At 68.1% G+C, this 57,671-nt stretch carries 43 protein-coding genes (1 of these 43 running past the window's edge); 17 read left to right on the top strand and 26 right to left on the bottom strand.

The features are described 5' to 3' along the window. From gspD to purL, 14 genes are all read right to left on the bottom strand, one after another. On the bottom strand, positions 1–1,220 hold the 5' portion of the coding sequence (gene gspD, locus AC5P5V_RS12990) for a type II secretion system secretin GspD (protein WP_061478431.1). 982 nt of this gene lie to the left of the window's left edge; only the first 1,220 of its 2,202 coding nucleotides appear in the window; its start codon is at positions 1,218–1,220; its stop codon lies off the left edge, out of view. A 9-nt stretch (positions 1,221–1,229) separates the two neighbouring features. Then, entirely contained in the window at positions 1,230–2,018 is a 789-nt protein-coding gene (locus AC5P5V_RS12985; RefSeq protein ID WP_180885660.1) for a type II secretion system protein, XpsN-like, read from the bottom strand. Continuing rightward, on the bottom strand, positions 2,008–2,721 hold the full coding sequence (gene gspM, locus AC5P5V_RS12980; RefSeq protein ID WP_061478433.1) for a type II secretion system protein GspM: 714 nt from the start codon (positions 2,719–2,721) through the stop codon (positions 2,008–2,010). Before gspM ends, AC5P5V_RS12985 begins: the two co-directional genes overlap by 11 nt. Next, on the bottom strand, positions 2,696–3,841 hold the full coding sequence (locus tag AC5P5V_RS12975) for a PilN domain-containing protein (RefSeq protein ID WP_065179642.1): 1,146 nt from the start codon (positions 3,839–3,841) through the stop codon (positions 2,696–2,698). The genes gspM and AC5P5V_RS12975 overlap by 26 nt, the downstream gene beginning before the upstream one ends. After that, the gene (locus AC5P5V_RS12970) at positions 3,838–4,701 is read right to left on the bottom strand and encodes a type II secretion system minor pseudopilin (protein WP_065179641.1); all 864 of its coding nucleotides are present in this window, start codon (positions 4,699–4,701) and stop codon (positions 3,838–3,840) included. The genes AC5P5V_RS12975 and AC5P5V_RS12970 overlap by 4 nt, the downstream gene beginning before the upstream one ends. Then, a complete protein-coding gene (locus AC5P5V_RS12965) occupies positions 4,698–5,330 on the bottom strand; it encodes a type II secretion system protein J (protein ID WP_231352537.1) in 633 nt (210 codons plus the stop codon). Before AC5P5V_RS12965 ends, AC5P5V_RS12970 begins: the two co-directional genes overlap by 4 nt. Then, positions 5,327–5,746, bottom strand: coding sequence for a type II secretion system protein XpsI (gene xpsI / locus AC5P5V_RS12960; protein ID WP_111200814.1), 420 nt, complete (start codon positions 5,744–5,746; stop codon positions 5,327–5,329). The genes AC5P5V_RS12965 and xpsI overlap by 4 nt, the downstream gene beginning before the upstream one ends. After that, positions 5,743–6,237: a type II secretion system protein XpsH gene (xpsH, locus tag AC5P5V_RS12955; RefSeq protein ID WP_049417201.1), complete on the bottom strand. Its 495-nt coding sequence runs from the start codon at positions 6,235–6,237 to the stop codon at positions 5,743–5,745. The genes xpsI and xpsH overlap by 4 nt, the downstream gene beginning before the upstream one ends. Before the next feature lie 6 nt (positions 6,238–6,243). Next, positions 6,244–6,687, bottom strand: a complete 444-nt coding sequence (gene gspG, locus AC5P5V_RS12950; protein WP_005415225.1) for a type II secretion system major pseudopilin GspG — start codon at positions 6,685–6,687, stop codon at positions 6,244–6,246. Positions 6,688–6,736: 49 nt separating this feature from the next. Continuing rightward, positions 6,737–7,957, bottom strand: a complete 1,221-nt coding sequence (xpsF, locus tag AC5P5V_RS12945) for a type II secretion system protein XpsF (protein ID WP_069139470.1) — start codon at positions 7,955–7,957, stop codon at positions 6,737–6,739. Between the two features lie 24 nt (positions 7,958–7,981). Continuing rightward, positions 7,982–9,703, bottom strand: coding sequence for a type II secretion system ATPase GspE (gene gspE / locus AC5P5V_RS12940; RefSeq protein WP_053499707.1), 1,722 nt, complete (start codon positions 9,701–9,703; stop codon positions 7,982–7,984). 136 nt (positions 9,704–9,839) lie between these two features. Next, positions 9,840–11,693, bottom strand: coding sequence for a S8 family peptidase (locus AC5P5V_RS12935; protein WP_072168891.1), 1,854 nt, complete (start codon positions 11,691–11,693; stop codon positions 9,840–9,842). 158 nt (positions 11,694–11,851) lie between these two features. Next, positions 11,852–19,759: an ESPR-type extended signal peptide-containing protein gene (locus AC5P5V_RS12930; protein ID WP_231352536.1), complete on the bottom strand. Its 7,908-nt coding sequence runs from the start codon at positions 19,757–19,759 to the stop codon at positions 11,852–11,854. Between the two features lie 439 nt (positions 19,760–20,198). Then, positions 20,199–24,083 (bottom strand): phosphoribosylformylglycinamidine synthase, encoded by a 3,885-nt coding sequence (gene purL, locus AC5P5V_RS12925; RefSeq protein WP_231352535.1) that lies wholly within the window; start codon positions 24,081–24,083, stop codon positions 20,199–20,201. Between the two features lie 814 nt (positions 24,084–24,897). Between purL and AC5P5V_RS12920 the strand changes: the two genes are divergently transcribed. After that, positions 24,898–26,997, top strand: coding sequence for a glycosyl hydrolase family 18 protein (locus tag AC5P5V_RS12920; RefSeq protein ID WP_231352534.1), 2,100 nt, complete (start codon positions 24,898–24,900; stop codon positions 26,995–26,997). A gap of 121 nt (positions 26,998–27,118) precedes the next feature. On the opposite strand, the gene AC5P5V_RS12915 is transcribed toward AC5P5V_RS12920, so the two are convergent. Then, positions 27,119–27,904 carry a thioredoxin fold domain-containing protein gene (locus tag AC5P5V_RS12915; RefSeq protein WP_088496901.1) on the bottom strand — a complete coding sequence of 262 codons (786 nt, stop codon included), beginning with the start codon at positions 27,902–27,904 and terminating at the stop codon, positions 27,119–27,121. A gap of 100 nt (positions 27,905–28,004) precedes the next feature. Continuing rightward, entirely contained in the window at positions 28,005–28,982 is a 978-nt protein-coding gene (gene xerD, locus AC5P5V_RS12910) for a site-specific tyrosine recombinase XerD (RefSeq protein WP_072168877.1), read from the bottom strand. A gap of 56 nt (positions 28,983–29,038) precedes the next feature. Here xerD and AC5P5V_RS12905 point away from each other — a divergent pair, with 56 nt between their 5' ends. Continuing rightward, complete coding sequence (locus AC5P5V_RS12905; protein WP_072168876.1) at positions 29,039–29,530, top strand: RDD family protein; 492 nt, start codon at positions 29,039–29,041, stop codon at positions 29,528–29,530. Positions 29,531–29,620: 90 nt separating this feature from the next. Here the strand turns inward: AC5P5V_RS12905 and lptG are convergent, their stop codons facing one another. Together lptG and lptF are read right to left on the bottom strand one after the other, a co-directional pair. Further along, complete coding sequence (gene lptG / locus AC5P5V_RS12900) at positions 29,621–30,727, bottom strand: LPS export ABC transporter permease LptG (protein ID WP_495215901.1); 1,107 nt, start codon at positions 30,725–30,727, stop codon at positions 29,621–29,623. Further along, positions 30,724–31,806 carry an LPS export ABC transporter permease LptF gene (lptF, locus tag AC5P5V_RS12895; protein WP_180866674.1) on the bottom strand — a complete coding sequence of 361 codons (1,083 nt, stop codon included), beginning with the start codon at positions 31,804–31,806 and terminating at the stop codon, positions 30,724–30,726. The genes lptG and lptF overlap by 4 nt, the downstream gene beginning before the upstream one ends. Before the next feature lie 104 nt (positions 31,807–31,910). Between lptF and AC5P5V_RS12890 the strand changes: the two genes are divergently transcribed. The 4 genes from AC5P5V_RS12890 to AC5P5V_RS12875 all read left to right on the top strand — a co-directional run bounded on the left by AC5P5V_RS12890 (position 31,911) and on the right by AC5P5V_RS12875 (position 37,753). Further along, positions 31,911–33,389 carry a leucyl aminopeptidase gene (locus tag AC5P5V_RS12890; RefSeq protein ID WP_180885670.1) on the top strand — a complete coding sequence of 493 codons (1,479 nt, stop codon included), beginning with the start codon at positions 31,911–31,913 and terminating at the stop codon, positions 33,387–33,389. Between the two features lie 82 nt (positions 33,390–33,471). Then, entirely contained in the window at positions 33,472–33,897 is a 426-nt protein-coding gene (locus AC5P5V_RS12885; RefSeq protein WP_005415211.1) for a DNA polymerase III subunit chi, read from the top strand. A gap of 72 nt (positions 33,898–33,969) precedes the next feature. Beyond that, positions 33,970–36,798, top strand: a complete 2,829-nt coding sequence (locus AC5P5V_RS12880; protein WP_180885676.1) for a valine--tRNA ligase — start codon at positions 33,970–33,972, stop codon at positions 36,796–36,798. A gap of 133 nt (positions 36,799–36,931) precedes the next feature. After that, positions 36,932–37,753 carry an EamA family transporter gene (locus AC5P5V_RS12875; protein ID WP_134972707.1) on the top strand — a complete coding sequence of 274 codons (822 nt, stop codon included), beginning with the start codon at positions 36,932–36,934 and terminating at the stop codon, positions 37,751–37,753. 45 nt (positions 37,754–37,798) lie between these two features. Here the strand turns inward: AC5P5V_RS12875 and rimI are convergent, their stop codons facing one another. Genes rimI through pssA form a run of 3 tightly spaced genes read right to left on the bottom strand, consistent with a single transcriptional unit; the run spans position 37,799 to position 39,569 of the window. Further along, complete coding sequence (gene rimI, locus AC5P5V_RS12870; protein ID WP_053462112.1) at positions 37,799–38,296, bottom strand: ribosomal protein S18-alanine N-acetyltransferase; 498 nt, start codon at positions 38,294–38,296, stop codon at positions 37,799–37,801. After that, positions 38,293–38,796 (bottom strand): hypothetical protein, encoded by a 504-nt coding sequence (locus AC5P5V_RS12865; protein ID WP_061480607.1) that lies wholly within the window; start codon positions 38,794–38,796, stop codon positions 38,293–38,295. The genes rimI and AC5P5V_RS12865 overlap by 4 nt, the downstream gene beginning before the upstream one ends. After that, complete coding sequence (gene pssA / locus AC5P5V_RS12860; protein ID WP_134972900.1) at positions 38,793–39,569, bottom strand: CDP-diacylglycerol--serine O-phosphatidyltransferase; 777 nt, start codon at positions 39,567–39,569, stop codon at positions 38,793–38,795. Before pssA ends, AC5P5V_RS12865 begins: the two co-directional genes overlap by 4 nt. Before the next feature lie 80 nt (positions 39,570–39,649). Between pssA and AC5P5V_RS12855 the strand changes: the two genes are divergently transcribed. The 3 genes from AC5P5V_RS12855 to AC5P5V_RS12845 all read left to right on the top strand — a co-directional run bounded on the left by AC5P5V_RS12855 (position 39,650) and on the right by AC5P5V_RS12845 (position 42,922). Further along, positions 39,650–40,027 (top strand): DUF4124 domain-containing protein, encoded by a 378-nt coding sequence (locus AC5P5V_RS12855; protein ID WP_032953917.1) that lies wholly within the window; start codon positions 39,650–39,652, stop codon positions 40,025–40,027. A gap of 586 nt (positions 40,028–40,613) precedes the next feature. Continuing rightward, the gene (locus tag AC5P5V_RS12850; RefSeq protein WP_111200803.1) at positions 40,614–42,317 is read left to right on the top strand and encodes a proline--tRNA ligase; all 1,704 of its coding nucleotides are present in this window, start codon (positions 40,614–40,616) and stop codon (positions 42,315–42,317) included. Positions 42,318–42,538: 221 nt separating this feature from the next. Next, a complete protein-coding gene (locus AC5P5V_RS12845) occupies positions 42,539–42,922 on the top strand; it encodes an H-NS histone family protein (protein WP_005415203.1) in 384 nt (127 codons plus the stop codon). 109 nt (positions 42,923–43,031) lie between these two features. On the opposite strand, the gene AC5P5V_RS12840 is transcribed toward AC5P5V_RS12845, so the two are convergent. Further along, positions 43,032–44,291: a threonine/serine exporter family protein gene (locus AC5P5V_RS12840; protein ID WP_046428410.1), complete on the bottom strand. Its 1,260-nt coding sequence runs from the start codon at positions 44,289–44,291 to the stop codon at positions 43,032–43,034. A 92-nt stretch (positions 44,292–44,383) separates the two neighbouring features. On the opposite strand from AC5P5V_RS12840, the gene AC5P5V_RS12835 reads away from it, so the two are divergent. Genes AC5P5V_RS12835 through AC5P5V_RS12815 form a run of 5 tightly spaced genes read left to right on the top strand, consistent with a single transcriptional unit; the run spans position 44,384 to position 48,946 of the window. Beyond that, positions 44,384–45,505, top strand: a complete 1,122-nt coding sequence (locus AC5P5V_RS12835; RefSeq protein WP_065179137.1) for an MlaE family ABC transporter permease — start codon at positions 44,384–44,386, stop codon at positions 45,503–45,505. 1 nt (position 45,506) lies between these two features. Next, complete coding sequence (locus tag AC5P5V_RS12830; RefSeq protein ID WP_072167780.1) at positions 45,507–46,334, top strand: ABC transporter ATP-binding protein; 828 nt, start codon at positions 45,507–45,509, stop codon at positions 46,332–46,334. Between the two features lie 3 nt (positions 46,335–46,337). Further along, on the top strand, positions 46,338–47,264 hold the full coding sequence (locus tag AC5P5V_RS12825; protein ID WP_049416832.1) for an MlaD family protein: 927 nt from the start codon (positions 46,338–46,340) through the stop codon (positions 47,262–47,264). Beyond that, positions 47,261–47,902: an ABC-type transport auxiliary lipoprotein family protein gene (locus tag AC5P5V_RS12820; protein WP_125892546.1), complete on the top strand. Its 642-nt coding sequence runs from the start codon at positions 47,261–47,263 to the stop codon at positions 47,900–47,902. The genes AC5P5V_RS12825 and AC5P5V_RS12820 overlap by 4 nt, the downstream gene beginning before the upstream one ends. A 36-nt stretch (positions 47,903–47,938) precedes the next feature. Further along, entirely contained in the window at positions 47,939–48,946 is a 1,008-nt protein-coding gene (locus AC5P5V_RS12815) for a glycosyltransferase (RefSeq protein ID WP_180886386.1), read from the top strand. 6 nt (positions 48,947–48,952) lie between these two features. On the opposite strand, the gene AC5P5V_RS12810 is transcribed toward AC5P5V_RS12815, so the two are convergent. From AC5P5V_RS12810 to AC5P5V_RS12800, 3 genes are read right to left on the bottom strand one after another with little or no spacing between them, the layout of a single operon-like run. Then, positions 48,953–49,540 carry an alpha-ketoglutarate-dependent dioxygenase AlkB family protein gene (locus AC5P5V_RS12810; protein WP_180886387.1) on the bottom strand — a complete coding sequence of 196 codons (588 nt, stop codon included), beginning with the start codon at positions 49,538–49,540 and terminating at the stop codon, positions 48,953–48,955. A 46-nt stretch (positions 49,541–49,586) separates the two neighbouring features. Next, the gene (locus AC5P5V_RS12805) at positions 49,587–50,219 is read right to left on the bottom strand and encodes a CoA transferase subunit B (RefSeq protein WP_134971157.1); all 633 of its coding nucleotides are present in this window, start codon (positions 50,217–50,219) and stop codon (positions 49,587–49,589) included. A 1-nt stretch (position 50,220) separates the two neighbouring features. Beyond that, positions 50,221–50,952: a CoA transferase subunit A gene (locus AC5P5V_RS12800; RefSeq protein WP_069139451.1), complete on the bottom strand. Its 732-nt coding sequence runs from the start codon at positions 50,950–50,952 to the stop codon at positions 50,221–50,223. 160 nt (positions 50,953–51,112) lie between these two features. Here AC5P5V_RS12800 and AC5P5V_RS12795 point away from each other — a divergent pair, with 160 nt between their 5' ends. The 3 genes from AC5P5V_RS12795 to AC5P5V_RS12785 all read left to right on the top strand — a co-directional run bounded on the left by AC5P5V_RS12795 (position 51,113) and on the right by AC5P5V_RS12785 (position 57,284). After that, positions 51,113–54,424 carry a DEAD/DEAH box helicase gene (locus tag AC5P5V_RS12795; protein ID WP_231352531.1) on the top strand — a complete coding sequence of 1,104 codons (3,312 nt, stop codon included), beginning with the start codon at positions 51,113–51,115 and terminating at the stop codon, positions 54,422–54,424. Between the two features lie 98 nt (positions 54,425–54,522). Continuing rightward, positions 54,523–55,869: a phosphohexomutase domain-containing protein gene (locus tag AC5P5V_RS12790; RefSeq protein ID WP_231352530.1), complete on the top strand. Its 1,347-nt coding sequence runs from the start codon at positions 54,523–54,525 to the stop codon at positions 55,867–55,869. Between the two features lie 11 nt (positions 55,870–55,880). Beyond that, a complete protein-coding gene (locus AC5P5V_RS12785; RefSeq protein WP_231352529.1) occupies positions 55,881–57,284 on the top strand; it encodes a mannose-1-phosphate guanylyltransferase/mannose-6-phosphate isomerase in 1,404 nt (467 codons plus the stop codon). A gap of 98 nt (positions 57,285–57,382) precedes the next feature. On the opposite strand, the gene AC5P5V_RS12780 is transcribed toward AC5P5V_RS12785, so the two are convergent. Continuing rightward, on the bottom strand, positions 57,383–57,671 hold a 289-nt coding region (locus tag AC5P5V_RS12780; RefSeq protein WP_495215900.1), incomplete at its 5' end, for an SIS domain-containing protein.

Here is a 57,671-nt window from a genome sequence, read left to right as displayed (position 1 = left end):
GGCTGGCGCTGCGGCAGGTTCAGGCTGCCGTTGCTGCTGCCACTGCCACTGCTCCCGCCCAGCGTCGAGCCGAGGGTGCTGCTGTTGTTGTCCATGCCACGATCGCCGTCACCGCCCAGCTGCGACGGGATGGCGCCTGGCGCGAGCGAGGCCGGGCTGGAGGCGCCGCGGTTGCCACTGCTGGCGAAGGCCTCGCTGAGGCGCTCGGCCAGGTCGCGTGCCTTGATGTAGCGCAGCTCGTAGGAGAACAGGCGGGCGCTGCCACCTGCGGTGTCGATGCGATCCAGCCACTGCTGGATCTGGTCCAGGTAACGTACCTGCGGCGTGATCACCAGCACGGCGTTGGCGTTCTCCAGCGGCAGGAAACGGAACATGCCAGCACTGGGCGTCTTGCTCTCTTCGCCGAATACCTTTTCCAGGTCGGCCGCGACCTGCTCAGCCTTGCCCGACTGGATCGGGAACACGCCCACCGACATGCCCGACAACCAGTCGACGTCGAAGATCTCGACGGTGCGCAGGTAGTTTTCCAGTTCTGCGCGCGTACCACCGAGGGTGATCACGTTGCGGCCGCTGTCCACATTGACGATGGCGTTGGGACGCGCATACGGCTCCAGCACCTTCTTCATCTCAGTGGCGGAGATGAACTGCAGCGGGACCACGCGGACCTCGAAGCCGCGTGCGCTGGCCGCCGGCGCGGTGCTCGGCGCGACCGTGCCGGCCAGCGCCTGGTCGGCGGCGACGATGTTGTAGCGGCCGCCGCTGTAGACCATGCGCGCGTTGTTCCAGCCCAGCACCATCTCCAGCAGGTTCAGCGCCTGCGCCGGCGAGACCGGCTTGGGCGTGGCCAGGGTCACCGTGCCCTGCACGCCCGGTGCAATCACGTAGTTCTGGCCAAGCATGTCGCCAAGGATGGCCTTGACCACCGCATGCAGCGATTCGCCTTCGAAGTTGAAGGTGGCCTCGCCGGTGCTGGCGCCATGCAGCGCCGGGGCCGGTGCGCGCGCGGCCTCACGGTTGATCATGGTGCCGGTGCCGCGACGGATCACCGCCTGCGGTGCGCCCTGGCTTTCGCGGGCGGCATCAGCGGCGACGTCGGCCGCTTGGCCGGCAGCGGCGCTGGGCGACAGGTTGCCGTTGCGCTGCACGTGCGGCGCGGACACCGTACTGCAGCCGACCAGCAGCGCGAGGGCAAAGGACCAGGGAAGAAAACGCAGGTTCATGCATTCACTCTATCGGTTGGTGCCATCGCCCGGGGGCGGCGACGGTTGTTGCTGCTGTTGCTGCAGCTGGCGGCGGCGGGCCTGGATGCGTTCGCGGATGGCCTGCATCTGCGCTTCGCTGGGACCGTTGTTGTTGGCCGGTGGTGTTTTGGCAGCTGACGCCGCAGGTGTGGGGGCATTGCCGGCGGGCGGCGTCGGTGGGGTGGCCGCGACCGGGGACGGCGCCGGCGGAGCACCCGCCGAAGGCGGCACAACGATCGCACCTGCAGGCGGTACACCGTTGGCACCGCGCAGCACCGTCGGCGGCTCACCGCCCTGGCCGTTGAACACGGCCAGTTCCAGGACCTGGTTGCCACCGGGGCCGATCACCGTCGCCTGACGCGGCTGCAGCGCGACCAGCTGCCAGCCATCCACGGCTTCGCCGTTGAGACGCAGGCGCAGCGAGCGGTTCTGTTCGGTGGTGAAGGTGGCCATGCCGAAATCGCCGGTCAGCAGCACGCCGGTCAGGCGCAACGCGGCACTGGCCGCCGGTTCGCTGCCCCCCAGCAGATAGGGCCGCGGCCTGCGGTCTTCGGCGAACAGCGGGCGCTCTCCGATCGCGCTGTAGCTGTCGGCGCTGGCCATGCGCTCTGCAGCCAGCGGCGGCAGCGATGGCAGCGATGGCGCGGCGTCGGCATCACCGTCCGCGCCCGGCAGCTGGCTGCCCAGCCCGAAGACGGTTGCCAGCCAGACCATCGCCGCCCAGCCGGCCAGTGCCAGCAGGAAGCCGGTACGCAGGCTGATCTGCTCAAGCTTCATCGGCCACCTCCTGCCCTTCGGACGGGGGCGCCGGCTGGGGCGCAGGCGTGGCCTCGGCCGGCGAAGCAGCCGGCGTCGGCGCTGCAGCGGGCGCCGGAACCGTGCCATCGGCGGCGGCGCCTGGCAGCAGATAGCCGGCCAGCTCGAAGGACACATCCAGGCCCAGCCCCGATTCGTTCGGCGATTGCTGGAAGCGCTGCGCGATCAGGTTGAGGTTGTCGACGAACAGGCGGGGGCTGCCGGTTTCGAGGCTGTGCAGCACGGTGGCCAGTTCGGCCACGCCGCAGCGCAGGCGCACCTGCATGGCGACGCGCACGAACTCGGCATCGCGCCGGTTGTCGGTCAGCGGCGTGCGGTTGCTGATGGTGCAGCTGCGGTTGCCCGGGCTGGCCATCGCTACCGCATCCTGCAGCCGGGCGCCCAATGCAGCGGCGGCAGCTTCGGCGGTGGCTTCGCGCAGGAAGCCTGGCCGCTGCTGCAGTGCCTCGCGGGTAGCGCGAAGGCGCTGTTCGATCTGCGGCTGCTGCTGCAGCTGCGCCTGCACGCGCGACTCGCGTTCGCGCAGGGCGGCGACATCGGCATCGATCGCACGCAGCGGCTGGGTGAACCAGGGGTGCACCAGCAGCAGATAGGCCAGGCCCAGCACTGCCAACAGCAGTGCCAGCGCCAACCAGCGATCACGGCGTGCGCTTGGCATCGGCATCGGCCGCCTCCGGGGTCGGTGCTGCGGCCGGCAACGGCTGCAGTTCGGCGGTCATGGTGAAGCGGTCGCGGCCACTGGCCGCGCCATCGGCCTGCAACACCCCGGTCAGGTTGACCTTGCGCCACTGCGGTGCATCCTGCAGCAGCTGCACCAGCTGCGATGCCTCGCGGCTCAGGCCGATCAGCTGCAGGTTGTTGTTCTCGATCGCCAGCTTTTCCAGGTAGGTGCCTTCCGGCAGGCGCCGGGTCAGTTCGTTCCAGATCTCCACGGTACCGGCGCGCTGGCTGCGCTGCTTCTCAAGGAATGCAGCACCATCGATCAGCGCCTGCAGCTGCGCGCGTTCGCTGGCCACGCCACGCGCGCTGCGCGCGCTGCGCTCGACCTGCGCCCGCAGTTCGTCGGCGGCGGCCTGGCGGTTGTCCAGCAACTGCACCGCGGCCAGTACCAGCATCACGACGGATGCCGCTGCCAGCAGCAGGTTCCAGCGCCGCATCGGGTCTGGCCGCAATTGGCGCTGCGCGGGCGGCAGCAGGTTCACCTGCAACACGTTGCCCTGCGCATCGATGGCATCGACGCCGGCCAGCGCATCGGCCCATTGGCCCACCCGCGTGCGCCATGCTTCCAGCTGCCGCAGTGGCCACGCTACCAGTTCGACCTGCAACTGCCCTTCGCCGCCCGCGCCGAGTTCACGCACGTCATAGCTGACCTGGGACGCTTCGAACGGGGTCTGCCGGTCGATCTCGAAACCGACCACGGCACGCAGGCGGTCGGCCGCCGCGGCGGGCAGGCGCAGCGTGCGCCGCAGCACATCCGCCGCGGGCAGCAGCCACACCCGGGGCAGGCTGCGCAGGCGCGGCTCGAGTACCCGGTCCAGTTCCACCGGCGACAGCGGCCACGGCAGGCGCGCCACCACTTCGCGGCGTTCACCGGCCTCACGCCAGACCTGCAGCTGGTCGCTCTCAGGCTGCAGCAACAGGCGGGCCTGGCCCCAGCCCAACGCCCATTGCCAGCGCACCGGTACCCAGGCCAGCAGCGACTGCCGCCACCAGCGCAGGAAACGGCCAGCGCCCGGGCCGATCCGGCCCTGCACCTGCCGCAGACTGTCCTGCCACGCCGTCATCTTGCTGTCATTCCCTGCTCCCAGCGAAGCACTGTGTAGGTCCGCCCGGGAACCCCGCCCGAGCCACTGCGTATCACTGCCTGCAACACCGACCTGCGTCCACTGCTGTCGATGGCAGCGGACTCGATACTATAGGTGCCGCTGCTGCTGGCAAGCGTTGTCGTACCACCAGCGGAATCTGCATCACGCTCCTGCTGGGCGCGCTGCGCCAGCACGGTATCCGCATCCAGGCCCAGTGCGGTCAGCACCGGTGCGCCGGCGAACTGGGGATCCGGCCGCGCCTGGCGGCTGTACAGGGTCAGGTGCGGCAACATCGCCCGGTACAGCGTGCCGCGCATGCCCAGCACGCGCTGCAGCTCGCCCAGGGTCTCGAACCGCTTGTTGCGTGGGCCATAGGGCAACCCGGCTGCGGCGTAGTCCTGCGCTTCGGCACCACCGCCCGGCTGCAGCAGGCTGTCCTCGTCACGCCAGTCGATGATGGCCCCGGCCAGCTGCCGGGCCTGTGCATCGTCTTCACCCAGTGCCTTGAGGAAGGCGGCCAGCAGCGCGGCATCGGCCAGGTTCAGGTTGATCTTGCCGTTCTCGTCCAGCACCTTGATCTCGATGCTGGCGTCGTCGAACTGCCAGCGATAGGTCCGGCCATCGGCACGCCAGGGCGCGCGCTGCGGATCGGCCGACAGGCGCAGCAGTGCATATTCGAGGCCGGCGCGCGCACGTTCCTGCCCGCGTGCATCGTCATCCAGCACGCGCTGCTGCAGGTGTTCGACCCGTGCGCTCAGCGCGAATGCGCCGACCAGCGCGGTCATCAACGCGATCAGCCACAGCACCAGCACCAGTGCCGCCCCACCCTGACGCCTCATCGCGCGCCTCCGCTGCCACCGGCGCGCAGCGCCACCACCAGCGGCGGCCACGGCGCACCCCGGGCCGGCGCGATCTGGATCTCCACCAGCATCGGCAGGCGGCGGGTGTCGTCCCAGCGAGGCATCCAGTCAGTCACCTGCCCGGTGCTGGCATCGATACCCCGATAGCGCAGCTGCACCGACTTCAGGTTTTCCACCAGCACCTCGGGCGGGCGCGGCGGGTTCTCGGCGATGCGCTCGCCTTCCTGCAGCAGCACCAGCTCCAGCAGCAGGCGCTGTTGGCCATCGTGTCCGTCGACCTGCAGCGCATGCAGGTAGGGTCCGCCACGGCCGAGGTAGCCGGGCAGGTCGGCGGCGAACAGCATGCGCTGCTCTTCGCCCTGGAAGAAGACCGGCTCGCGGGTGGGATCCGGAACTTCCAGCGGCGTGCGCAGCGCAGCCGCCAGCTGCCTGCGCAGCAACGATTCCACCGCGCGCATGCGTTCGCTTTCGGCGGCGATCTGCTCGCCGCGCTGGCTGACCGCCATCGCCGAGCGCACGCTGGCAAAGGCCAACGCCAGGCCGCCGGCCAGCAACACGGTGGCCAGCATCACTTCGACCAGGGTGAACCCTGCGGCGCGGCGCCTCACCGGGCATTCTCCAGGTCGGGCGGCAACAGGCGCAGGCTGCGCCAGCGCAGCTGCTCGCGTTCGCTGTCGCCCCAGCGCACCTGCAACTGCAGCTCCGCCAGCCATGCAGTACCCGGTGACGTCGCCTGCCCGGCAGTGCCTGCGCGGGGCTCCACCCACGGCTGAACCTGCAGTTCCCAGTGATAGCGCCCCTGTTCCCAGTCACCCTGTTGGCTGCCCACCTGCAGCGGTGTGTCGACACCGGCTTCGGCCAGCAACGACTGGGCGTGCAGCACCGCGCGCGTGCGCAACTCGGCATCGCGCACCTGTTTTGCGCCGCCGGACAGGCTGCCCAGCAGCAGGGTCAACGCCAGGCCCAGCAGGGCGAAGGCGATGATCACTTCCAGCAGGGTGAAGCCACGCGCGCGCCGCTTCATTGCGCCCGCCAGGGGCCGGAGCGGACCTCGCCGGTGAGCCAGCCGACGTCGACGCGCCATTCGGCGCCGTCGCGCTGCAACCGGATGCGGCCACCGCTGGAGCCACCATCGGGATGAAATTCGATCACACCCTGCCCCGGCGCGGTGGCCAGCTGTGCGGCACCTTCGAACTGCACCTGCAGCTGTGCGGGCACCTCACCGTGGCGCTGGTTGGCGCCCTCCCAGCGCCGCCGCGCCGGCTCGATGACGAAGCGCTGCGGTTCGCCGCGGGCGATCGCCTGCGCGCGCACCATGCGCAGCTGGCTGGCGATGTCCTTGCCTGCGCTGCGCAGCTGCATGCCGGCGAAGCCGCGCGACAGGCCAGCGGCGGTGATCAGGCCGATCGCCGCGATCAGTGCGATCACCAGCAGCATTTCCAGCAGCGACAGTCCCGCCGCGCGCCTGCCGTGCAGGCGCGGGTGGGGCAACCGGCGCGGCAGGAAATACGTCATGCGCGGTTACGGCTGGTAGCGGATGTCAGCGTCGACGCTGCTACCGCCGGCCTTGCCATCCTTGCCCAGGCTGACCAGCTCATAGGGCTGGCCTTCGCCCGGTGCGCGGTATTCCAGGGCGTGGCCCCACGGGTCGTTCAGGTCGGCCGGCTTGGCGTACGGGCCGAGCCAGCCGCCAACACCGGCCGGTGCGGTCACCAGGTCATTGAGCGAGCCGGGCAGCTTGCCGGTGTCGATCTGGTAGTTGTCGATCTTGGACGCCACGGTCTGCACCTGCGCCTTGGCGATGTTGGCCTTGCCACGGTCGGCACCGCCCAGCACGCGGCTGGCGACCAGGGTCAGCACCGCGCCGATCAGCACGATGACGATGATGATTTCCAGCAGGCTCATGCCCGACTGGTTGCGCGCGGCAGTGAAGGAAAGGCGGATCGGTCGGCGACGGGCAATCATGGACGGTCCTTTCAGTTGCGGAGTGTCGGGGTTGCAGGGAGTGCCATCGTCAACCGATGGCATTGGTCAGGTCGTACAGCGGCACCAGCACGGCCACGATCACCGCGCCCACCACCGAGGCCAGCACCAGGGTGATCGCCGGCACCATCGCCGCCAGCAGGCGGTCGATGCGCCGGGCACTATCCTGTTCGAAGGTGTCGGCCGCCTTCAGCAGCATGGTATCGAGGGCGCCGGATTCCTCGCCGACCTGGATCATCTGCAGGGCCAGGCGCGGGAAGCGCTTGCCGCGCGACAGTGCCAGCGACAGGCCGGCGCCGTTCTTCACTTCATCGGCGGCCGTTTCCACGTCGGCGGCGAGTGCGCGGTTGCCCAGCACGTTGCGGGCGATGCCCAGCGCGCCCAGCAGGGGCACGCCGTTGCGCAGCAGGGTGCCCAGCGTGCGCGCCAGGCGCGCGGTTTCCAGTTCACCGACGAGACGGCCGATGCCACGGCGCTGCAGCAGCCAGCCATCCAGCGCCAGCCGGAACGCGGGTTGCCGCGCCTTGCGCTCGAAGAACAGCGCCAGCAGCGCCGGCACCACCAGCAGCAGCACCCACCAGTCGCGCACGAACAGGCCCAGCTGCAGCACCGCATTGGTGAACCACGGCAGCGCCACGTCCAGGCTCTCGTACATCTGCGCGAACTGCGGCACCACATAGCCAAGCAGGAACAGCAGCGCGCCGCCCACCACCACCAACAGGATGGCCGGGTAGACCAGTGCGTTGATGACCTTGCCCTGCAGCGCGCGGCTGCGCTCGAGGTAGTCGGCCAGGCGTTGCAGGGTTTCATGCAGGCTGCCACCGGCTTCGCCGGCGCGCACCATGTTCACGTACAGCCGCGAGAACAGCCCATGCTGGCGTTCCAGCGCGGTGGACAGCGGTGCACCGCCGCGCACCACGTCGCGGATGTCGGTGATCGCGCGGCGCGATCGTTCGTCCTCGGGCAACCCCAGCAGGATCGACAGCGCGCGGTCCAGCGGCTGGCCGGCACCGAGCAGGGTCGCCAGCTGCTGGGTGAACTGCAGCAATGCAGCGCCCTGCAACGGGCGCTGCTGCAGCAGGTTGCGCCAGCTGCTGCCGCCGATCGCGCCGGCGTCGGCCAGCTGCGTCTCCATCGGCAGGTGGCCCTGGTCCTGCAGGCGCGCGATCAGCTCGGCCTCGCTGGCCGCTTCCATCTGCCCGTCGAAGACCTCACCGTGCGGATTGAGCGCCTTGTAGCGGTAGTTCGGCATGTCAGCCCCGGCGTCCTGCACGCATCAGCTTTCCTCGGTCACGCGCAGCACTTCCTCGATGGTGGTCTGTCCGCTCAACGCCTTGGACAAGCCATCCTCGTACATGGTGCGCATGCCGGCTTCGCGGGCGATGCGCTCGATCTCGCCCATGCCATCGCGACGCATCACCGCACGCCGCAGCGCATCGTTCATCACCAGGAATTCCATGATGGTGGTACGCCCCAGGTAGCCGGTCGGCGCCAGCGCCGAGGGCTTCGGGCGGTAAAGGTGGATCGGTCCCTCCGGCTGCAGGCGGCGCAGCTCGAAGCGTTCGATCTCCTCTGGCGAGGCTGCGTAGCGTTCGGCATGGGTCGGCTCCAGCCGGCGCACCAGGCGCTGGGCGAGGATGCCGTTGATGGTCGAGGTGAGCAGGTAATCCTCCACGCCCATGTCGAGCAGGCGGGTGATGCCACCGGCCGCATTGTTGGTGTGCAGGGTGGACAGCACCAGGTGGCCGGTCAATGCCGACTGGATGGCGATGCGCGCGGTTTCCAGGTCGCGCATTTCACCAATCATGATGATGTCCGGATCCTGGCGGACGATGCTGCGCAGCGCGTTGGCGAAATCCAGGCCGATCTGCGGCTTGGCCTGGATCTGGTTGATGCCCTCGATCTGGTATTCGACCGGATCTTCCACCGTGATGATCTTGACGTCGGCGGTGTTGAGCTGGCTCAGCGCGGTGTACAGCGTGGTGGTCTTGCCCGAGCCGGTCGGGCCGGTCACCAGCAGGATGCCGTGCGGCTGCTCCAGTACCTTGCGGAACTGCGGCAGGAAGGCGTCGGTGAAGCCGAGCCGGTGGAAATCGAAGACCACCGTTTCACGGTCCAGCAGGCGCATCACCACGCTTTCGCCATGCGCGGTGGGCACGGTACTCACGCGCAGGTCCAGCTCCTTGCCCTGCACGCGCAGCATGATGCGGCCGTCCTGCGGCAGGCGGCGCTCGGCGATGTTGAGCCGGGCCATGATCTTGATGCGGCTGATCACCGCGGCGGTGAGGTTGGCCGGCGGGCTTTCGCCCTCCACCAGCACGCCATCGACCCGGTAGCGGACCTTCAACCGGCTCTCGAACGGTTCGACATGGATATCCGAAGCGCGCAGTTCCACCGCACGCTGGATCACCAGGTTGACCAGACGGATCACCGGCGCTTCCGAAGCGAGGTCGCGCAGGTGCTCGATATCGTCGACCGCGCCGCCCTCGCCATCGGCGGTTTCCACGATCGCGCCCATCGCGCTGCGGCCCTGGCCGAACCAGCGCTCGACCAGGTCATCGATCTCCGCGCGCATGCCCAGCACTGGTGTCACCGGAACCCCCAGCGCCAACTGCACGGCCTGCTGCGGATAGGCATCGTGGGCATCGGCCAGCCACAGACGCACCCCGTGTTCATTCAGCTCCAGCGGGCACACATGGAACTGTTTCAGGAAACGCAGCGACAGCGGCAGTCCCTCGGCCAGCGCCTGCGGCGGGGCTTCCGGCACCTGCTTGCCCTCCAGCAGCGGCAGGCCCAGCACCTCGGCGCTGGCCTGTGCCTGGTCGCGTTCAGACACCAGGCCCAGGCGCACCAGCAGGCCCAGCAGGCTGCCGCCGGCCTCGGCGTGCAGCGGCCGCGCGCGCGCCAGGTCTCCTTCCTTGAGCCGGCCGCGTGCCAGCAGCGCATCCAGGATGCGGCCTTCGGCATCGTCGGTAACGGTTGCAGCGAGCGCGTTCACGTGACTCTCCTGTCAATCGGACCGACTTTAGCAGTTAAGCCATGATTTCCGCCGCCATGCGGCCAGCTTTCGTAAAAAGACGAAGCCCGTCACACAGGATGACGGGCCTCGGCCGTTCAACTACGACACGTCAGGCTTACTGCGTGGCGAGGATGCTCACGCCGTTGTAGGCCGCTTCGCCCACCACCTTGATGTAGTAGGTGCCTGCCACCGGCTTGTTCACCCGTACCGTTTCGGACGTGCCGGGACGGGTCGACTTGCCATCGTTGTCGCTGGCGCTCGGCTCGCGTCCCTGGGCGATGTAGACCGACACGTTGCCGGTGCCACCGTAGGTGATCACGCTGAGCTGCTTGCCAGCGGCTGCCTCGAAGCTGTACAGGCGGCTGCTGCCGGCCGTACCGTTCAGGCCCCCCACGGCGGCCTTGTTGGTCAGCGGCGTCGCCACCGGCCCGCAGTTCTCGGTGCACGGCTCTTCCAGTGCCTTGGCCAGCGCCGCCTTGGCATCGACGATGCCGGTGCCGATCGGGGTGGCGGTCGGGATGCTGACCGGGAACGGGCGCGCGGTTTCCTTCAGCAGCGCGCGCATCGCGGCGGGGGCCAGCGGATCCTTGCCCTTGGCGATCAGCGCGCTCTGCACCAGTGCAGCGACGGCAGCCACGTGCGGCGAGGCCATCGACGTGCCACCCATGCCCATGTAGCTGTAGCTGCCTGACTCCGGCGTGGTGGCCGCATCGGAACCGGACTGCCAGACGTAGCCGCCCGGATTGCCATCGACGCTGCCGCCACCCCCCGGACCGGACAGGTCCACGCGGGTGCCGTAGTTGGAGTAGTAGGTGATGCCGCCGGTGATGCGGGTGGCGCCGACGGTCACCACGCCGTCGCAACTGGCCGGACGGTACTTGGATGCGTTGTCGGTCTCGTTGCCGGCCGCCACGACCACGGTGGTGCCACGCGAGATCGCGCCATTGATCGCATCCTGGTAGGTTCCGTCACAGCTGCCGCTTCCACCCAGGCTCATGTTGATGATCTCGGCCGGGTTGGCATTGGCGGGCACGCCCGCCACGGTGCCGCCGGAGGCCCAGGTGATGGCGTCGGCGATATCGGAAAGGTAGCCACCGCACTTGCCGAGCACGCGGACCGGCAGCACCTTGGCCTTGTGCGCGACACCGGCCATGCCGACGCCGTTGTTGGTCTGCTCGGCCACGGTGCCGGCCACATGGGTACCGTGCCAGGAGCTGTCCTCCGCGACGGAGCCGGTGTAGCACTCGTTGTCGTTCTCGACCCAGTCGCCATAGTCCTGCGCGCCCGGCACGCGATCGTTGGTGGCACGGCGCGACGTCTCGGCATCGCTGATGAAGTCGTAGCCTTCCAGCAGGTTGCCGACCAGGTCCGGGTGCTGCGGCAGGATGCCGGTGTCGAGCACGGCCACTACCACGCCCTCGCCCTGCGATACATCCCACGCCGACGGTGCGTTGATGCCACCGGTGGCGTTGTGCAGGTGCCACTGGTACTGCTGGTAGTACGGATCGTTCGGCGCCAGCGCCGGCTGCACGTCACCGGCGCGCAGCTCGGTGCGGCGCAGCTTCACGTCGGCTTCGGCGTACTGCACGGCCGGGTCGGCCTTCAGTTCCTTCAGCACGCGCTGCAGTTCCGCAGGCGCCAGGCGCCCCTGCAGGCGGATCAGGTCGGCACCGACGCCGAGCCTGCGCACGACCTGCGGGCCCAGCGTGCTGGCGCGGGCGGTGCCACCGGACAGGCTGGCGCGGGTCAGCGCGGACTGCACGGTGGACAGCTTGGCCGAACGGTCGCCCGCCGCAGCGGTGCCGGCACGATACTTGACGATGATGCGCTCGGCGCCCGGCTCGGCGGTGCTGGCCTGGCGCACCGGTTCACGGGTCGGCAACCCGGCGGCGTGGACGGCACCCACCGCGGTCATCGACAGCACGGCGGCGGCAAGCACATTGATGCGAAGGTTCTGCTTCTTGATCACGTCGAAATTCCTCTTCTGGGTCATGGATCGAACCAACACTGCGGCCATCATTCCTTGACGACTCCCGGCCGGCCCAGCCGGGATTGCCGTGACCTCCCCCCAGGCCCTCGTTGCAGGTGATGCGCCGGCGTGGGTGGCCGCCGGCGCAGTGGTTTGGCTTACCAGCCGAAACCAGCACCGACGCCAACCGAGCTGTCGTCGCTGCTGAAGGCACCGCCGAAGGTGACCGTGGCGCGATCGCTGATCGCACGCTGGTAGCCCAGCGACAACGCCGACTCGCCGCCCTGGAAACCGATGCCGACGCCGACCCGGTTCTGGGTGCGGATACCGGCGGCACTGGTGGCCATGTTGAGCATCGCCGCGCTCATGGCGCCCTGGCGGTCGATGCGGCGATCCATGTGGCGCAGGCGCCCGTCGATCTCGCCCTTGAACACATCGAAGCTGTCGGCGACGGCCTGCACGCGGCTGTCGGTGTAGCTGTTGGCAGTGGCCATGCCACGGTCCAGCTGGCCCTTGTTGACGGCGTCGGTGGCGGTGGTGCCGGCGGCGACGTTGGTGACCTGGCGTTCGTTGCCTTCGCTACCGACCGACACGGTGTTGGCACGATCGGCAACCGAGCCCTGGCCCAAAGCCACCGCGTTGGCAGCCGTGGCACTGGCACCCTGGCCGATGGCGGTGGACGAGGCGCCACTGGCCACTGCGCCCTCACCCATGGCGACGGCATTGAAGCCCGTGGCCGGGGTGCCAACCGGAATCCCGGCACCGGCGGCGGCGGCCGTCGGCGTGCCCTGCACGCGTGCGGTGCTGGCCGGTGCCGCGTCGGCGGTGGCCGGTGCGTCGGCGACGCTGGCCAGTGCGCTTTCATCCAGCGAGGCACTCATCGAACGCAGGCTTGCCGTTCCCGAACGCGTGCCTCCGGCGGTGCGGCGATCGATCTCGCTGACCTTGCGGTCCAGCGCACCGAGCGCATCGCCGACGTTGCTGTAGGTGGCGCCCTGGATCACGTAGTTCGGCGCCACGAACACGCCCTGCATGCCGACGCTGGCGCCACCGCCGAGGAAGCTGGCGGCATCACTGAGCGACTGGAACAACTGCCCGCCATTGATCGCCTGGCGGCTGCCGGCGGCGATGCTGCCGGCACCGACGTTGTCGATGGTGGTGCCCTGGAAGCCGGACAGGGTCAGGCGATCACGGCTGGCGTCGTCATAGCCGACCGCACTGGCCGCCGTAGTCTCGACCGTGGCGATGCGCGAGTCGAAATCACCGACGCGGGTTTCCACTGCGCCCACGCGCTGGTTGGTGACGTTGAGCTGCGAACCGGTGACCGCATCGGTGCTGCCGGCAGCGATGCGGCCGTCGGCCACATTGACGATGCGCCGCGTGGCCGGGCCATCGGTGCCATTGCCGCCGCCGACCGAGACCACGTTGGCATCGAGCGCACGCGAACCCGCCCCCAGAGCCACCGAGTTCGCACCGGACGCGCCGGCGCTGTTGCCCAGTGCAAGCGCACCATTGCCAATGGCCATCGCGTTGGCACCCAGCGCATTGCTGCGTGCACCACTGGCACTGGCGGCCGAACCGACCGCAGCGGCATCGCTGCCGCTGGCACTGGCGGTACCCGCACCAGTGGCCTTGACGTAGCGTGCGGTGCCATCGGCGGTCGCCGCGACCGCATCGAGCTGGCCACGATTGACTGCATCGGTGCGCTCGGTACCGGCGGCGACACGGGTGATCTGACGATCACTGGTGCCGCTGCCCACTGACACGGTATTGGCACGATCAGCCACCGAGCCGGCACCCAGTGCGATGCTGCCGGCTGCCGACGCATTGGCGCTGACACCCACTGCGGTGGCATTCGCGCCGGTGGCCTTGCTGCCGTAGCCGACCGCCGTACCAAGCCGGCCACTGGCTTCGGCATAGCTGCCCAGCGCGGAGGCACCGTCAGCCGAGGCGTTGGCGCGGAAGCCGCTGGCCTGCGACTGCGTGCCGCTGGCCGTGGCCTGCGCACCACTGGCGGTGCTGTAGGCACCCTTGGCCTGGGCACCGGTGCCGCTGGCGCTGGCACCGAGTTCGCTGGCGCTGGCGCCGCTGCCCACCGCCACGCTGTCCACACCACTGGCCTGTGCGTTGTTGCCCAGAGCCGCGGCGTTGTTGCCGGTGGCCAGGGCATCGACGCCGATGGCGGTGGCGTTGACGGCCATGGCGTTGGCTCCGCTGCCCAGCGCGGTGGCGCCGTTGCCGACGGCGTTGGCCGCGTTGCCGGCGGCCAGTGCGTTGTCGCCGTCGACCAGGGCACCGGCTTCGCCATCGGCGTTGCCGCTGGCCTGGAACTGCCGGGCAGTCCTGTCGGCAACGCTGGCAACCGCGTCCAGCTGGCCCTTGTTCACCGCGTCGGTGGCCTCGGTGCCGGCTGCGACATGGGTCACCTGGCGCTCACCGCCCGCGGTGCCCACGGCCACGGTATTGTCGCGCTCGGCCTTGGAGCCGGCGCCCAGCGCCACGCTGTTCAACCCACTGGCGGTGGCACTGGCGCCCAGTGCCGTGGCATCTGCCGCATCCGCCCACGAGTTCCAGCCGATCGCGGTGGCGTAATCTTCGGTCGCCCAGGCGCCGGCACCGAAGGCCGCCGCGCCGGTGCCGCTGGCGCGCGACGGGATCAGGCCGAAGAAGGTGCTGCCACCGATGGCCACGCTCTCAGCGCCACTGGCTTCGCTGGACTGGCCGACCGCAACGGCACCGCTACCGGCCGCGGCGGCGCCGAAGCCCACTGCCGTGGTGTTGGCACCGCTGGCCGCCGAGCCGTAGCCCAACGCGGTCCCGAGGCGACCGCTGGCTTCAGCATAGCCACCGACCGCGGTGGTGCCATCGGCGGAGGCGGCACTGCGGAAGCCACTGGCCAGTGCCTGCGTGCCGCTGGCGTTGGATTCGGTGCCGGTCGCGGTGCTGTACGCACCACTGGCCTGTGCACGCGTACCCGCGGCGCTGGCACCCAGCTCGCTGGCGCTGGCGCCGGTACCGAGCGCAAGGCTGTCTTCGCCGGTGGCCTGTGCGGTACTGCCCAGTGCTGCGGCGTTGTTGCCGGTGGCCAGCGCATCGATGCCGACCGCCGTGGCGTTGGCCGCCAGTGCATTGGCGCCGCTGCCGAGTGCGGTGGCACCGTTGCCGATGGCGTTGGCCGCATCACCGGCCGCCAGCGCGTTGTCGCCCTCGACCAGGGCGCCGGTTTCACCATCGGCGTTGCCACTGGCCTGGAACTGCCTGCTGGTCTTTTCCGCTGCTGCGGCTACGGCGTCGAGCTGGTTCTTGTTGACCGCATCAGTGCCCTGCGTGCCAGCGGCCACGTTGGTGATCTGGCGGGTATTGCCACCACCGCCCACCGACACGGTGTTGTCGCGGTCCGCGATCGAATCGGCGCCCAGCGCCACGCTGTTGGCCGCGCGCGATTCGGCGGCGTTGCCCAGTGCGGTGCTGTTGATGCCACCGGACCAGGCGCCACCACCGACGGCGGTGGAGTAGTTGCCCGATGCTTCGGTGGCCAGCACGCCGAACAGCGAGCCGCCGACGGCGACGCTGTTGGTGCCGGTGGCCAGGCTGCCCTGGCCGGTGGCGGTGCTGTAGGCACCCGACGCCTCGGAGTCGCCGCCCAGCGCCACGCTGTTGGAACCGGAGGCATTGGCGAAGTTGCCGAAGGCGGTGGCATTGAACGCCGAGGCCTGCGCATAGCCACCGATGGCGGTGCTGTAGCCACCGGTCGCTTCTGCGCCGATGCCGAACGCTGCCGACGCGGTGCCGCTGGCGACGCTCTCGCTGCCGACCGCGGTGGAGCCGCTGCCGCTGGCGTTGCTGAAGTAGCCCACCGCCACGGCTTCCTCGCCGGAGGCTTCGGACAACACACCGTTGGCGGTACTGCCGGCACCACTGGCGATGCTGGCGGCACCGAACGCTGCGCTCTGCTCGCCGCTGGCTTCGCTTTCCGCACCCTGCGCGGTGGCGTACTCACCGGTCGCCTGTGCGTTGGCACCGACGGCGCTGGCGTTGGCGGCGCTGGCCAGCGCGTTGAAACCGATCGCCTGCGCGTTGTTGGCCAGCGCGTTGGCACCACTGCCGAGCGCAGTGGCGCCGTTGCCGATGGCGTTGGCCGCATCACCGGCAGCCAGCGCGTTGTCACCCTCCACCAGCGCACCGGCTACGTCGTCGCCGCTGCCACTGGCCTGGAAGAAGCGGCTGGTGGTGGTGGCGGTACTCGCGACCGCATCCAGCTGTGCCTTGTTCACCGCGTCCGTGGCTTGGGTACCGGCAGCGACGTTGGTGATCTGCCGCTCGTTGCCGCTGCTGCCCACCGACACCGTGCGTGCACGGCTGGCAACGGAACCGGCACCGAGCGCGACAGCATTGCTGGCGCTAGCGTTGCTGCCGGCGCCCAACGCAATCGCGCTTTCACCACCGGCCACCGTGTTGGTGCCGATGGCAATGCTGTTGAGGCTGTTGCCCAGCGCCTGGAAGCCCAGCGCCACGCTGTTGTCGCCATAGCCGAAGGCACCACGGCCGACCGCGGTGGAGCTGGCACCATTGGCCCAGCTGTTGTAGCCGATGGAGGTTGCGCCACTGCCGCTGGCCCACGCCGCGTTGCCGAATGCCGAGGCATTGGTGGCGGTGGCCCACGCACCCGAACCGAACGCTGCTGCGCCACTGGCCGTCGCCCAGCTGTAACCACCGACAGCGGTGCTGTCATCGCTGCTGGCGAAGGCGCTGTCACCGACCGCGACCGCATAGCTGCCGGTGGCGCGCGACTTGCCGCCTGCCGCGAAGCTGTTGTCGCCACTGGCCTTGGCGGCATTGCCGAACGCGCTGCTGGCAGCCCCGGTGGCCTGTGCACCGCTGCCGACCGCCGTGGCATCGGCGGCCGCCGTGGTGCCCACCTGCTGCGCCTTGCCGTCGGCGCCGATGATCGGCTGGTTGTACTCATCGTAGGCCTGCCCGAGGCCACCGATGGCAACACCGCCGTTGCCGGTGGCGCTGCTGTTGCGACCCACCGCCACGCTGTCATCACCGATCGCCGACGCGGCAGCGCCATGTGCAACCGCGCCGGCGCCAATCGCATTGCTCGACGAACCGGCCGCGACCGCGCCTTCGCCCTCGGCGAACGCACCGGCATCACTGCCCGCTTCGGGCTGTGCCTGGAAGAAGCGCGCGGTGCCGTCGGCGGTGCTTGCCACAGCGTCCAGCTGCGCCTTGTTCACTGCATCCGTCGCCTGCGTACCCGCGGCCACGCTGACGATCTGGCGTTCATTGCCATTGGTGCCCACGGCCACCGTATTGGCCCGATTGGAGCCCGAATAGGCGCCCAGCGCGACACTGTTTTCGGCGCCAGCGGTGGCGTAGTAACCGATGGCCGTGCTGTCCTTGCCGATGGCCCAGGTCTGCGCGCCCAGTGCACTGGCGTTGTCGCCTGCGGCATAAGCGAAGTAACCCAGCGCGGTGGATTCCGCGCCCACTGCTTCGGTGAAGCTGCCGTTGGCCAACGAGCGGTCACCACTGGCGACCGCACCGCCGCCTACCGCGGTGGAGGACACACCGCTGGCCCGCGTCTGCACAAACAGTCCCATGCCCGGCACGATGTCGGCCGGGCCACCGATGGCGACGCTGCCAGCGCCGGTGGCGCTGCTCTGCGTTCCCAGGGCGGTGGCGTTGCTGCCACTGGCGGTGGCCGCCGCGCCGAAGGCCGCGCTGCCCTGCCCCGAGGCCAGCGCGTTGCTGCCGACGGCAGTGGCGCTCTGCGCGATGGCGACGGCGCCCGCACCCAGTGCACTGGTGCCATTGCCGATCGCATTGGCCGCCTCGCCAGCGGCCAGCGCATCTTCACCTTCGGCCAGCGCACCGGCATCGCTGTTGCTGCTGCCGGTGGCCTGGAAGTGCTTGGCGGTGGCATCAGCCACGGCAGCGACGCCCTTCAACTGGGCCAGATTGACCGCATCGGTGGCTTCACTGCCCGCGGCAACGCTGGTGATCTGCCGCTCGTTGCCTGCGCTGCCCACGGCCACGCTGTTGGCGCGCACCGCTTCGGAGTTCGCGCCCAGTGCAACGCTGTTGGCACCGCGAGCGGTGGCGTAATAACCGACGGCGGTACTCTGCGCGCCGCTGGCCCAGGTCTGCGCACCGAGCGCGCTGGCATTCTCACCCGGGGCATAGGCGAAGTAGCCCACGGCGGTGGATTCCGCACCGGACGCTTCGGTCAGGCTGCCGTTGGCCACCGCACGATCACCGCTGGCAATGGCACCGGCGCCGACGGCCGTCGCCGCTTCGCCGCTGGCCTGGGTCTGCACGAAGAAGCCCAGGCCCGGAATCAGGTCGGCCGGGCCACCGATGGCGACGCTGCTGGTACCGGTGGCGGTGCTCTGCGTACCCAGTGCGGTGGAGTAGTCACCGATGGCATTGGCGACCGCACCGAATGCGGACGACTGCGCACCGGCGGCATACGCGCCAACGCCGTAGGACGACGCCGCAAATCCACTGGCTTCGGCACTGGCACCGACTGCAGTGCCACCGACGCCTGCGCTGGTGGCGCCGGTTTCCACCGGCACGCCGCCACTGGTGATCAGCGGATTGCCATCGGCATCCACTGCAGCACCACCGACGGCGACGCTGCCCGGGCCGTTCGCCTGTGCGTTGTTGCCGAACGCGGCGCTGTTCTGGCCTGACGCCAGCGCGTTGTTGCCGATGGCGGTGGCGTTCTGCGCAACGGCCGTGGCACCGGCACCCACGGCGGTGGTGCCATTGCCGATGGCGTTGGCCGCCTCGCCGGCCGCCAGTGCCTCGTCACCTTCGGCCAGCGCGCCCGCATCGCTGTTGCGGCTGCCCGTGGCCTGGAAGTGCTTGGCGGTGGCATCGGCCACGGCGGCCACGTCCTTCAACTGGCCGACATTGACCGCGTCGGTATCTTCAGTACCCGCCGCGACGCTGGTGATCTGCCGGGTCAGGCCATATTCGGCGGCGCCGACCGACACGGTGTCGACACGGTCGGCCAGCGAGCCGGCGCCAAGCGCCACGCTGCCGGTGGCAACCGCCGCCGAGTTGGACCCCAGCGCGGCGCTGTACTCACCCACGGCGGTGCTGAACGCACCCACCGCGATCGATGCTTCGTTGGCGGCGGTGGCGCCGCGGCCCAGTGCGGTACTGCCCAGGCCCATCGCCACGGCACCGCCACCCACGGCAGTGGCGCCATCGGCAGTGGCTTCGGACAACGCGCCCAAGGCGGTGGCCGCGCCATTCTCGCTTGCCGCATAGGCACTGGCGCCGACGGCGGTGTCACCAAGACCGAACGCGGCAGCACTCTGCCCGACCACCACGCTGGCGTCACCGATTGCCAATGCGCCCTGGCCGAACGCGCTGGCGCCCAGGCCGGCGGCAATCGCCTGGGTACCGATGGCGGTGGTGGCATTGGCCAACGACTGCGCACCGGCGCCCGCTGCAACCGCGCCCTGCCCGTCGATCTTCGCCGCGTCGCTGTCATCACCTGCGCCATCGGCCTTGAAATAGCGGTTTCCATCTGCGGCGACGTCCGCCAGCGCGGCCTGCGTGGCGCGCGCCTGCGCATCCAGCTGTGACTTGTTCACCGCATCGGTGGCCTGGGTGCCTGCAGCCACGTTGGTGATCTGCCGTTCCTTGCCGGCATCGCCAACGGACACCGTGTTGGCGCGGGTGGCCCTGGAGCCTGCGCCCAGCGCCACGCTGTTGGCGGCAGTGGCGCTGCTGTTGCTGCCGATCGCCACCGCGTTGCTGCCCTTGGCACTGGCGGAGCCTTCCACCAGGCATTTTTCCAGCAGCTTGCCGCTGAATGCCACGCAGGTGGCGCTGCCGCCGATCTGCACCGACTGTGCAATGGCGGAACCGCTCAGGCCCAATCCCAGTACCAGGCCCAGTGCCACCGCCAACAGCGCGGGCGTGGCCGGTGTCGTATCGCGGCGCTGGTCGACAACACCACCGCTGCTGTCGGAGGAGGCCAGTTCCGAGGCCACCACCAACTGACCCAATGCTTTGTTCCAGACCTTGCGATAAATCCGATTCATCGGTACGGCTCCTGATTGGACTGGTTTTGGGCAAAGCAACGCCACCGCCGGGCCTTCTGGCCCAACGTCCCCTGGGGGCGTTTTTTCGCGTGATTTACTGCGGGGTATTGCCGAACGGCGCGCAGCGACAGAAAACCGAGCGCGTACGCCGAGCGGTTACTGCGGAATGAATGGTTCTGAAACGGGGTTCAAGTGTTAACGGCAACTTTGCAGATCGTCAAGACTTTGACACGACAAATGCTATTGCCGTGAAGCAGTTCACCATTTCGCGTGTTTATAAAAGTATTTTGTTAGGTACACGTGACGGACCGCTGGCGCATGAAAACCGATGTAACTAGCGGGCGCGACAAGGGTTTCACGCGTACAAAGAAAAACCCGCCGACGAAGCGGCGGGTTTTTCCATACGCGGTGGCATTGCGCCCTGCGCGGAACGACGCGATCAGCCGCACCATACCCGCGCGTTGCGGAACATGCGCATCCACGGCGAATCACCCTCCCATTCCGCCGGTGCCCAGCTCAGGTTGAGCGCGCGCGGGGTACGTTCCGGGTGCGGCATCATGATGGTGACGCGGCCGTCGCTGCTGGTCAGGCCGGTGATGCCGTCCGGCGAACCGTTCGGGTTCAGCGGGTACTGGCTGGCCACCTTGCCATTGCCATCGATGTAGCGCAGCGAGACACGTGCAGCAGCCTGGTCGACGGCATTGTCGAACACGGCCTGGCCCTCACCATGCGCCACCGCCACCGGCAGGCGCGAGCCGGCCATGCCACGCAGCAGGATCGACGGCGATTCCACCACTTCCAGCAGCGCGGTACGGGCTTCGAACTGCTCGCTGGCATTGCGGCGGAACTGCGGCCAGTGCTCGGCACCCGGAATGATGTTCTTCAGCTGGCTCATCATCTGGCAGCCGTTGCATACGCCCAGCGCGAAGCTGTCTTCGCGCGCGAAGAACGCGGCGAAGGCATCACGCAGTGCGCTGCGCTCCAGGATCGAGGTGGCCCAGCCACGGCCGGCACCGAGCACGTCGCCATAGCTGAAGCCACCACAGGCCACCAGGCCGGTGAAATCCTGCAGGGCCACGCGGCCTTCAATCAGGTCGCTCATGTGCACATCGAAGGCACGGAAGCCGGCACGCTCGAAGGCGTTGGCCATTTCGATCTGGCCGTTGACGCCCTGCTCGCGCAGCACCGCCACGCGCGGACGCGCACCGGTGCTGATGAACGGTGCGGCCACGTCTTCGTTGAGGTCGAAGCTGAGCTTCGGCTTCAGGCCCGGTGCGTTGAAGGCACGCGCGACCTCGCGCTCGGCATCGGCGTTGGCCGGGTTGTCGCGGCGCTTCTGCATCGCGTGGGTGACCGACCACCAGGCGTCGAACAAGGCCTCCCAGCGCCACTCGGCCAGGTTCTCGCCGCCCAGCGACACGCGCACCACCGGTGCGGTGGTTGGCTTGGCGATGCGCTGCGCGCATTCGGTCAATGCATGGCGTTCAACCAGGTCGGCAAACGCGGCACGGTCTTCGCGCGCGATCTGCACCACCGCGCCCAGTTCTTCGTTGAACAGGCTGCGGAACGGATCATCACCCCAGGCATCGAGGGCGATATCCAGGCCCAGGCGCGAGGTGAAGGCCATTTCGCACAGGGCGGCGAAAGCACCGCCGTCGCTGCGGTCGTGATACGCCAGCAGCAGGCCGGACTGGCGTGCATCGCGGATCAGTTCGAAGAAACCCCGCAGGCGCTGCGGATCGTCCAGGTCCGGGGCGGCACCGGCGAAGGCCGGCAGGTCGCCGTGGTCGGCATGCACCTGGGCCAGGATCGAACCCCCCAGGCGCTGCTTGCCGGCACCGAGGCCGATCAGCCACAGCTCGCTGTCCACCTCCCGGTCGAGCAGCGGGGTCAACTGCTGGCGCACGTCGGCGACCGGCGCGAACGCCGAGATCACCAGCGACACCGGCGACACGCTCTTGTGCGCTTCGCCCTGGTCGTGCCACTGCGCCTGCATCGACAGCGAGTCCTTGCCCACCGGGATGCTGATGTCCAGCTGCGGGCACAGTTCCATGCCCACCGCCTTCACCGCGTCGTACAGCAGCGCGTCTTCGCCGGGGTGACCGGCCGCAGCCATCCAGTTCGCCGACAGCTTGATCTCATCCAGCGCATCGACCGGGGCCGCGCACAGGTTGGTCAGCGCTTCGCCCACCGCCATGCGTGCCGAAGCAGCGGCATCGAGCAGGGCCAGCGGGGTGCGCTCGCCGATCGACATCGCTTCGCCAGCCACGCCATCGAAGTCGGCCAGGGTGATCGCCACGTCGGCCACCGGCAGCTGCCACGGACCGACCATCTGTTCGCGCGCGGTCAGGCCGCCAACGCTGCGATCACCGATGGTGACCAGGAAGTTCTTCGAGGCCACGGTCGGGTGCGCGAGCACGCGCAGGCCGGCTTCCTGCAGGTCCAGGCCACCGGTCTTCAGCGCCGGCCAGCGCGGTGCCGGCGGGTGCGCGGTATCGCGGTGCATCTTCGGCGGCTTGCCGAACAGCACGTCCATCGGCAGGTCGATCGGTGCATCGGCCGGGGTGTGGCCCGGCACGGCGCCGTAGGCCACCACCAGATGCTCTTCAGCGGTGGCCACGCCGACGGCCGCGAAGGGGCAGCGTTCGCGGGCGCACAGCGCGGCGAACTCGGCCAGGCGCTCCTGGGCCACGCCCAGCACGTAGCGTTCCTGCGACTCGTTGCACCACAGCTGCATCGGTGACAGCGACGGATCATCGGTGGGCACCTTGCCCAGGTCGATGACACCACCGACGTTCGAGTCGTGCAGCAGTTCGGGGATGGCGTTGGACAGGCCACCGGCGCCGACGTCGTGGAAGAACTTGATCGGGTTGTTGGCGCCCATCGCCACGCAGCGGTCGATGACCTCCTGGCAGCGGCGCTCCATTTCCGGGTTGTCGCGCTGCACACTGGCGAAGTCCAGGTCCTCGGCGCTTTCACCGGAGGCCACCGAACTGGCCGCACCGCCGCCCAGGCCGATCAGCATCGCCGGGCCACCCAGCACGATCACCGCATCACCGGCCTGCAGCGGGATCTTGTCGACCTGCACGCGATCGATCGCACCGAGGCCACCGGCCAGCATGATCGGCTTGTCGTAGGCGCGCACCAGGTCGGCGCCTTCCGGCAGCTCGAAGCTGCGGAAGTAGCCGAGCAGGTTCGGGCGGCCGAACTCGTTGTTGAACGCGGCGCCGCCGAGCGGGCCGTCGGTCATGATTTCCAGCGCCGGTGCCATGCGCGGGTTCAGCGCGCGCGGCGCCTCCCACGGCTGCGGCAATTCCGGAATGCGCAGGTGCGAGACCGAGAAGCCGGTCAGGCCTGCCTTGGGCTTGCCGCCACGGCCGGTCGCGCCTTCGTCGCGGATCTCGCCACCCGCGCCGGTCGAAGCGCCCGGGAACGGTGCGATCGCGGTCGGGTGGTTGTGGGTTTCCACCTTGATCTGGAAGGCACTGGGCACCTGCGCTTCGCGGCGGTATTCGCCACTGGCCGGATCGGGACGGTAGCGCGACGCCGGATGGCCTTCGATCACTGCAGCGTTGTCGCTGTACGCGCTGAGCGTGTGCTGCGGGGTCTGCTGGTGGGTGTTCTTGATCATCCGGAACAGCGAGCGGTCCTGTTCCTGGCCATCGATGGTCCAGCTGGCGTTGAAGATCTTGTGGCGGCAGTGCTCGGAATTGGCCTGCGCGAACATCATCAGTTCCACATCCGACGGCGAGCGGCCCAGCGCGGTGAAGCGTTCACGCAGGTAGTCGATCTCGTCCTGGGCCATGGCCAGGCCGAGGCGCTGGTTGGCGGCCTCCAGCTGGTCCACCGGCACGCGTTCCAGCTCGCCACGGGCCGGCGCCGAGAACAGCGCCTGGCCCTGCTCCACGGTCTCCAGCACCGACTGCGTCATCGGGTCGTGCAGCGCCTTGACCAGCGCCTGCTGGGCGTCAGCATCTGCCGGCCAGCCCTGCACGTCGATACGCAGGCCACGCTCGACCCGGCTGACCGGCTGGCCGGCACCGCGGACCAGTTCGGTGGCCTTGCTCGACCAGGGCGACAGCGTGCCCAGGCGCGGCACCACGATGCGGCTGACTGCGCCTTCGGCCACGGCTTCGGCCTGCGGCGCCGCTTCGAGGATGCGGCACAGCGTGATCAGGTCGGGGGCGGCGCTGCCTTCGGGCTGCACGAAGTAGACGTGCCAGGCACCGCTGATGCGCAGGGAGGGAGCGATGGACTGCAGGCGGGATTCAAGACGTTCGCGGCGGAACGGCGACAGGGCGGGCGCGCCCTCGAGGACCATCATGTCCGGGGAACCGTAGTTGGGAAACGGGCCCGACATTGTACCGGAAGCGGGGGGAGGGCTTTGGCCGGGCGGCGCCCGGCACCTGCCGAGGCCAGGGCAACGGCAACAGCAACGGCCCAAGCAAAAGCGGGGTTCACATGGGATGGCGGGGCGGTGGGGGCCAGCAGGACACGCCGTAAACCCGTCCATGGGGGCTCAATGGCGCCATCCATGGCGCCAACGGTCCTGCTGGCCCCCACCACCCCGCCCCCGACAGATTTCCGCGATCTGCCGCCATGCGTGGATGCTCCCCGGTAGTGCCGGCCGCTGACCGGCAACCAGGAAAATGTCAGAAGTCAGGCATTGAAGAGCGAAGCGACCGGCTTCTGCTTTTGATTTTTTGTTCTGTCTTTCGTGGCTGGCCGCGCAGGAACCTGTCCGTGGCCGGGCGGGTGGGCTGCGCAGGGGCGTAAGCGCCATGGATGGCGCGCCCGAGCCTACAGGGACGTATTCACGGCGTCCCCTGCGCAGCCCACCCGCCCGGCCAACCCCAGAAATCTGCTTTTCGCGGAAAGCCCCAGCCACGAGGGGGCCCCGCCGCTGGCCGCCGACCGCGCGCCAGCGCCGCTTTCCGCCCAAATCCTCGAACCATGCGCTTGCTCACGGATTGACCACGCAATTGATGACAACGTTGTCCCCACCTGGTGCCGGACTCTCTCCCCGGCCTCCCAGGTGCCTCCGTCCGGCCCCTCCGTCGCCTTCCCGGGCGATGCCCGGACCTGCGTCACGCGCGGCGCCATCGGGGCCCGCGCGCCCTTTGATCGGAGACTCACCCATGTACGACCCGATTGTGCGCAGTGCCGAACGTTCGACCCGAAGCTGTCGTCCCCGCCACTTGGCCTGGCTGCTTGCCCTGGCCGCCGGCAGCGCCGCCCTGCCCGGCCTGGCGCGGGCCGCCAGCTGTGCCGGCGTGGCCCAGTGGGACCAGGCCAAGATCTACCGGGCCGGCGATACCCTGCAGAAAGGAGGCGTCCTCTATCGGGCGAACCAGGACATCTGGAACGCGCCGCCGGACCATCCGGCCGGTGCGCCCTACTACACCAACCTCGGTGCCTGCGATGGCACCGGCACCAACCAGCCGCCGGTGGTCAGCCTGACCTCGCCGGCCAACGGCGCCACCTTCAGCGCCGGCAGCACGGTCAACGTGACCGCCACCGCCAGCGATCCGGACGGCAGCGTCGCCAAGGTCGAATTCTTCCGCGACGGCAGCACGCTCGGCGTGGCCACCAGTGCGCCGTATGCGGCCAGCTGGGCCAATGCCAGCGCCGGCAGCCACACCCTGCGCGCGGTCGCCACCGACAACAACAACGCCACCGCCAGCACCGCGACGATCACCATCACCGTCAACGCCGCCAGTGGCGATACCACCGCACCGAGCGTACCCGGCGGGTTGGCGGCCGGCACCCGCACCGCCAACAGCATCGCGCTCAGCTGGAGTCCTTCCACCGACAACACCGGTGGCAGTGGCCTGGCCGGCTATGACGTGTACCGCAACGGCAGCCTGGTCGGTTCGCCGTCCAGTGCCAGCTATGTCGACGGCGGGCTGACCGCGTCGACCACCTACCGTTACCGCGTGCGGGCGCGCGACAACGCCGGCAACGCATCGGCGCAGGGCACCGAGATCAGCGCCACCACGCTGGCCGGCGACGGCGGCACCACCGGCAAGCGGGTCATCGGTTACTTCACCCAGTGGGGCATCTACGGCCGCAACTACCGGGTCAAGAACATCGACAGCAGCGGCTCGGCGGCGCGCCTGACCCACATCAACTACGCATTCGGCAACGTGCGCAACAACCGCTGCGAAGTCGGCATCACCCAGCCGTCGGACCCGAACAACGGTGCCGGTGGCGATGCCTTCGCCGACTACACCAAGGCCTTCAGTGCCGCCGAGAGTGTCAGCGGCAGCGCCGATACCTGGGACCAGCCGTTGCGCGGCAACTGGAACCAGCTCAAGCAGCTCAAGGCCAAGTACCCGAACCTGAAGGTACTGATCTCGCTGGGTGGCTGGACCTGGTCGCGCGGCTTCTCCAGCGCGGCGCGCCCGGAAAACCGTCAGGCCTTCGTTGCCTCGTGCATCGACGCGTACATCAAGGGCAACCTGCCGGTGACCGACGGTGCCGGCGGCGCCGGTGCGGCGCTGGGCGTGTTCGACGGCATCGACATCGACTGGGAATACCCGGTGGCCTGCGGCATCGAATGCGGCAAGCCGGAAGACAACGCCAACTTCACCGCGCTGATGGCCGAGTTCCGCCGCCAGCTCGATGCGGTGCGTCCGGGCCTGTTGCTGACGGTGGCGGTGGGTGCCGGCATCGACAAGATCCGCGTCACCGATCCGGCGGCGTACCACCCGTACCTGGACTACATCAACGTGATGACCTACGACTTCCACGGCGCGTGGGATGCGAGGACCAATCACCAGTCGGCGCTGTTCGATTCGCCGAATGATCCGTCCACCGGCGACCAGAAGCTGTACAACAGCAACGACGCCATCGAGGCCTTCATCAGCCGTGGCGTGCCCGCCGCCAAGCTCAACCTGGGCATCGGCTACTACGGGCGTGGCTGGACCGGCGTGGCCAATGCCAACAACGGCCTGTACCAGACCGCCAGCGGTGCCGCCCCGGGCACATATGAAGCCGGCATCGAGGACTGGAAGGTGCTGAAGAACCTGGCGTGGCCGGGCTACACCGACAACACCGCCGGCGCCACCTGGATCTACAACGGCAGCACGCTGTGGAGCTTCGACACCCCGGCCAACATCACCCGCAAGATGGGTTACGTGAAGACCCAGGGCCTGGGCGGCGCGTTCGTCTGGGAGTTCAGCGGTGACGATGCGCAGGGCACGCTGACCAAGGCGGTCAGTGATGGCCTGAAATAAGGCAAAAGCCGGGGGCGCATTTTGCGCCCCCGGCCTCTGATCTGTGGCGCCGAGCCCATGCTCGGCTGATGGTTGCGCAGCCGAGCATGGGCTCGGCGCTACAGGAAAAGGTCAACGGCGATCAGCGCTTGGCCGACAGCTTTTCCAACGCCGCGCGCAACTGTGCCGGCGGCAGGTAGCCCCCCAGCTGGGTGCCGTCCGGCGCGAAGATCGCCGGCGTACCATTCACGCCCAGCTGCTGGCCCAGCGCGTACTGCATCGCCACCGGATTGGTGCAGTTCTTGGCGGGAACGTTGCCGCCGCGCTTGGCGTTGGTCAGCGCCTGGCGACGATCCGCTGCACACCAGACCGAAATCATGTCGGTGTAGTCCTTGCTGCCCAGACCCATGCGCGGGAACGCCAGGTACTCGACGGTGATGCCGTTGCGGTTGAGCTCGGCGATGTCCTGGTGCAGCTTGCGGCAGTAACCGCACTCGATGTCGGTGAACACGCTGATGGTGTACTTGGCGTTCGGCGCGGCGAACACGATGCGATCGCCGTGGTTGGCCTTGGCCAGCAGGCCGCGGCGATAGCCGAGCAGGCCTTCGCTGTTGGCCGGGCCCTTGGCGCGGGTGTCGTAGGGCTGAGACTGGAACAGATAGCGGCCGTCATCGGACACATACAGAAGCTGGCCTGAAACGACGACCTCGCGGAAGCCGGGGAAAGGCGCGGCGCCAATGTAGTCCACCTGGAAACCGGGGTTCAACGCGGTCAGTGCGGCGCGTACCGCCTGGTCGGCGGGCGCATTCGCGGCCGGACTGGCCTTGGCCGCAGCGGCGGCGGGTGCCTTGGCGGCCGGTGGAGCCGGCTGGGCGCAGGCGGTCAGGCTGAGCGCACCGAACACGGCGGCGATGGCAAATCGGAGCATGGAGCGGTCCGCGACAGAAGAAGACCCCGGATTCTGACACAGCCACCGCGACCGGGCGGCGACGGCCGGCAGCGCCCCGGGCAGCGATTCAGCCCGGCACTCAGCCACGCGGATGGTGGCGGGCGTGCAGCTTCTGCAGGTGCTCGCGCGCGACCAGGGTATAGATCTGGGTGGTCGACAAGGAACTGTGGCCAAGCAGCATCTGCAGCGCGCGCAGGTCGGCACCGCGGTTGAGCAGATGGGTGGCGAAGCTGTGCCGCAGGCCATGCGGGCTGATCCGCGCCGGGTCGATGCCGGCCACCTGTGCGTGGCGCTTGACCAGATGCCAGAACGCCTGCCGGGTCAGCGCATGCAGCGTCGGTTCGACGAACAACGGGGTCTGCCCATCCGCCAGGGCATGCACCTTGCCCTTGCCGACCAGCTGCGGGCGCGACTGCTGCAGGTAACGCTCCAGCCAGTGCTGGGATTCCTCGCCCAGCGGCACCAGCCGTTCCTTGCTGCCCTTGCCGGTGACCCGCAGCACGCCCTGGCGAAGGTTGACCGCCGTGGCCGGCAGCAACACCAGCTCGCTCACGCGCAGGCCGGCGGCATACATCAGTTCCAGCATGGCGCGATCGCGCAGGCCCAGTGGGCTGTCGACATCCGGTGCTGCCAACAGCGCGTCGATCTGGCTCTCGGCCAGCGCCTTGGGCAGCAATCGTGGCAGCTTCGGCGGATCCAGCAGCGCACTCGGGTCCTCGCTGCGTTCGCCGCGCCGCACGCCATCGGCGAAGAACGCCCGCAACGCCGACAGCAGGCGCGCATTGCTGCGCGGCGACCAGCCATGCCGGGTGCGCCAGGCCAGATACTCGAACAATCCGGGACGCTCGATGCCGGCCAGGCCACCGTCGCGTCCATCCATCCAGCGTGCCAACCCTTCGAGGTCACGCCGGTAGCTGTCGAGGGTGGCACGGGCCAGGCCGTTCTCGGCCCAGATCGCATCGAGGAAGCGCTGGATGCGCACGCTGTCGTCGGCGCGAAGCTCGGGCAGTTGCTGGACCAGCTGGCGGCGTTCGGCGGGGGTGGAAACAAGAGCCATGCGTGCAGGATACGAGGGCCACTGCGGGCACGGCCAGCTTTGCGTATGCTCGGCGCATGTCCCGCCCTGCCACCGACACGGCCCCTGCGGCCGCCACCGAAATGCTCCACCCGCGCGCATTGCTGCTGTGGCGCGTGCTGGCGATGGTCTACGACGCACTGCCGGTGCTGGCGCTCTGGATGCTGGCCGGCACGCTGTTCACCCTCGCTTACACCTTCAGCGGCCACGCACAGCGCGAGAACATCGCGCCGTTCAGCGCCTGGCAATGGCTGCTGTGGGCGGTGTGCTGGGCGGTCACGGGCTGGTACGCCACGGCCAGCTGGCGCCGCGGCGGACAGACCCTGGGCATGCGCCCGTGGCGGCTGAAAGTGCAATCAATCGATGGCACGCCGTTGCGGCGCGGGCAGTTGTGGCTGCGCTTTGCGGTAGGCACGCTGTCCCTGCTGCTGGGCGGACTGGGATTCTGGTGGGCGTGGGTCGACCGCCAACGCCTGACCTGGCACGACCGCGCCAGCGGTACCCGCCTGGTGCGGATGCCGAAACGGTAAGGCGCTGTCTGTAGAGCCGAGCCCGTGCTCGGCTGCTTTCCGCACTGTACGTGACAGCCGAGCACAGGCTCGGCTCTACAACAATCAGAATCAGCCCGACTTGCGCCGGAACAGCAGTCCGGACACAGCCAGCATCACGATCGGCGGCAGCGCATAGGCGATGCGGTAATCGAATTTCAGCGCGCCGGCCATGCGGCCGAAGAACAGCTGCAGCAGCCAGAAGCCCAATGCGAACAGGATGCCCAGGAACAGGCGCTTGCCCATGCCGCCGCTGCGCAGCGATCCGAACGCGAACGGCACCGCCGCCAGGCACAGGGCCAGCACGTTCACCGGATAGAACCAGCGGCTCCAGTACACATCCTCGAAATCGCGCGCGTCCAGCCCGTTGCGTTCGCGGTAGGCAATGCTGGTGCTCAGCTCGGACACGCTGAGGTTGCGCGGCTTGGCGATACCGGTCGCCAGCGCGGCCGGGTCCAACTTCGAGTTCCAGGGCTCACGTGCCACTTCCTGACGGGTTGCCGAGCGCTCGCCAAAGGTGTCGCGGCGCACGCCGGTCAACACCCAGCCGTCCTTGTCGTGCTCGGCGGTGGCGGCGTGGGTCAACGAGGCGATCTTGCCGTCTTCGGCGACCCGGTACAGGCGCACATCACGCAGGATCAGCCGCGTGCCCTTGTCGCCCACCAGCTGCTCCTCGCCGCTCTGCGCATTGAGGAAAGTGTCGCCTTCGCGTGCCCACAGCCCCGAGTAACGGGTAGTGGCAATATCCCGCCCCCATTTGGCGCTGGATTTCAGCACATCGGCACGGTCCTGGCCCCACGGGCCCAGCGTCTCGGCGCTGAGCACCATCACTGCGGTCAGCAGCGACAGCGCAATCGCCACCGACACGCTCAGGCGCTTGCGCGACAGGCCCAGCGCGCGCAGCGCGGTCAGCTCCGAGGTCGCGGCCAGCTGGCCCAGGCCCATCAGCGCGCCGATCACCGCGGCGGTGGGGAAGAAGGTGTAGGCACGGCGGGGCACGGTGTACAGCACCCACGCCGCAGCATGGCCCAGCGAATAGCCGTTCTTGCCGATGTCCTTGAACTCACCGGAGAAGGCCATCACCACGTCCAGGCCGGTCAGCACCGCCCAGGTGAGCAGCACGGTGGTGAACACCGCACGACCCAGGTAGAAATCGAAACGCATCGGGCGCAGCTTCATGCGCGGCCTCCCTTCGGGCGGGCCAGGCGGCCATCGCGCGCGTACATCCAGATGGCGAACGCCAGCAGCGGCAGGGTCAGCCACCACAGGCCCAGCGCGCCGGGAATCCTGCCGTCGGCGATCCAGCCGGCGCCGATGAAGGTCAGGTTGGTGCCCACCATGTAGGCCAGCAGGGCCAGCATCATGCGCCCGTAGCGCTGCTGGCGCGGCGAGCTGCGGCCCAGCGGCACGGTCAGCAGGGCGAACGCCAGCGCGATCAGCGGCGGTGCCAGCCGGCGATGCAGCTGCGCCTGTGCCTGCGGCCGTGCATCACCGATCAGCTGCAGGGTCGGCATCAGTTCCGGGTCGTCCTCGGTGCGGGTCTGTGCGCCATCGGGCAGGGCCACGTCGTTGCGGGCGAAGGTCGCCAGCCGGTAATCCAGCCCAGCGGCCACCGGGCCTTCCACCTGGTGGCCATCATCCAGCTCCAGGAAACGCTGGCGGGTGCCCTCGAAGTACATGCGGCCACTGTTGGCCGACACCACTTCCAGGCGGTCGTCCTTCTGCCGCTGCAGGAACACCTTGCCCAGCTCGGTGCCGTCAGGCGAGATCGAGGACAGGTAGACCACGCCGCCATTGGGCAGCGGCGTGAACCGGCCCGGCTCCAGGCCGGCCATCAGCACGCTGCGGTTGGCCTCGATGATCATCTGCTCGGCCACCCGGCCTGCCCACGGGCCCAGCCACAGCGAGCAGGCGCCGACCAGCAGCACCACCGGCACCACCAGCATCAGCAGCGGTCGCAGCAGTCGCTTGGGGCCAACACCAATGGCGGTGATGACCGCCATTTCCGAGTCGCGGTACAGCCGCGCCACGGCCAGCAGCAGGCCCAGCATCAATGCCAGCGGCAGGATCAGCGGCAGGTAGGCGATGAACTGCAGGCCCAGCTGGGAGAACAGCAGCTTGGCCGGCAGGCGTCCGTCGGCGATGTTGCCGAGGATGTCCACCAGCACGCCGCCCACGCTGACCACCAGCAGGACGATCAGGGTAGCCAGGAAACTCTGGACGAAATCGCCCAGCAGGTATCGGTCGAGCTTCAGCATGGGGCGGTGGTTTAAACTCTGGGGTTCGTTCGCGGTGCCGCCCAGTCTACTGTCTGGGCGTAAACGGCCTGCGATTGTACGGACTCGCCAATGGAATCTGCTCAATGGCCCTCGAATTCACCCTGAACCACGTTGCTCCGGCCGCCGCCACCGTTGATTGCCTGGTGGTCGGCGCGTATGCCGACCATACCCTGACCCCGGCCGCGCAGGCCCTGGATGCCGCCAGCGGTGGCCGCCTGGCGGCCTTGGCCGAGCGTGGCGACCTGTCCGGCAAGACCGGCGCAACCACCTTGCTGCACGACCTGCCGGGCGTGACCGCCCCGCGCGTGCTGGTGGTCGGCCTCGGTGAAGCCGCCCGTTTCGGCGTGCCGCAGTACCTGAAGGCCGTGGGCGACGCCGTGCGCGCGCTGAAGGCCGGTGCTGCCCGCAGCGCACTGTTCACCCTGTCCGAAGTGGCGGTGAAGGACCGCGACGCGGCCTGGGCGATCCGTCAGGCGGTGATCGCCGCCGATCACGCCGCCTACCGCTACACCGCCACCCTGGGCAAGAAGAAGGCCGACGACGCCGGTCTGACCCAGCTGGCCATCGCCGGTGACGACGCGCAGGCGCTGGCCCAGGGCCAGGCCATCGCCGCCGGTGTCGAGTTCGCCCGCGAGCTGGGCAACCTGCCGCCCAACTACTGCACCCCGGCCTATCTGGCCGACGTGGGCGTGAAGTTCGCCGGCGAGCACGACGGTGCCGAAGCCGAGATCCTCGACGAGCACCAGATGGAAGCGCTGGGCATGGGCTCGCTGCTGGCCGTGGCCCGTGGCTCGGCCAACCGCCCGCGCCTGGTCGTGCTGAAGTGGAACAATGGCGGTGATGCGAAGCCGTACGTGCTGGTCGGCAAGGGCATCACCTTCGATACCGGTGGCGTCAACCTGAAGACCCAGGGCGGCATCGAGGAAATGAAGTACGACATGTGCGGTGGCGCCAACGTCATCGGCACCTTCGTCGCTGCGGTCAAGGCCAAGCTGCCGCTGAACCTGGTGGTGGTGGTGCCGGCGGTGGAGAACGCCATCGATGGCAATGCCTACCGTCCGTCCGACGTGATCACCTCGATGTCGGGCAAGACCATCGAAGTCGGCAACACCGACGCCGAAGGCCGCCTGATCCTGTGTGACGCGCTGACCTACGCGCAGCGCTTCGAGCCGGCCGCGCTGGTCGACGTCGCCACCCTGACCGGTGCCTGCATGGTCGCCCTCGGCCACCAGACCGCCGGCCTGATGAGCAAGCACGACGACCTGGCCAATGAACTGCTGGCCGCCGGCGAGCATGTGTTCGACCGCGCCTGGCGCCTGCCGCTGTGGGACGAGTACCAGCCGATGCTGGATTCGACCTTCGCCGACGTCTACAACATCGGTGGCCGCTGGGCTGGCGCGATCACCGCCGGCTGCTTCCTGTCGCGCTTCACCGAAGGCCAGCGCTGGGCCCACCTGGACATCGCCGGCGTGGCCAGCGATGAAGGCAAGCGTGGCATGGCCACCGGCCGCCCGGTCGGCCTGCTGAGCCAGTGGCTGCTGGACCAGGTCGCCCGCGCCTGATGCCGTACCCGACCCTGGCCGGCAGACGCCGGCCGGGGCCTCGCCCGGCACTGCCGGGCCCCTGCCTGACCCGGACCCTGCCATGCCCCGCGCCGACTTCTACCTGATCGCCAAGCCCCGCTTCCTGACCGAGCCGCTGCGCCTGGTCTGCGAGCTGGCGCGCAAGGCCAACGACGCCGGGTTGTTCACCCTGGTGCTGGCCCGCGACCAGGCCCAGGCCGAGGAGCTGGACGAGCTGCTGTGGGCGTTCGACAACGACGCCTACATCCCGCACCAGATCGCCGGCGAAGACATGGACGAGGAAGAGGCCCTGGTACTGATCGCGGTACCCGGCACCGAGGCACCGGCGCGTCCGCTGGTGATCAACCTGCGCGACGAGCCCTGGCTGGGCCAGTGCGAGCGCGTGCTGGAAGTGGTGCCGGCCGATCCGGAAGCGCGCGAACCGCTGCGCGAGCGCTGGCGCCAGTACAAGGCCGCCGGTTACGACCTGAACAAGCACGACATGTAAGCGCGCCCCGGCCCCCTTGATGGGCCGGCGCCGCGCCCTGATCCTTCAACGATTACCTCCTGGTTCCCCCGCATGACCCAACTCGCCTCCAGCTACGACCCGACGTCCTTCGAGACCGACCTCTACGAGGCCTGGGAGAAGGCCGGCCACTTCAAACCGTCCGGCACGGGCGAGCCGTACACCATCCTGCTGCCGCCGCCGAACGTGACCGGCACCCTGCACATGGGCCACGCCTTCCAGCAGACCCTGATGGACGCGCTGGTGCGCTACCACCGCATGCGCGGCTACGACACGCTGTGGCAGGTCGGTACCGACCACGCCGGCATCGCCACCGAAATGGTGGTCAGCCGCAACCTGGCGCTGGAAGGCAAGGGCGAGACCCGCGATTCGCTGGGCCGCGAGGGCTTCATCGGCAAGGTCTGGGAGTGGAAGCAGCAGTCCGGCGACACCATCGAACGCCAGATGCGTCGCCTTGGCACCTCCGCCGACTGGTCGCGCAGCACCTTCACCATGGACCCGCAGCCGTCGGCGGCAGTCAATGAAGCCTTCGTGCGCTGGTACGAGCAGGGCCTGATCTACCGCGGCCAGCGCCTGGTGAACTGGGACCCGGTGCTGAAGACCGCCATTTCCGACCTGGAAGTGGAGAGCGCCGAGGAAGACGGCTTCCTGTGGTCGATCGCCTACACGCTGGACGAAGGCCTGAGCTACGAGCACGTCGAGCGCGATGCCGACGGCGTGGAAACCCTGCGCGAAACCCGCGACTACCTGGTCGTCGCCACCACCCGCCCGGAAACCCTGCTGGGCGATACCGCGGTGATGGTGCACCCGGAAGACGAGCGTTACGCGCACCTGATCGGCAAGAGCGTGGTGCTGCCGCTGACCGGCCGCCGCGTGCCGGTGATCGCCGACGACTACGTGGACCGCGCGTTCGGCACCGGCGTGGTCAAGGTCACCCCGGCGCACGATTTCAACGACTATGAAGTCGGCGTGCGCCACAGCCTGCCGATGATCAACCTGTTCACCCCGGTGGCGGCGCTGAACGAGAATGCGCCGGAACGCTTCCAGGGCCTGGACCGCTATGAAGCGCGCAAGGCGGTGCTGGCCGAACTGGAAGACCTGGGCATCCTGGTCGAGACCAAGGCGCACAAGCTGCAGGTGCCGCGCGGCGACCGTACCGGCCAGGTGATCGAGCCGTACCTGACCGACCAGTGGTTCGTGAAGATGGACGACCTGGCCAAGCGTGGCCTGGAACTGGTCGAGGACGGAAGCATTTCCTTCGTGCCGCCGAACTGGATCAACACCTACCGCCACTGGATGAACAACATCCAGGACTGGTGCATCAGCCGCCAGCTGTGGTGGGGCCACCGCATCCCGGCGTGGTTCGATGCCGCCACCGGCAACTGCTACGTCGGTCGCAGCGAAGAGGAAGTGCGCGCCAAGCACAACCTGCGCAGCGACGTGGTGCTGAACCAGGAAAGCGACGTGCTGGAGACCTGGTTCTCCTCGCAGCTGTGGCCGTTCTCCACCCTGGGCTGGCCGAACGAGCAGGCCATGGCCGAGCGTGGCTTCGACCGCTACCTGCCGTCGTCGGTGCTGATCACCGGCTTCGACATCATCTTCTTCTGGGTGGCGCGCATGATCATGGCCACCGACAACCTGGTCGGGAAGATCCCGTTCAAGGATGTCTACTTCACCGGCCTGATCCGCGACGGCCAGGGCCAGAAGATGTCCAAGAGCAAGGGCAACGTGCTCGACCCGCTGGACATCATCGACGGCATCACCATCGACGATCTGGTTGCCAAGCGCACCGGCGGCCTGATGCAGCCGAAGATGGTCGAGAAGATCGAGAAGGCCACCCGCAAGGAATTCCCGGACGGCATCGCCGCCCATGGTGCCGACGCGCTGCGCTTCACCATCGCCGCGCTGGCCACCCACGGCCGCGACATCAAGTTCGACATGAACCGCGCCGAGGGCTACAAGAACTTCTGCAACAAGCTGTGGAACGCCAGCCGCTTCGCCCTGATGAACACCGAGGGCGCTGCGTTCACCGGCGTGCCCAAGCCGCGCACCGATGCCGAGCGCTGGATCCTCGCGCGCCTGGCCGCCACCACCGCCGAGGCACAGGGGCATTTCGCCGCCTACCGCTTCGACCTGCTGGCGCAGTGCCTGTACGAGTTTGCGTGGAACGCGTTCTGCGACTGGTTCCTGGAACTGAGCAAGCCGGCCCTGAACGGTGACGACGCCGCCGATGCCGAAAGCACCCGCCACACCCTGCTGTACGTGCTGGAAGCACTGCTGCGCCTGCTGCACCCGCTGACGCCGTTCATCACCGAACAGCTGTGGCAGCAGCTGGCCCCGCGCCTGGGCCTGGCCGAAACCACGCTGTCGCTGCGCCCCTACCCGACCGCCGCCGAGTTCGAAGGCGATTTCGCCCAGGCCGAGGCCGACGTGGAATGGCTGAAGGCGGTGATCAGCGCGGTGCGTCGCGTGCGCAGTGAGCTGAACGTCGCGCCGTCCAAGCTGGTGCCGCTGCGCCTGCAGGCCGGCCTGGAACAGGACCGCGTGCGTATCGAACGCTTCAGCGCTTCGCTGTCGTTCCTGCTGAAGCTGGACAGCATCCAGTGGCTGGCCGAAGGCGAAAGCGCACCGCCGGCGGCCGCCGCGATCGTGGGCGAGCTGAAGCTGCTGGTGCCGCTGGAGGGCCTGGTCGATCTCGATGCCGAGCGCGCGCGCCTGGACAAGGAGATCAAGCGCGTAGAAGGCGAGCAGGAAAAGAGCGAGACCAAGCTGGCCAGGTTCACCGACAAGGTGCCGCCGGCCGTGGTCGAGCAGGAGCGCGTGCGCCTGGCCGACTGGAACACCCAGCTGGCCGGCCTGCGCGAACAGCGCGCGAAGCTGTAACGCCGCGCTCTGGTGCGTGCCAACCAAGGTTGGCACCTACCATGGCGGGAGAGGTTGGCACCCAACCAAGCGGAATGGGAAACGCCGGGCAATGCCCGGCGTTTCCATTTCCCCCGCATGGCATCATCGCCGGATGCCTCTTTCGATCTTCCTGCTGGTTCTCGCCGCTGCGGCACTGCATGCCAGCTGGAATGCGATCGTCAAGCGCGGGCCGGACAAGTTCCTCGGCACGGTGCTGGTCACCGGAAGCGCAGCGCTGCTGTCCGCCGCTGCGCTGCCCCTGCTGCCGTTCCCGGCCGCGCACAGCTGGCCCTGGCTGGCCGCGTCGGTGCTGCTGCAGGTGACCTACTACGGATTGGTCGCGCGCTGTTACCAGCAGGTCGACATGAGCCTGGCCTATCCGCTGATGCGTGGCTGCGCGCCGATCCTGGTCGCACTGGCGGGCGCGCTGCTGGGTGAGACGCTGCCGGTGGCAGCCTGGCTCGGGGTGGTGCTGGTAAGCACCGGCATCCTGTGCATGGCGCTGGGTGCACGGGGCGGCCAGCTGCGACTGCCGCTGCTGACCGCAGCGATGATCGCCACCTACACGCTGGTCGACGCGCACGGCGCACGCCAGTCCGGCAACGCGCTCAGCTACACGTTGTGGTTGTTCCTGCTGTCGGGCATCCCGCTGCCGCTGTGGGCGGTGTACACGCGCGGCAGCGCGGTGCTGGACTATGCACGGCAGCATTGGCCGCTGGGGCTGGCCGGCGGCGTCGGCACCACCGCCTCCTATGCGATGGCATTGTGGGCCATGACCCAGGCGCCGGTGGCAATGATTTCGGCGCTGCGCGAATCCTCGATCCTGTTCGCGCTGCTGATCTCGGTGTTCCTGCTGCGCGAACGGATACCCCGCGCGCGCTGGCTGGCGGCGTCGCTCATCATCGGTGGCGTGCTGGCGTTGCGGCTGGCGTGATGGGCGCGTTGGTAGTGCCGGCCGCTGGCCGGCAACCCGTCTGCGTCACAGCGGCGGCATCGCCTGCAGGTCGCCGTCGACCAGCTCGATGGCCATCACCACCGCATCCTCGCGGCCCTGTGCAGCCGGGTAGTAGCGCGGGCGGCGGCCGATCTCGTTGAAGCCTTCGCTATGGTACAGCGCCAGTGCCGGCGTATTGGATGGGCGCACTTCCAGGAACACGCGCTGTGCGCCGCGATCGGCGGCCAGCCGCACCAGCGCGCGCAGCAGCTGGCGGCCCAGCCCGCGCGACTGCGCCAGTGGATCGATGCAGATGTTGAGCACGTGCGCTTCATCCGCGGCGATGCTGAGCACGCCATAGCCGACCAGCAGGCCATCACGCTCCATCGCCAGGCCGGGATAACCGGCGCGCAGGCAGTCGATGAAGATGCCGCGGGTCCAGGGAAACGGATAGCCCCGCAGCTCGATCGCCATCACGGCATTGAGGTCACTCTCGCGCAGCGCACGCAGGCTGACCGGGCCGGGCCGGGTTACCGCGCTCACGGCGTGCCCCGCTTGCGCAGGGCACGCAGCTGCGGCCACAGCGCACGCTTGGCGGCCGGGTCGCGGCGCAGCTGGTCCAGCGGCCAGCTGTCCATCAGCATCTGGGTGGCCGGGTCGTTCGGGTTGCAGCCGGAGGCGCGCAGCAGTGCGATCTGCAGGCGATCGGGCAGGCGTACCACCGGCTGGCGTGCGTTGCCGCTGGGCAGCGGGCGCTCAGCCGCCGGCACGGTATCCGGGGCACTGACCGGCGTTTCGCGGCGCGGCGGTGCCGGGCGTTCCGCGCGTACTGCGGTCGCGGGCGCGGCGTGGGCGTCGCGCGGCGGCACAGCGGCCCGCACCGGCTCCGGCGGGGCAACACTGGCTTCGGCTTCGGCCACGCTCAACTGCAATGCGGCATCCAGCTCGGCGGCCAGCTGGCCGTCGTGATAGACGGTATAGCCCATGGCCTGCAGCCAGGCCTGCTGGGCCGGTGACCACAGCACGGGCAGGTCCTGGCTCACGCGGCCTCGGGCTTCTTGCGCAGGCGCTGCACGGCCCACATCACCGGGCCGGACAAGGCGTACAGGATGCCGACCGCGAACAGCACGCGCGGCAGGTCGATGACCGCAATGGCAATGGCGACCGGCACCAGTGCCAACACCAGGAACGGCACGCGATCCGAACGGGTGCCCTTGGCATCGCCGCCCTTGAAGCTCCAGAAACGGATACGGCTGACCATCAGCAGCGCAGCGATGATCGTCACCGCCAGCGCCACATAGCGCAGCTGGTTGCCGTCCCAGCCCAGGTTGCCGTCGGCAAACGCCCAGACGAAGGACATCATCAGGCCCGCTGCGGCCGGGCTGGCCAGGCCGACGAACCAGCGCTTGTCGACCACCGCCACCTGCGTGTTGAAGCGGGCCAGGCGCAGCGCCGCGCAGGCCGCATACAGGAAGGCCACGGCCCAGCCGACGCGGCCGAGCAGCGGATCATCGAACTTCAGCCACGACAGCGACCAGTGGTACATCACCAGCGCCGGGGCCATGCCGAAGCTGACCAGGTCGGCCAGCGAGTCGTACTGCACGCCGAATTCGCTGCTGGTACCGGTCAGGCGCGCCACGCGCCCGTCCAGGCCATCCATCACCGCCGCCACGAACACGGCGATGCTGGCGTTGACGAAATCCCCGTTGGCCGCGGCGATGATCGCGTAGAAACCGGAGAACAGGCCGGCGGTGGTGAACAGGTTGGGCAACAGGTAAATCGTGCGCGAGCGCGGCGGCGGTGTGATCGGGTCCATGGAATCCAGTTTAATCGACTTGCCAGTGCTCGGCGCCAATGCTGCAATCGGCGTTCTACGCCCATTCCGTGGAGTTTGCCATGCGTGCCCTGTCCTGCCTTGGATGCCTGCTGCTGTTGGCCAGTGCCAACGCCGTGGCCGGTCCCGTGTACAAATGGAAGGACGCCCATGGCGTGACGCAGTACTCGGAGACCCCACCGGCGGGCAAGAAGTACGAGACCCGCGAGCAGGCCCGCACCCCGCAGGCCGCGGCCAGCACCGAGACCCCGGCCGCGCCGGTTCCCGAGCAGTGCAGCACGGCCCGGGCCAACCTGGCCCTGCTGGACGGCGGTGGCCAGGTGATGCAGGACACCGATGGTGATGGCAAGGCCGATACCCCGTTGACTCCGGAGCAGCACACCGCGCAGAAGGGATTGGCAGAGGCCGCCATCAAGGCTTACTGCCCACCGGCGGGTTAAGGGGGTCGGCAGGGCTGCGCCCTGCACCTGCCGAGGCTGCAAGCAACGGCAACGTCAAAAGCGGGCATTCCGTGGAATGGCGGGGCGGTGTCGGATTGCGGGGACGCCGCAAGTACGTCCATGTAGGCTTGGCAGCCGCATCCATGCGGCTGACACCCCGCAATCCGACACCGCCCACCCCCGACAGATTTCCGGTGGCCAGTAGATCCACGCCATGCGTGGATAAAATCTGTCGGATCTCGAATTGAATCCGGGGTCAGATCCGTTTTCCTGCGGAAAACGGATCTGACCCCGGGAGCCATTCCGACAGCTCGCAGGAAACTGTCGAAGGCGGGGTGGGTCCGGTTGCGGGAGTGTCCGCGGCATGGATGCCGCGGCCAAGCCCCCATGGATGGGTTTACGGCGTCTCCCGCAACCGGACCCACCCCGCCATCCCACGGGAAACCCGCTGTTGCTTCGGCTGTTGCTTCTGAGGTTGCCGGCCAGCGGCCGGCACTACGGCGGGTGCAGGGCGCAGCCCTGCCGATACCCCTCCCCCCGGCCGGGCTGGCAGAATAGACGTCTCTGCCGTTATCCGAAGCCGACGATGCGCCTCTCCCAGTTCCACCTGCACACCACCAAGGAAACCCCCAGCGACGCCGAGCTGACCAGCCACCGGCTGATGCTGCGCGCGGGCATGATCCGCAAGCTGGCATCGGGCCTGTACACCTGGTCGCCGCTGGGCCTGCGCGTGCTGCGCAAGGTCGAGCGCATTGTTCGCGAGGAAATGGACCGGGCCGGCGCGGTGGAATTCCAGATCCCGACCATCCAGCCGAAGGAACTGTGGGAGCAGACCGGCCGCTGGCAGAAGTTCGGCCCGCAGCTGCTGAAGATCAAGGACCGCAAGGACCAGGTGTTCTGCTACAGCCCGACCGCCGAAGAAGCCGCCTGCGACTTCGCGCGCAGCGAGCTGTCCAGCTACAAGCAGCTGCCGGTGAACTTCTACCAGATTCAGACCAAGTTCCGCGACGAGATCCGCCCGCGCTTCGGCGTGATGCGCGCGCGCGAGTTCCTGATGAAGGACGCCTATTCGTTCCACCTGCACGATGAGTGCCTGGTACGCGAGTACGAGAACATGAAGTCGGCCTACAGCCGCATCTTCACCCGCCTCGGCCTGGACTTCCGCATGGTGCAGGCGGACTCCGGCGCGATCGGTGGCGATGCTTCGCAGGAGTTCCACGTGATCGCCGATTCCGGCGAAGACGCCCTGGTGTTCTCCACCGGTTCGGACTACGCGGCCAACATGGAGGCGGCGATCGCTGCCGATCCGGCACCGCGTGCGGCCGCCACCGAAACAATGCGCAAGGTGGATACGCCCACCCAGAAGACCTGCGAGGACGTCGCGGCCCTGCTCGGCATCGACCTGCAGCGCACGGTGAAGTCGGTGGCACTGATCGCCGGCGAAGGCGAGGCACAGCAGTTCGTGCTGGTGCTGGTGCGTGGCGACCATGAGGTCAACGAGATCAAGCTGGCCAAGGTGGCCGGGCTGGACGAGCAGCGCTTCGCCAGCGAGGCGGAAATCGCCGAGTACCTGGGCAGCGTGCCAGGCTTCCTCGGCCCGGTCGCGCCGGCCAAGGCCATCCGCGTGGTCGCCGATCGCGAAGTGGCGGCAATGGCCGACTTCGTCGTCGGCGCCAACGAGGCCGGTTTCCACCTGGCAGGCGTCAACTGGGGCCGCGACCTGCCGGAACCGGAAGTGGCCGACATCCGCAACGTGCGTGCCGGTGATCGTGCTGTGGACGGCGGTGAACTGAAGATCGCCCGTGGCATCGAAGTCGGCCACGTGTTCCAGCTCGGCCGCAAGTACGCCGAAGCGCTGGATGCCACCGTGCTGGATGAAAACGGCAAGGCGGCGGTGATGGCGATGGGCTGCTACGGTATCGGTATCTCGCGCGTGGTGGCTGCCGCGATCGAACAGAACCATGACGATGCCGGCATCATCTGGCCGGACGCGATGGCGCCATGGCAGGTCGTGGTGTGCGTGATCAACCCGAAGGGCGATGCCGCCGTGGCCGACGCTGCAGCCAATCTGCTGCAGGAGCTGCGCGACGCCGGCCTGGATGCCGCGCTCGACGATCGCGGCCTGCGCCCGGGCGCGATGTTCGCCGACATGGAACTGATCGGCATCCCGCACCGCGTGGTGGTCAGCGAACGCGGCCTGGCCGCCGGCACCTACGAGTACCGCGCGCGCCGCGCCAGCGAGGCGGAGAGCCTGGACAAGGCCACCCTGCTGCAGCGACTGCAGGGCTGACGTGGAAAGACCGGGGCCTGCCCCGGTCTTTTTTTTTGGCGCGCGGCCTTTCCCTATATTGCAGCGGACATAATCCGGTCAAAATCACCGCGACAGCGTCTGCATGCCGCCACGCCATGACCCGCCTGCATTTGTGCTGTGATTAATTCATCTCTATTCTGTCCGCCGACGCCATGGACTGGCTTGTCCCGTCCACACATTAGTTTCCGGAGTAACCGTAAATGAGCATTGACCTGACCGGCCTGTCAGCACGCGAGCTGGGCGCCCTGATCCGTACCGCCAAGAAGCAGCAGACCATCGTCGCCAAGCGCCGGCCGATCACCAAGGTGCGCGCCCAGCTGACCAAGCTGGCCAAGACCGAGGGCTACACCATCGAGGAACTGTTCGGCGACGCCCCGGCCCCGCGCGCGCGCAAGGTGGCCAAGGTCGCCAAGGCACCGTCGAAGACCGCCGGCCGCAAGCTGGGCAAGGTTGCCCCGAAGTACCGCAACCCGGCCAACCCCAAGGAAACCTGGACCGGCCGTGGCAAGCAGCCGCGCTGGATGGCTGAACTGACCGCCAAGGGCAACAAGAAGCCGGAAGATTTCCTGATCAAGAAGGCCTGAGGCCGGAACGGGGAGCAATAAAAAACGCCGGCGAAAGCCGGCGTTTCCTGTTTGTAGAGCCGAGCCCATGCTCGGCTATCCATATGCAAAGCCGAGCATGGGCTCGGCTCTACAGGGTCTTGCGCGCCGGCATCAGCAGGTTGCCGAACAGCAGGCCCGCCACCAGCGCCATCACCACGTTCAGAACGGTGAGGAACACGCTCTGGCCGGCGCCGACATCCTGTTGCTGGACCAGGGTCAGCACACCGCGCAGGCTGGTGCTGCCGGGCACCATCATGATGATGCCGGGCAGGCGGATGATCGCGCCCGGACGCCCCACCAGGCGACCGAACAGATTGCCGCCAGCGGTCAGCAGCATTGCCGACAGGAAGATACCGGCCGGTGCGCCCCAGGCGTGGCCGCCGAACTTGGAGATCGCATAACCGGCCACCGAGGCGGCAATCACCCACGGATAATCGCGGCGATTGGCCTTGAACAGCATCGCGAAGGCAAATGCGGCGGTCAGCAGCGAGCCCCATTCCACCCACGGCCCCTGCGGCCGCGCGGCCCGGATCACCGGATCCAGGCCAAGCACATCGGCCAGGGTCACCGCGATCATCGCGCCGACGCTGAGCTTCATGATGGTGGTCAGCGCGCCGGCAAAGCGCGCGGTACCCGATACCCAGTGCTGGCTGGCCAGCTCATTGACCGCATTGGTCAGCGACATGCCGGGCAGCAGCACCACCAGCGAGGCGATGATCACCGTATTGAGGTTGAGCGCACCAATGAACGACGCGACCAGGGTGGCGACCATGCCGGCCAGCAGCGCGGCCAGCGCCTCGGCGGCTTCGCGGGTGGCCGGGCGACGGTCGGTGACCATGCCGAGCAGGCCGATCATCAGGCCGATGACACCGGCGGTGGCGATGTCCAGCCACGGCAGCTTCCACATGCCGGCCACGCCAGCCGCGCCGAGGGTGAACGACAGGATCGTGCGCAGCTTGCCGCGTCGGCCCGGATCCTTGTCCAGCTGGCGCAGCGCAGTGTGGCCCTGGGCGATGCTCATCCGCCCGTTGGACACTTCTTCGGCGATGTGGTCGGCAACGCTGAGCTTGTGCAGGTCGTTCTCACCCGGTGCCAGGCGGATCACGCGGGTGATGTCGCTGGAGCCGATCGCCTGGGCCGGATCGCTGAAGCTGAGGATGATACCGGTGGGATTCGACCACGGTTCACAATCCAGATCGAGCTGGCGGGCCAGGGCAACCACCGCCGTTTCCAGGCGCTGGGCCGTGGTGCCATAGCTGTGCAGGCGTCCGGCGATCTCGGAAACGAAGGCCACGCGCTGTGCGTAGGTGGCCTGGGGTGTGGGGATCGTGTGAGCATCTGCGGACATGCGCCGTAGTATTACCTACGCTGGGGCCCGCCGGAGAAATTCATCCAAGTTCGACGCGAAGCCCGATACAGAACGGTTATGCTGCGACCCGAATGGCCCACGTCACCCCGAACCTCGCTCCCCAGCTCGAACAGGATGCCCACGACCCGGGCCTGATCCGCCTGTCCGGCACCTGGACCTTGAAGACCGCGCTGGCCGCGGCCGAAGTCCTGCGCGGCGTTCCCGACGCGCTGACCGGCATCGATGCCACCGGCATCGAGCAGCTCGATTCGGCCGGCGTGCTGCAGGTGCTGCGCGTGGCCCATCGCGCCGATCTCCACGAAGACGCGCTGCAGTTCCGCCCGGACCACCAGGCGCTGGTGTGCACCATCGAGGAAGTGGCCGATGACCGGCCCAAGGCCAAGCGCGATTTCGGCGTGCTGGCCGCGCTGGAGCGGCTGGGCGTCAGCGTCCACGCCACCGGCCACAACATCAAGGCCCTGTGCAGTTTCCTCGGCGAGAACCTGGTCAAGGCGGCGCGGCTGGTCAAGGAACCCCGCCGCTTCCGGCTGACCGCCACCGTGCATCAGATGGAGCAGGTCGGGCTGGATGCGGTGCCGCTGGTGGCGCTGTTGTCCTACCTGGTGGGTGCGGTGATCGCGTTCCTCGGCTCGACCATCCTGCGCGACTTCGGCGCCGAGATCTACGTGGTCGAGCTGGTCAACATCGCCTTCCTGCGCGAGTTCGCCGTGCTGCTGACCGCGATCGTGCTGGCCGGCCGTACCGCCAGCGCGTTCACCGCGCAGATCGGTGCGATGAAGGCACGCGAGGAGATCGATGCGATGCGTACGCTGGGCCTGGACCCGGTCGACCTGCTGGTGCTGCCACGCTTGCTCGCCCTGCTGGTCACCCTGCCCTTGCTGACCTTCATCGCGATGATCGCCGGCCTGGCCGGCGGCATCACCGTCGGTGCGTTCGACCTCGACATCCCGCCGCAGATGTACATCGCGCGCATGCACGAGACGATGGAAGTGCGGCACCTGCTGGTAGGCCTGTCGAAGGCGCCGGTATTCGCCCTGGTGATCGGCCTGATCGGCTGCCTGGAAGGGCTGAAGGTGGAAGGCACCGCCCAGTCGGTGGGCGAACGCACCACCTCCAGCGTGGTGCAGACGATCTCGCTGGTGATCATCATCGACGCCTTCGCGGCGTTGTGGTTCATGCACATGGACTGGTGACATGAGCACATCCGCCCTCCCCGAATCCATCGACATGCACGACGACCAGGGCCACGAACTGGCCATCCGCGTGCGTGGCCTGGTCAACCGGTTCGGCAGCCAGACCGTGCACGAAGACCTGGATCTGGACGTACGCCGCGGCGAGATCCTGGGCGTGGTCGGCGGCTCCGGCACCGGCAAGTCGGTGCTGATGCGCTCGATCCTCGGCCTGCGTGTGCCGGATGCTGGGCAGATCGAAGTCCTCGGCCGCGATGCGCGTGCCGACGACGCCGAGAGCCGCCTGCACATCGAACGCAATACCGGCGTGCTGTTCCAGGACGGTGCCCTGTTCTCGTCGCTGACCGTGGGCGAGAACGTGCAGGTGCCGTTGAAGGAACACCACCGCGAACTGCCCGAGCGCTGGCACTACGAACTGGCGCTGCTGAAAGTGAAACTGGCCGGCCTGCCCGCCGACGCGATCAACAAGCTGCCCTCGCAGCTCTCCGGCGGCATGCGCAAGCGCGCAGGCCTGGCCCGGGCGCTGGCGCTGGATCCGCCGCTGCTGTTCCTGGACGAACCCACCGCCGGCCTCGACCCGATCGGCGCGGCCGCCTTCGACCGCCTGATCAAGACCCTGCAGGAAGCGCTGGGGCTGACCGTGTTCCTGATCACCCACGACCTGGACACGCTGTACGCCATCTGCGATCGCGTCGCCGTGCTGGCCGACCGCAGGGTGGTGGCCAATGCGCCGCTGCCGGACATCGAGAAACTGGATCATCCGTGGATCCAGGAATACTTCCACGGACCCCGCGCGCGCGCCGCGCGGGGCGAACAGATCGAGAGTGCCTGAGCCATGGAAACCAAAGCCAACTACGTGCTGATCGGCGCGTTCACCCTGATCACCGGCCTGGCCCTGCTGGCCTTCGGACTGTGGGCGGCCAAATACTCCTCCGACCGCACCTGGCAGGAGTACCGCGTGGTCTTCCGCGAAGCGGTGACCGGCCTGTCGGTGGGCAGCCCGGTGCAGTACAACGGCATCGCGGTGGGCTCGATCACCGAACTGAACCTGGTGCCCGACGACCCGCGCCAGGTGGTCGCGCGCATCCGCCTGAACTCCAACACGCCGGTCAAGACCGATACCCGCGCCAAGCTGGCGATCACCAGCCTGACCGGCCCGTCGATCATCCAGCTCAGCGGCGGCACGCCGCAGTCGCCGGCGCTGACCACGGTCAACAAGGATCCGGCACCGATCATCCCGACCACGCCCTCGGCGCTGCAGAACATCACCGATGTGGCCAACCGCATCGTCGAGCGCATGGACCAGATCCTCAGCGACCGCAACGTGGCCTCGATCAACGCCACGCTGGCCAACCTGGAGACGATCAGCGGCGGCCTGGCCGACCGCGACCAGGGCACGCAGGCGCTGCTGCTCAGCGCGCGCGATGCCGCCCGTAGCCTGGACACCACGCTGAAGACCACCAACGGCACCATCGAGCGCCTGGACAAGAACCTGGTGCAGCAGCTGCCCGGCATCATCGACAAGCTCGACGCGACCCTGGCCAAGCTCGACTCGGCCGCCGGCAATGCCGATTCGATCCTTGGCGAGAACCGCGCCGCGATCAACAGCTTCGCCAACGATGGCCTCGGCCAGCTGGGCCCGACGCTGACCGAACTGCGTGGCCTGATCCGCGACCTGCGCCGGGTCAGCGACCGCCTCGAGAACAACCCCGCGCGCTACCTGCTGGGCCGCGACGCACCGAAGGAGTTCGAACCCAAATGAGCCCGACCACCCTTCCGCGCCTGCTGCTGGCCGCTTCGATGGTCACCCTGCTGGGCGGCTGCTCCATCCTCGGCAGCAGCGAGAAAACCGCGGTGACGCTGTACTCGCCGTCCGTGCAGGTCAAGGCGGACCCAGCCTGGCCGCAAGCCAGCTGGCAGCTGGTACTGGCCAAGCCCAGCGCCGCGCGCATGGTCGACAGCCCGCGCATCAACGTGCGGCCTACACCGTCGCAGCTGGAGATCTACAAGGGCGCCAGCTGGGCGCAGCCGGCCACCGACATGATCGAGGACACCCTGCTGCGTGGCTTCGAGGATTCCGGCCGCATCCGCGGCGTGGCCCGCAGCACTGCCGGCATCCGCGCCGACTACAAGCTGTCCACCGACGTGCGCCGCTTCGAATCGGATTACCAGGGACAAGCCACGCCGACCGTGGTGATCGAGGTCAACGCCAAGCTGATCCATGTCGCCGACCAGCGCGTGGTGGCCGACCGCACCTTCCGCCAGGCGCAGCCGGTCGGCAGCACCGACGTGCCGGCGGTGACCGCGGCCTTCGAGCGCGGCCTGCAGCAGCTGGCACAGGATGTGGTGGGCTGGACGCTGGTGAGCGGGCAGGCCGATCAGCCAACTGTTGCGCGCTGACGGGAGCGTCGCCAGGCACGCCCGGCGAGGCCCCGGGTGGGTACGTGCGATAATGACGAATCACGGTCTCTTGCCACACTGATGCCCGCATCCGTCTCCATCGCCGTCTGCACGTACAACGGTGAGCGCTTCTTGCAGGAGCAGCTCGACAGTCTGCTGGCACAGACACGCCGCCCCAACCAGATCGTGATCCGGGACGATCTATCAACTGATGGTACCTTGGCGTTGTTGCAGGCCTTCGTGCCACGTGCCGAAGCTGCGGGCATTACCGTGGACCTGCAAGTGAACCCACAGAACGTCGGCTATCGACGGAACTTCGATGGTGCGCTGCGTGCCTGCACTGGCGAGATCATCTTCCTGTGCGACCAGGATGATGTATGGCATGCCAACAAGATAGCGCGCTTCTGCACCGAGTTCGGTGCACGGCCTGGCTTGCTTGCCCTGCACTGCAATGCTCAGTTGATCGATGAGGCCGGGCAGCCGCTGCAGCAGACATTGTTCGATGCGCTGCGTTACCTGCCCGGGGATCTGGCGCGCATGCATGCCGGCGGCGGCTTCCGTCTGATGCTCAAGCGAAACCTGATGACGGGCGCGGCGATGGCGTTCCGTCATTCGGTGCTGGCCGATGCTCTGCCACTACCGGACAAGGACTGGGTGCACGATGCCTGGATCGGCACGCTGGCAGCCATGCGTGGGGGCATCGACAGCCTTCCCGAGGCACTCATCGGCTATCGCCTGCACAGCAACAACCAGTTGGGCCTGGGCGGCAATGACACGGCGCCACGCGCGGTACGACGCAAGCGGCAACTGGAGACCGAGTGCGTGCAATCGGGCTTGTTGCTGGCGCGCGGACGCGAACTGAGCCTGCCCCAGCCATTGCTGGCGTGGGTGGAACGCAAGCAGCATCACGTTTCGGTACGAGCGACGCTGCCCACCTCCCGCATGCGGCGTTTACCGGTCGTGATGGGGCAATTACTCTCCGGAAACTACAGCAATTTCGGTCGCGGCCTGCTGTCAGCCTGCATCGATCTGGTACGCGCGTAGTTTCTTTCAGCCGGGCTGGATCCACCGGAACGTAAGGTTGATCCGCTCTCCCTGCACCCGCGCCATCTTCGGCAGCGCGTGCTGGTAGAAGCGCTGGGTCTGTCCGGCCATCAGCAGCAGGTCACCGTGGCCAAGCACGAATTCAGCCTTGCGCGCCGGATCGTCGCGTCGGCGCAGCAGGAAACGGCGCGCGGCACCCAGGCTCAGCGACGCGATCACCGGGGCCGGCCCCAGCTCCGGCTCGTCATCGCTGTGCCAGCCCATGTAGTCGCCGCCGCCGCGATAGCGGTTCAGCAGCACGCTGTTGAAGCGGCTGTAGCCTTCGGCCTGCAGGCGCTCGCGCACGACCTGCAACACAGGCGGCCACGGATGCGGCACGAACTCGGCACCGGAGTAGCGGTAGCGCGCCTGCGGGTCGCCGATCCAGCAGCTCAGCCGCGGCGAATCCACCCAGTTGCCGAACATACGGATGCGGTGGACCTCCCACCGCACGTCGGCCAGCAGCGCCCGCATGAGCCGGTCGGAGTCGGCAGCGGCCAGCCAGCCCGGCAGGTGCTGGACGTCGGCGTCGGGCAGGTCATGGGGAAACAGCATGGCACCCCTTTGAGAAACAGGGCGGCCCTAGGCCGCCCTTGCACCTTCAGTCGCGCAGGAACGCGACGCCGGTCTTTTCCTTCAGCTCGTCATCACTGACACCCGGCGCGGCCTCCACCAGCAGCAGGCCCTTGTCAGTCACGTCGAACACGGCCAGATCGGTGATGATGCGGTCGACCACGCCCACGCCGGTCAGCGGCAGCGTGCATTCGGCCAGGATCTTGTGCTCACCGTTCTTGGCGGTGTGCTCCATCAGCACCACCACGCGCTGCACGCCAGCGACCAGGTCCATCGCACCGCCCATGCCCTTGACCATCTTGCCGGGCACCATCCAGTTGGCCAGGTCGCCCTTGTCGGTCACCTGCATGGCACCGAGGATGGCCAGATTGACGTGTCCACCGCGGATCATCGCGAAGCTGTCGTGGCTGCCGAAGTAGCTGGCGCCCGCACGTGCGGTGACGGTCTGCTTGCCGGCATTGATCAGGTCAGCGTCGACTTCAGCGTCGGTCGGGAACGGGCCGATGCCGAGCAGGCCGTTTTCCGACTGCAGCCATACATCCACGCCTTCGGGAATGTGGTTGGCGACCAGGGTCGGCAGGCCGATGCCCAGGTTCACGTAGGCGCCATCGGTCAGTTCCTGGGCGGCACGGGCCGCCATTTCATCGCGGGTCCACGCCATGTCAGTTGCCCTCCGCGCGGATGGTGCGCTGTTCGATTCGCTTCTCAGGATGCGGGTTGTGCACGATGCGGTGCACATAGATGCCCGGCAGGTGCACCTGATCCGGGTCGATGGCGCCGACCGGCACGACCTCTTCAACCTCCACGATGCAGACCTTGCCGGCCATCGCACAGGCCGGGTTGAAGTTGCGCGCGGTCTTGCGGAACACCAGGTTGCCGGCCTCGTCGGCCTTCCAGGCCTTGACCAGTGCCACGTCGGCGCGCAACGCGGTCTCCATCACGTAGTGCTTGCCATCGAACGCGCGGGTTTCCTTGCCCTCGGCCACCACCGTGCCGTAGCCGGTGGCGGTGAAGAACGCCGGAATGCCTGCACCGCCGGCACGCAGGCGTTCAGCCAAGGTGCCCTGCGGATTGAATTCCAATTCGAGCTCGCCGGCCAGGAACTGGCGTTCGAACTCCTTGTTCTCGCCCACGTAGGACGAGATCATCTTCTTGATCTGCCGCGTTTCCAGCAGCTGGCCCAGGCCGAAGCCATCGACGCCAGCATTGTTGGAGATCACGGTCAGGCCTTTGGCGCCGCTGTCGCGCAGCGCAGCGATCAGCGCCTCGGGAATGCCACACAAGCCAAAGCCACCCACGGCCAGGGTCTGGCCATCGGCGACCACCCCCTGCAGGGCCTCCGCCGCACTGGCGTAGCGCTTGCCGCGCTTTCCGCCGGAAGTCGATTGCTGCATTGCTGTACTACCCTGCACGTTGAGGATGACGGCATTCTAGCTGGAGGGCGGCGAAGGGCCTGGATGCGCCGCAGCATTGACGGAGCACTGGGCGGGCATTGGGTAGAATGGGCGATTCCCCCCAGAAGGGTGCTTCAGCGCCTGCTCCCCTCCATCTACGATGACGCTGACCTTCACCGATGAAGACCTGTTCCGCTGGATCGACGAATGGACACTGCAGAAAAGCGAGCAGTGCCTGGGGGGCGTGCGCAACCGGCAACTTCGCGAGGGCCTGCTGACGGCCGAGGTGCAGGGTTCGGCCAGGTATCCCTACCACGTGGAGATCGATCTGGCCGCCAGTATGCGCACCGCGCGCAGCCGCCTGCAGAGTGCCTGCTCCTGCCCCGTCGGCCGCGCCTGCAAGCATGTGGCGGCGGTGCTGGTCTCCCACATGCTGGAACCGCTGGCCATGGATGAGAGCCCCCTGACCGAACAGGACCTGGCGCAAGCGCCGCGTGCTGAACTGCTGGCGAAGCTCTCGCGTTGGCAGAGCACCCGGATCCGGCCGGCCCAGCCACGCCGGAACGGTGTCATCTTCGAACTGTCCACCTACAACCATCGCCCCGCCGTGCTGGTCCGGCGCGTCAAGTACGGTGCCGATGGTGCGATCAGCCCGGGCAAGTGGATGGATATCACCGCAGACCTGCTGCTGGAGCCTCCCGCATACCTCACCCCGACTGATCTGGCGGTGATGATCCAGCTACGCACCCAGCGGCAGCCCGCGACGAAAGACGAATGGATCGACTTCGCGGCCACCCTGCAGCTGATCGTCTCCAGCGGCCATGGCTGGGTCTCATGTGGTACGCAGGACGTGCTGGCCCGGTCGGGCGCTCCACGCCGCGGCGAACTGGGCTGGGCCGTTGACATGGCGCAGGGCGCGACGCTGCTGGAACCCACGTTGAGCGTGGAGGGCGGCGCCAGAGGCGTGGTCCTGGGCCGGAGTGCGTGCTATCTGGACCCGGTCACCGGCGAGGTCGGTCCACTGCAGCTGGATGTCGGGCCCGAAGACGCCGACGCGTTCCTGAGCCTGCCCAGTTTGTTACCCAATGAAGCGTCGGTGGTCGCACAGATGCTGCAGCAGATCGACCCTGCGCTGCCGCGCCCCGGTGCAAGCGACACGCTGCCCACCCTGCAGATCACTTCGATGATTCCTGTGCTGCGCCTGCATACGATCGAGTTCCGGCCGGCATGGCTTGGCCGTGGCGACGCTTCGCAATGGGCCGATATCGCGACCGTGGCCTTCGAATACGACGAGCACATCCGGTTCCTGGACGATCCGAGCCTGTTCGCACACGATCCGGAGGGCCAGCTTGCCCTGCTGCCCCGCGACCTGGCTGAGGAATCACGGCGTGAGGCCGAGCTGCGCACGGTGGGACTGCATCGCGACACGGCTCCGCGGGCGCCATTGGAGGGCGCAGGACCTCAGTTCCAGTTGCGCACCCATGACTGGACACGGTTTCTGCTGGACGACGTGCCGCGCCTGGAGGCCTTGGGCTGGAAAGTGGAGACGGACGACGATTTCCGCCATCGCATCACCCGGGTGGATGTGATCGACCTCGACATCCAGGCGGACCCGGCGGATGCGGGCTGGTTCAACCTGGGCCTGGATATTCAGGTGGAAGGCCGCAACGTGTCGATGGTTCCGCTGCTGCAGCAGGTGCTGCAATCCGATCCCCGCTGGATGCGTGGCCAGCTGGACGCCATCGGCGACGATGAGAACATCCTGTTGACGACGGGCGACAACACGTGTCTGGCACTGCGGGCCGCACGACTGAAGCCGATCATGGCCCTGTTGGCGGACCTGTTCGCCCAGCGCGGCGCGCCGCTGCGCCTGTCTGCGCTTGACCGTGGCCGCCTGCAGGCGCTGCAGGACACGGCGCACCTGCAGTTCCGGGGGCGCAAGGACACCCAGGCGATGGTGCAGCGGCTGATGCAGGCACCCGCATTGGGTGAAGTGCCGCCGCCGGCAGGGCTGGTGGCAACGCTGCGTCCCTATCAGCGCGAAGGCCTGTCGTGGCTGCAGTACCTGCGCCAGCAGGGCCTGGGGGGCGTGCTGGCCGATGACATGGGGCTGGGCAAGACCGTACAGACGCTGGCGCATGTGCTGGTCGAGAAGGAAGCCGGCCGCCTGGACCGTCCAGCGCTGCTGGTGGTGCCCACTTCGCTGCTGCACAACTGGCAGAGCGAAGCGGCACGCTTCACCCCGGCCCTGCGCGTGCTGACCCTGCATGGATCGGCACGTGAAACGCTGTTCGAGGCGATTCCCGGGCACGACCTTGTACTCACCACCTACCCTCTGCTGTGGCGCGACGAGCAGGCGCTGCAGGCACATGCCTACCATCTGCTGATTCTGGATGAAGCCCAGCAGGTGAAGAATCCGAAGTCACGCGCGGCCATCACCCTGCGCACGCTGCAGGCGCGCCACCGGCTGTGCCTGACCGGCACGCCGCTGGAAAACCACCTGGGCGAACTGTGGACGCAGTTCGACTTCCTGCTGCCCGGCCTGCTCGGCAGCGAGAAACAGTTCAACCAGCATTGGCGCCATCCGATCGAACGTGGCAGCGACCACCGCCGCGCCACCTTGCTGGCGCAACGGCTGCGTCCGTTCATCCTTCGCCGGCGCAAGGACCAGGTGGCGTCAGAGCTTCCGCCCAAGACCGTCATTACCCGCGCGGTGGAAATGGAGGGCGGCCAGCGTGATCTCTATGAAACCGTGCGCGCAGCGATGGAAAAGCAGGTGCGCGAAGCCATCATCGGCAGCGGGCTGGCGCGCAGCCACATCGTGGTGCTGGATGCGTTGCTGAAGCTGCGCCAGGTCTGCTGCGATCCGCGCCTGCTGCCGGGCGACGCTCCGGCCCGCAATGCCGGTTCGGCCAAGCTGGAGCTGCTGCGCGACATGTTGCCGTCGATGGTCGAGGAAGGCCGGCGCATCCTGCTGTTCTCGCAGTTCACCGGCATGCTCACGCTGATCGCGCAGACGTTGGATGATCTGGGCCTGGCCTATGTGACCCTGACCGGCGACACCCAGGACAGAGCCACGCCGGTGCAGCGCTTCATGCAAGGCGAGGTGCCGGTGTTTCTGATCAGCCTGAAGGCAGGTGGCGTCGGGTTGAACCTGACCGCCGCCGATACCGTCATCCACTTCGATCCGTGGTGGAACCCGGCGGCCGAAAACCAGGCCAGCGATCGCGCCCATCGCATCGGCCAGCAGCAGCCGGTGTTCGTTTACCGGCTGATCGCCGCAGGCAGCATCGAAGAACGGATTGCCGAGCTGCAGGAGCGCAAGGCCACGCTGGCCGACTCCATTCTCGAAGGCGGCGGCGCTACGGGGCCACGCTTCAACGAAGAAGATGTGCAGGCGCTGCTGGCGCCGTTGCCGGGCCTGCCCGGCAAGCGTTTGCGTAAAGCGGGCAAGCGGTCGACGCGAACCTGACCCTTGGACGCCAGTCACGTGGCGTTGCGCCATGGAAACGATTCCCATACAGGACTGGGACTACAATCGTGGGCTGAGCTCCCCAAGGATCCCGATCGATGCCCCTGCCCGCCTTCAAGGCCTATGACATCCGCGGCCGTGTGCCGGAAGAACTGAACGAAGACCTGGCCCGCCGCATCGGCGTCGCCTTGGCCGCGCAGCTCGCTCCCGGTCCAGTGGTCCTCGGCCACGACGTGCGCCTGACCAGCCCCGCGCTGCAGGACGCATTGGCCGCAGGCCTGCGCGGTACCGGGCGCGAGGTGATCGACATCGGCCTGTGCGGCACGGAAGAAGTCTATTTCCAGACCGACCATCTGGGCGCGGCCGGCGGCGTGATGGTCACCGCCAGCCACAACCCGATGGACTACAACGGCATGAAGCTGGTCAAGGAGAACGCGCGCCCGATCAGCTCCGATACCGGCCTGTTCGCAATTTCCGATGCGGTCGCCGCCGACATGTCCGAGGCCCAGCCCCCGCGCGCCGGACAGAGCGCCGGGCACGACAAGAGCGCGTACATCCAGCACCTGCTGAGCTATGTCGACGCTGGCAAGCTGCGGCCGCTGAAGCTGGTGGTCAACGCCGGTAACGGCGGCGCCGGTGCCATCGTCGACCTGCTGGCACCGCACCTGCCGTTCGAGTTCATCCGCATCTGCCACGAACCGGACGGCAGCTTCCCCAACGGCATTCCCAACCCGCTGCTGCCGGAGAACCGCGCCGCCACTGCCGACGCGGTGCGCGAACACGGCGCCGATTTCGGCATTGCCTGGGATGGTGACTTCGACCGCTGCTTCTTCTTCGATCACACCGGCCGCTTCATCGAGGGCTACTACCTGGTGGGCCTGCTGGCCAAGGCGATCCTGGCGCGCAACCCGGGCGGCAAGGTCGTGCATGACCCGCGCCTGGTCTGGAACACCGTGGACATGGTCGAGCAGGCCGGCGGTGTACCGGTGCAGTGCAAGAGCGGCCATGCCTTCATCAAGGAAAAGATGCGCGCCGAAGACGCGGTGTACGGCGGCGAGATGAGCGCCCACCACTACTTCCGCGAGTTCGCCTATGCAGACTCCGGCATGATCCCGTGGTTGCTGATCGCCCAGCTGGTTTCCGAAAGCGGGCGCTCGCTGGCCGATTGGGTCGAAGACCGCATGGCGGCCTACCCCTGCAGCGGCGAGATCAACTTCAAGGTCACCGATGCAAAGGCCGCCGTCGCGCGCGTGATGGAGCATTTCGCGGCGCAGTCGCCCACGCTGGACCACACCGATGGCATCAGCGCCGACTTCGGCGACTGGCGCTTCAACCTGCGCAGCTCCAACACCGAGCCACTACTGCGCCTGAATGTCGAAGCCCGGGGCGATGCCGCGCTGATGCAGGCACGCACCGACGACATCTCCCGCCTGATCCAGCAGTAATCGAGGAACGCATGAGCAGCATCCAGCCCGTCATCCTGTCCGGTGGATCCGGTACCCGCCTGTGGCCGCTGTCGCGCGAGGCGTACCCGAAGCAGTTCCTGCCGCTGGCGGGTGAACTGACGATGCTGCAGGCCACCTGGAAGCGCGTGGCGCCGATCGCCGCGCGCGGGCCGATGGTGATCGCCAACGAAGAGCACCGTTTCGTCGCCGCCGAGCAGCTGCAGCAGGTTGGCGCCGAGCCGGCCGCGATCATCCTTGAACCGGTCGGCCGCAACACCGCCCCGGCCATCGCCGTTGCCGCGCTGGAAGCCACCCGCGACGGCGCCGACGCCCTGCTGCTGGTGCTGCCCTCCGATCATGTGATCACCAACGAGACCGCATTTCGCAGCGCCGTGCAGGCGGCGGCCGGTGCTGCCGAGGCCGGCAAGCTGGTCACCTTCGGCATCGTGCCGACCGGACCGGAAACCGGCTACGGCTACATCAAGGCCGCCGATGGCCAGGGCCTGCGCGCGGTCGAGCGCTTCGTCGAGAAGCCCGACCTGGAAACCGCGACCGGCTACGTCAGCAGCGGCCAGTACTATTGGAACAGTGGCATGTTCCTGTTCAAGGCCTCGCGCTACCTGCAGGAACTGGAACGCTTCCAGCCCGCGATGCTGGCTGGCAGCCGCCAAGCCTGGCAGCAGGCGCGCCGAGATGCCGACTTCACCCGCCTGGACAAGGACGCCTTCACTGCCGTTCCGTCCGATTCGATCGACTACGCGGTGATGGAGAAGACCGCCGACGCGGTGGTGATTCCACTGGATGCGGGCTGGAACGATGTCGGTTCGTGGACTGCGCTGCGCGACGTCTCGCAGCAGGACGGCGATGGCAACGCGCACCAAGGCGACGTGATCGCCATCGACTGCCGCAATACCTATGCCTACGGCCAGCGCCTGGTGGCCATGGTCGGCCTTGATGACGTGATCGTGGTCGAGACCGACGATGCGGTGCTGGTGGGCAAGGCCGACCGCATGCAGGAGGTCAAGACCGTGGTGGCACAGCTCAAGGCCGAAGGCCGCAGCGAGGCCACCTGGCATCGCAAGGTCTATCGCCCATGGGGCGCCTACGATTCGATCGACAACGGCGAGCGCTTCCAGGTCAAGCGCATCACGGTCAAGCCCGGTGGCACGCTCAGCCTGCAGATGCACCACCATCGCGCCGAGCACTGGATCGTGGTCAGCGGCACCGCCGAGGTGACCCGTGGCGATGAAGTGATCCTGCTCAGCGAGAACCAGAGCACCTACATTCCGTTGGGCGTGACCCACCGCCTGCGCAACCCGGGCAAGCTGCCGCTGGAACTGATCGAAGTGCAGTCGGGCAGCTACCTGGGCGAGGATGACATCGTACGCTTCGAGGACACCTACGGGCGCAGCTGAGGTCCCTGGTCCCTGTTGCGCGGCCAGCGGCCCGGCATCCGCATCTACCGGATTTAAGCCGAATCCAGTGCCACTGCGGCTCTGGATTCCACCTCATCTCACTCCACCGTCACGCTCTTGGCCAGGTTGCGCGGCTTGTCCACGTCGGTGCCACGTGCCAGCGCGGTGTGGTACGCCAGCAGCTGCACCGGAATGGTATGCACGATCGGGCTGAGCACGCCGGCATGGCGCGGCGTACGAATCACGTGTACGCCTTCGGACTCATTGAAGTTGCTGTCCTGGTCGGCGAACACGAACAGCTCGCCACCACGCGCACGCACTTCCTGCATGTTCGACTTCACCTTCTCCAGCAGGCTGTCGTTCGGCGCGATCACCACCACCGGCATG

The organism is Stenotrophomonas sp. YJH_SMC_130, assembly GCF_059369035.1.
The sequence above is the reverse complement of the archived record's forward strand: the minus strand, read 5'-3'. Positions and strand labels throughout refer to the sequence as shown.

Excerpts from the sequence above, each read along its gene's own strand:
- xpsF (WP_069139470.1), bottom strand. The coding sequence starts at position 7,957 with ATGCCGAACTACCGCTACAAGGCGCTCAATCCGCACGGTGAGGTCTTC.
- AC5P5V_RS12805 (WP_134971157.1), bottom strand. The coding sequence starts at position 50,219 with ATGGCGTGGACCCGCGATGAAATGGCGGCCCGTGCCGCCCAGGAACTG.
- xpsH (WP_049417201.1), bottom strand. The coding sequence starts at position 6,237 with ATGACGTATTTCCTGCCGCGCCGGTTGCCCCACCCGCGCCTGCACGGC.
- AC5P5V_RS12830 (WP_072167780.1), top strand. The coding sequence starts at position 45,507 with ATGAGCACATCCGCCCTCCCCGAATCCATCGACATGCACGACGACCAG.
- lptG (WP_495215901.1), bottom strand. The coding sequence starts at position 30,727 with ATGAAGCTGCGCCCGATGCGTTTCGATTTCTACCTGGGTCGTGCGGTG.
- AC5P5V_RS12890 (WP_180885670.1), top strand. The coding sequence starts at position 31,911 with ATGGCCCTCGAATTCACCCTGAACCACGTTGCTCCGGCCGCCGCCACC.
- AC5P5V_RS12845 (WP_005415203.1), top strand. The coding sequence starts at position 42,539 with ATGAGCATTGACCTGACCGGCCTGTCAGCACGCGAGCTGGGCGCCCTG.
- AC5P5V_RS12835 (WP_065179137.1), top strand. The coding sequence starts at position 44,384 with ATGGCCCACGTCACCCCGAACCTCGCTCCCCAGCTCGAACAGGATGCC.
- AC5P5V_RS12985 (WP_180885660.1), bottom strand. The coding sequence starts at position 2,018 with ATGAAGCTTGAGCAGATCAGCCTGCGTACCGGCTTCCTGCTGGCACTG.
- lptF (WP_180866674.1), bottom strand. The coding sequence starts at position 31,806 with ATGCTGAAGCTCGACCGATACCTGCTGGGCGATTTCGTCCAGAGTTTC.
- AC5P5V_RS12820 (WP_125892546.1), top strand. The coding sequence starts at position 47,261 with ATGAGCCCGACCACCCTTCCGCGCCTGCTGCTGGCCGCTTCGATGGTC.
- xerD (WP_072168877.1), bottom strand. The coding sequence starts at position 28,982 with ATGGCTCTTGTTTCCACCCCCGCCGAACGCCGCCAGCTGGTCCAGCAA.
- AC5P5V_RS12915 (WP_088496901.1), bottom strand. The coding sequence starts at position 27,904 with ATGCTCCGATTTGCCATCGCCGCCGTGTTCGGTGCGCTCAGCCTGACC.
- AC5P5V_RS12810 (WP_180886387.1), bottom strand. The coding sequence starts at position 49,540 with ATGCTGTTTCCCCATGACCTGCCCGACGCCGACGTCCAGCACCTGCCG.
- AC5P5V_RS12850 (WP_111200803.1), top strand. The coding sequence starts at position 40,614 with ATGCGCCTCTCCCAGTTCCACCTGCACACCACCAAGGAAACCCCCAGC.
- purL (WP_231352535.1), bottom strand. The coding sequence starts at position 24,083 with ATGATGGTCCTCGAGGGCGCGCCCGCCCTGTCGCCGTTCCGCCGCGAA.
- AC5P5V_RS12800 (WP_069139451.1), bottom strand. The coding sequence starts at position 50,952 with ATGCAGCAATCGACTTCCGGCGGAAAGCGCGGCAAGCGCTACGCCAGT.
- AC5P5V_RS12880 (WP_180885676.1), top strand. The coding sequence starts at position 33,970 with ATGACCCAACTCGCCTCCAGCTACGACCCGACGTCCTTCGAGACCGAC.
- AC5P5V_RS12885 (WP_005415211.1), top strand. The coding sequence starts at position 33,472 with ATGCCCCGCGCCGACTTCTACCTGATCGCCAAGCCCCGCTTCCTGACC.
- AC5P5V_RS12785 (WP_231352529.1), top strand. The coding sequence starts at position 55,881 with ATGAGCAGCATCCAGCCCGTCATCCTGTCCGGTGGATCCGGTACCCGC.
- AC5P5V_RS12795 (WP_231352531.1), top strand. The coding sequence starts at position 51,113 with ATGACGCTGACCTTCACCGATGAAGACCTGTTCCGCTGGATCGACGAA.
- AC5P5V_RS12905 (WP_072168876.1), top strand. The coding sequence starts at position 29,039 with ATGTCCCGCCCTGCCACCGACACGGCCCCTGCGGCCGCCACCGAAATG.
- AC5P5V_RS12970 (WP_065179641.1), bottom strand. The coding sequence starts at position 4,701 with ATGAGGCGTCAGGGTGGGGCGGCACTGGTGCTGGTGCTGTGGCTGATC.
- xpsI (WP_111200814.1), bottom strand. The coding sequence starts at position 5,746 with ATGAAGCGGCGCGCGCGTGGCTTCACCCTGCTGGAAGTGATCATCGCC.
- gspG (WP_005415225.1), bottom strand. The coding sequence starts at position 6,687 with ATGATTGCCCGTCGCCGACCGATCCGCCTTTCCTTCACTGCCGCGCGC.
- gspM (WP_061478433.1), bottom strand. The coding sequence starts at position 2,721 with ATGCCGATGCCAAGCGCACGCCGTGATCGCTGGTTGGCGCTGGCACTG.
- AC5P5V_RS12875 (WP_134972707.1), top strand. The coding sequence starts at position 36,932 with ATGCCTCTTTCGATCTTCCTGCTGGTTCTCGCCGCTGCGGCACTGCAT.
- AC5P5V_RS12975 (WP_065179642.1), bottom strand. The coding sequence starts at position 3,841 with ATGACGGCGTGGCAGGACAGTCTGCGGCAGGTGCAGGGCCGGATCGGC.
- AC5P5V_RS12790 (WP_231352530.1), top strand. The coding sequence starts at position 54,523 with ATGCCCCTGCCCGCCTTCAAGGCCTATGACATCCGCGGCCGTGTGCCG.
- AC5P5V_RS12840 (WP_046428410.1), bottom strand. The coding sequence starts at position 44,291 with ATGTCCGCAGATGCTCACACGATCCCCACACCCCAGGCCACCTACGCA.
- AC5P5V_RS12855 (WP_032953917.1), top strand. The coding sequence starts at position 39,650 with ATGCGTGCCCTGTCCTGCCTTGGATGCCTGCTGCTGTTGGCCAGTGCC.
- AC5P5V_RS12825 (WP_049416832.1), top strand. The coding sequence starts at position 46,338 with ATGGAAACCAAAGCCAACTACGTGCTGATCGGCGCGTTCACCCTGATC.
- AC5P5V_RS12930 (WP_231352536.1), bottom strand. The coding sequence starts at position 19,759 with ATGAATCGGATTTATCGCAAGGTCTGGAACAAAGCATTGGGTCAGTTG.
- pssA (WP_134972900.1), bottom strand. The coding sequence starts at position 39,569 with ATGGACCCGATCACACCGCCGCCGCGCTCGCGCACGATTTACCTGTTG.
- AC5P5V_RS12920 (WP_231352534.1), top strand. The coding sequence starts at position 24,898 with ATGTACGACCCGATTGTGCGCAGTGCCGAACGTTCGACCCGAAGCTGT.